Genomic DNA, 57,671 nt, shown 5'->3' with positions numbered 1-57,671 from the left:
GTCAGCAACTGTCAGGATGGGTATATTCCCGCAGTGCTTCATGGAACCGGCCTCTCCCATCTGATCCGCGACAGCCTCTGCTTTGGCGAAACCGGCACCTGTAAGGCGAAAACCATCCGCACCCTGATGCAGCGCCATCATTTGTCAGAGGCCTGGTATATCGGCGATACCCAGGGAGACCTGGACGCCGCCCATGGGGCTGGAATTCCGTTTGTGTACTGTGCTTATGGGTTTGGGGATGCGGAAGGGTATGAGAAGAAGATCGGGCGGTTTGAGGAACTGATGGAGTTATTTGGTTGACCAGTGAAAAAGGAGGTCCCTGCACGCGGATTATTTTCCTGCGTACAGGGACCTGCTTTTATTTATCGGATCTCCTCCCATTTCTTCATGGCTGATTCAATCACTTTATCCATATCATAATACTTATATTCTCCCAAACGGCCGCCGAATATGATGTTTGGATCTCCGGCCGCCTTCTCCGCATACTTCTGGTAAAGCGCCTGGTTTCTGGCGTCATTTACCGGATAATAAGGCTCCATGCCCTCTTCCCAGTCAGTAGAATATTCTCTGGAAATCACAGTCTTCGGCTGGGTTCCGAACTCGAAATGCTTATGCTCTATAATTCTGGTATAAGGCGTTTCTCTGTCCGTGTAGTTCACCACCGCAACGCCCTGGTAGTTGTCTGTATCCAGCACCTCTGTCTCAAAACGGACAGTGCGGTATTCCAGCTTGCCATAGCAGTATTCATAATATTCGTCAATCGGGCCGGTATATATGACCTTATCCCCCATTGCAGGCCATTTTTCCCTATCTTCCAGATAATCAACACCGGTACGGATCTCTATACCTTCAAACAAGCGGCCGATCAGCACATTATAGCCGCCAACGGGGATCCCTTGATACAGATCGTTAAAGTAGTTATTATCATAAGTATAGCGTACTGGAAGCCTTCTGATGATAAAGCTTGGAAGCTCCGTGCAGTCACGGCCCCACTGTTTTTCTGTATATCCCTTCACCAACTTCTCATACACATCGCGGCCCACCAGGCTGATCGCCTGCTCTTCCAGGTTCCGGGGCTCACCCTTTATTTCCTGGCGCTGCTTTGCGATGATCGCTTTTGCTTCCTCCGGCGTTCGAATCCCCCACATTTTACTGAAGGTGTTCATATTAAACGGCATGTTGTAAATCTCACCCTTGTAGTTGGCAATAGGGCTGTTGGTAAAGCGGTTGAATTCCGCCAGGGAATTTACAAAATCCCATACCCTGCGGTTGCTGGTGTGAAAAATATGGGCTCCATATTTGTGCACATGTATCCCTTCGATTTCTTCACAGTAAATGTTTCCTCCGATATGGTCCCTTTTTTCCAGAACCAGGCAGGTTTTACCTGCCTGGCGGGCCAGGTAGGCGATCACTGCGGAATAGAGGCCGGAGCCGGCCAGGATGTAGTTGTATTTCACTAAAGTTACCCTCCTAATAAAAAATTAATTGCGTAGTGATTCTTTGAACATTTTGCTTTTAATCTTACTCCCAAATTTAACCCCAACAAATCTGACTATTCTAGACAGCCCCCAACAGCAGAATATCATAAGAAGCGTACCTATTACATAATAAAACATATAATGGCGATAACTCCACTCTGCTTCCATATCAGTCGTAATATAGTTTAAATAGTATACCACAATACGATGGTTTAAATATAACAATAAGCTAAAACGTGAAAACATTTTAAATATTCCTGGTTTTTTTAATTTTTCCTTTATACCCGTCAATCCAGAAAATAAAATTACGGTAAAAATGAAAAACAGGAATAAGCTGACATAATCAAAATATCGGTTCAAGTTTAAATACTCAGTAAAATTCATAATACCAAACAAGCTTATAATTAAAACTATTTCCAGTACTAAAAAAATACTTTTCCCTAAAGCAGTAGTCCTCAATCCTTTTCTCTTAATTTGTTCACAGCATTCATTACAAAAAATTCCTAATGACACACCAGCAACAGCACGTATTACACCTAAATATATTATACCTTGCCACTCTTCAGCTACGTTTAATGAATTGCTATATTGACTTATTAATGCATATCCACATATGGAAATCAAAAGTGCGCCAATATTAAGAAAATATGTCTTCCATTTTTTCGCTAAGGGATATAAAACTGCCATTGCAATTAACATTGCTGAGATATACCAAGTAGGTCCATTATAATACCGTCCTGAAGTAATCCCACCCATCTTTAATAAAAATATTTCATTCCAACTTAGAAGAAAATTCTTGATTACAGTAATAACATCAGCTGATAATATCCATTGCCTTACTGTAAATGATATGATAAAAGCGCAAAAGTAATATAAATAAAATGCTTTTATCTTATGTAGTAAATAAACCCAACAAGAATTTTGAGCCGCGTCATCCTCTTTTTCCCGTATCGTCATCGCCAAAAAATAGCCAGACACAATAAAAAAGAATTCAACTGCCAAATATCCTCTATTAAACAGACTCCATCCTGAAGATGTGATAAATTTAGAACTATGGAATAAAAAAATAGCAACAGCAAATACAAGTTTCCAAAAATCAATTTCTGGATTATATTTTGATTTAGGCATCGCATAATTCTCCAACAAATCATTCATTCATTTCTACATAATGTCCAAGATCTATTTTCTTCCATACATGTCCAGAAGTTTGTTTATCTACTGCAGGTATTTCCATATAATTATTTCCGTAAAAATGAGAGAGATACTCTTGGGCTCCTATTGGAACTGAAATATTGCTATTTTCAAATTTTCCTATTTCTACCGTTTTCAGCCACTTTTCCGGAAAAGCCCCTTTTTCAACATTTTGCCCCGCACTATCAACCAAGTATATTCCCTGCTTCGTAGAAAATAGTTTCATAATTCTTTCAAAAAGTTTGTTAAAAAAATCAATCGAAAATAAACGTAAAGCCGGCAAAATAATCAAACTTAAATAATACATTTTTCCCCTTCTGGGATAATTAAACCATCTAACCCGCAGCAGATGTGCAAACCATGTCAGCATCTTTATGTGAATATGTTGGAGCGCTTTAGAATTCGAGGTTTTATCATACACTAAAATATCCAAAAAAATTCCGTTCTCCATCTTAAACTGAGAAGAGAACTTCGTTTCTAATCTTGTTCCTCTTAATCTAATTTTATCAAACTGGTAGTGGCTTCCGTCCTTCTTAGTCCAGGACTGATAAATAAATTCGTCGGAAAGCTCCTTCGGACATATTTTTCTGAATTTCTCAAAATCATCTCTCAGCATGCCTATATCAAGATCATCGTCCCATGGAATAAACCCCTGGTGCCGAACAGCACCAAGCAGCGACCCTCCTGCTAAAAAATAAGATATATTATATTTTTTGCATACCTCATCTACATACAGCAGTATTTTCTTTTCAAGTAATTGAATTTTTCTTATCTTATTATGAATGATTTTACCATTCATAATGTCTGCTTGGCGAACCAGCTCCTCTTTCTGTGACGCATAAAGTAGACTGGTCATGTCAAAAAAAGATTTTTCATTACTGCAGATACCCTTATGCGCCAAGGCATTATAATACCCATTCAGTCCTTTCTGTTTTAAAATAATTTGTAAAATATCCGATACGTCGTTTGTATCTGAAATCTTACATGACTTAGACCTTTCAGATTCCATTTCCCAGAAAAAGAGCCAGATAAATTTTTCTGCTAATAGGATTCGTTTTGTTTCTTCTAATTTCACGTACTGTCCTGCGCAAAAGCTGGTCCCTTTCTGCAGAAGAAACTTAATTTCATTTTCTGCATAAATCCAATTCTTCTGATTTAGTTCAGCACAATTTTCGCCCATTGTACAGCTGAAAATTATCTTCGAAATTATACCTTTCTTCTTTAACAATAGTATTTTTAAGATAAGATAATCCAGATTTTCCTGTTTTAATTCATATCTCAAGTCAGCATGTATAATCACGAAACATTCTGAAATGCTGCATAAATTTTCTTCTTTCGCAAGTAAAAATCCATTACATTCACTTGCAGCTATCCACATTCTTTCCTGTTCTATTTGATTAGAAAAGAGAAAAAGTCCTGTGCCCTGGCTATTGATCAAAATATCCGTTCCCAAATTTCACACCTCATACTGCCCCTTTATTAATCCAAAATTTAGGCATCTTTTTTGATTCTACCCAATTTACCAGTTCTGTCAGCATCATCTTTGGACTGTCCGCATAAGCGTTAACTGTATCACCTCCACGATGATTTGTTAGTGTTACATTATCCAGTCTTAAAAACGGATGGTTAACCCCAAGCGGCTCCACATCGAAAACATCTATAGCTGCTCCTTCTATCTGCTGTTCATTTAAAGCTTCATATAAAGCGGCATAATCAACCATATAAGACCGACTAGTATTGATAAAATACGCTGTCTCTTTCATCATTTCAAACTCCCGCTTTCCAAACAGGACTTTCTTACTTTTGCTTCTTGCATGTAACGAAATAATATCTGAGCTAGTAATTAAATCATCTAAGCTCACATAATGTACCCTGTCCCAATTAATCCGTGAATTCGTACGCTCCGGTTCAAAAAGATTGCTGATAAGAATCGAACAACCAAATCCACTCAGCTTTTCACAGACCAACTCTCCAACATTCCCAAACCCAACAATACCGACCGTCAAGTCTTTCAATTCAATAATCCGCATTGAATTAGGATACTTTTCTCTCCACTCTCCATTTTTCAATGCAAAATGGCTTCTGGAAATATTTCTAATTTCGCTAAAAATCAATCCTATTGTATATTCTGCCACAGCATTCGCATTATGAGCCGGATTAGTCAGCACTTTTATCTTCCGCTCTGTAGCAGATTCCACATCTACATTTTCTATTCCGCCACGATTGCAAAGAATGTATTTTAACTTTTTCGCTCTGCAAAGTATTGTTTCTGTAACTGGGCATAAGTGTACCATCAGCACGTCTGCGTCTTCAATGGCTTCCATAAGTCCCTGGGGGATTTCACATTGGTCTCTCCCCCCCATTTCAATAACCTTCACAGTATCTCGCATTTTCTTTCTGTTTTTCTCTCCAAAGAAAAAGAACTGACACTCATCAAATAATAAATTATACTTTTCAAGTGCATCCTTCATCATCTCCGGAGTAATAAAAATATCTCCCACAGCAACACACTTCATATAATTTCCTCCTGTTTTTCAATTATATTTTATTCTTCCTCAAAAAGCTCTCCCGCAATATTTACATTCCTGAATTCCTTATTGGGAACATCATCAAAAAGGTATCCTCCAAGATCAATCCTTGCGATCTGATGCCCAGAAGCGCGTTTACTGATGGGCAGAAGTTCCATGTAACGATCTCCATAAAAATGCCTTAAATATCCGTCATATCCAACAGGAATAGGAGCTTTCATATCAGCAAAATCAACATATTCCACCTTAGAAAGCCACTCCTTAGGAAATCTGCCTTTCCGTATATTCTGTCCTATCCCATCAATCAAATACTCTGCGTTTTTCTTTTTTTCATACCACCTTACCAATTTTTCAAAAATCGCATGATAAAATGAAAAAGGAATACACCTCATAATAGGCAAAAATATTTTTGAAGCACGATAATGCACATTTTTTCTGGGTTTATTATACCATTTTATATTTATTACACGAGTCCATATTGATATCAACTTGATTTGAAGTTTCGTCAACATGTTATTATTGGAGGTTTGATCGTATATAATAATATCCAAAAATATACCATCCTGTATTCTGAAATTATTCGAATAATTCGTGGAAAAATATGTGTTTTTAAGACGGATTTTATCAAATGTATAATGACTCCCCCGACCATCCTGAGGAGATTCATACGTAAATTTACTTGGTACAATACCTGGACATATTTTTCGGAATTTTTCAAAATCCTCACGGAGCATACCAATATCTAAATCATCATCCCAAGGGATAATATTCTGATGGCGCACCGCTCCTAACAGACTGCCTCCAGCCAAAAAATAATTTATTTTATTTTCTCTGCATACCTTATCAACAAACTTTAATGTACTTAGTTCAAGGTTCTTAATTTTCTCCAATCGTCCGCTATAAATAGGAATACATCTATTCATATCATAGGAAATGTTTTCAAAATAGGCGCCTGTTCTATATAGAGCTTCTTCGAATTTCATTTCCGGTTTCCAGGCCAATTTTATCATTTTAAGAGAATTTAAACAATGGAAGTCAGCTTTTTCCTCTTCTGTAATATCCATTTTTATTCCAAGCAAATTTTTAAAACTTTCTTGAAATGCAATTTTAATTTCTTTAATACAAACCTTATAATTTGATACATTATATATGTTCCCGCGCCTACCGGAAATTGATCCAACAAATACCCCTTTCACTGCATCTCTAATATAACTACATGATATATAAGTCTTTGCATCTGTTTGATTTATTTCAACCTTACCAGACTGAAAAGATTCTATTATAAATTTTCTGATAGAAAAGCCATCAATCATATCAACATCAGGTCCAAAGATATTATCATACCTTAAAATGACAACATTTCCGTTTTCATCCCTAACCGTTTTTCTGCAAAGCTTTTCTAATTCAAGATAAAAGTTTTCACTCTCATCTTTGGTTTTATTAAATAAATAATAATCATATTCACGTTCTGCAATTGATTGAATCGGTGATGGTAAAGCACATGGAGTTTTGATAATCGGGACAAAGACGAACCTGCATTTTTTATCATTCCTGGATATTGCAAGCCACTTTTCCAGCCTCTTTAATATCTTACCCTGTTCCTCTCTGTTTTTATATTTTCCTGCGCGACAATCAACAAAGAAATAAAATATAGAATTTACTAATATTGAGTTTTTTGTAAAATTATCTATACATACATTTTCCCGGCTGGAGTCCGCCTCTTTGTCAGTCACATAATGAAGTCTGGGATTATTAGGTTTCATTATTCGCAATACCGAAAAAAAGAATTCTCCAAAGTCATTCCCGTCAGTTATAAAATATATATTATGAGGTAAGATTTTTGAATTGGCCTTAACCTTTTTCCCCACAATAGCTGAACAGTCAATTTCATCTAAAATTATTTCATTCATTATAAATTTTCTCCTTGCTTAAGAATTAATTCCGCTAAACTCAAGTCAAATTTTGTTGTTATTTTAAAATTTTCTCTTTCTCCCTTCACGATGCCCACACGGTAACCTTTATCTAAATATAATCTACCCGCTTCCATATATTTTTCCTTTTCCTTTGGAGTGAGCATATCGACTATAGCTAAAAACTGATCGACTCTCAGCGTCTGCGGTCCCTGATCCAAAAAGACTGTACTTCTCTCAGGCACTTCCTTACTGCATATCCCATCTTCAGAAAGCAAGACTGTATCTATTGTCGGAACAGAAGTTGTTACCATATCATACCTTTGAATCATTTTCAAATTATCCTTAAGAATTCGTTCAGAAACAAAAGGCCTGGCACAGTCATGATTAATCAAAATTATATCATTCTCATCCTTTCCCAGCGTCTTGCATGCATCTGCCAGACACAAGAGTGAATCAAATCTAGTTTCACCTCCATATATAACATGGATATTTTGACTATAAATTTGATACTCTTTCAATAAATCTTCACAGTATTCTTTCCAGTCTTTATTAATCGCAATAATAATATGTTCTATTTCTGAAATCCTCATAAACTTCTTAATTGTCCTGATAATAACTGGCATATCTCCCAACATCAAAAATTGCTTAGGCAGGCCACCATCAGCCATCCTCGTTCCCAATCCTCCGGCTAAAATTCCTCCAACTATCATATGTCCCTCCTATATTAGTAAAATTTACTGCATATATTTTTCGTATAAATCCAATATAATCTCAGGCTGTCCAATCATTTTAATTTTCCCACCATCGACCCACATAATTTGATCACAAAGTTTTTTTAATGTACTTAAACTATGCGAAACCATCAGTACTGTTCTATCATCATTAGAAATCAAATTTTTCATTCTGGCTGAGCTTTTCTTTTTAAAATGCTCATCTCCGACACTCAATACTTCATCAATTAATATAATATCTGTTTCCAATGTTGCAGTAATAGAAAATGCCAATTTTGAATACATCCCACTGGAGTATGTCCGGACAGGCTTATCAATAAAATGCCCTAGCTCAGAAAAATCGATAATTTCCTGCATTTTTTCTTCAATATACTTTTGAGTAAAGCCTAAAAGCAGCCCTCCTAAAATAATATTTTCGCGTCCTGTTAAATTTTTTTGAAAACCCACGCCAATGGATAATAATGAGACACTGTTCCCATGCAAATCAATAGTACCGCTGTCAGGGGCGAAGATTCCGGCAATCGCATTTAACAATGTGGATTTACCGCTGCCATTTTTCCCTATTATTCCCCAGATTTCACCTTTTGAAATAGAAAATGAGACATCCTTTAAAGCATGAAAAGGTTCTGCTTTGGATTTACCATGACTAAAAAGCATCTTCTTAATCGAATAAGCCTTCAATTCTTTATAGCTGATATTGAGATTTTTTACTTCAATCGCAATTTCCATGATCATATCACCTTTACATAGCTGTTTTCATTCTTTTGAATCAATCTAATACCCACTGCCGATAAAATCATACCGATAATAAGCCACAAAGACACCCACAACAAATTCGGCATTTTACAATAAATTAAAGCATCTCTTGCTGCGTTGATCAAAAATGCCAACGGATTGTATTGGTTTAAATAAACCCCTATTTCTCCCGCTCGCTTTTCCAGGTTATAGAAAACACCAGTCAGATAAAACATTAGCCGCAGTACAATATTTAAAACATTTGCTAAGTCTTCAATATAAACCCCAAAATGAAGAACAATACTGCATATACCAAAAGTCACCAAAATCAGGCAAAGAAGAATTGGAATCAACCACAATATGTTCCATGAAACAGGCACTCTGTTAATTAACATTAAAAAGGCGGTAATCGCAAACCCAATAGACATCTTAAAACCATTTACCATCATTTTTTCTATGATTAAAATATATTTCGGAACATACACCTTCGAGACAATAGGTTTATTGCTTTTTACCAGTTTTACACTGCTCTTTACCATTTTATTGAAAAAGTCCCAGACAGTTATTCCAATAAAAATATATACTGTAAAATATGGTTCTGAAGCTTTAAAAAAATATCCAAAAATCAGGGTATAAACCCCCATAAAACATAACGGTTCCAAAACCCACCATACCCAATTCAAATATGAATTGGCCACTTCCGCCTTTAATTCGGATTTCGCTGAATATATTGTATAATTATGGTATTTCTTAATATCATGTATAAACTTATTCATTATATTTCTCCAAATCCAATTTTACAATACTATGCCGTTCACGTTCCTCTTCTTTGGGAACTTCCATATAATTGCCGTAAAGCTTTGTTAAATATTCATTGGGGTCTGACATTATATAAAATTTCTCCCCTTCAAATTCTGTTTCCTTTAACGGAAAAAACGATTTTCTTGTATACATTTCTCCAAAAAAATGTTTTCGGCCGCTGGGAATATTAACATATTTGGAATCTTCATTTTTACATTTTGATGCCCACCGGTCTACCAGCAGACACCATTTCGTTATGCTAAAAAAACTAAGCCTTTTTCCTAAAAAAGCCTTGAAGCAAATCAAATAAGCCATCCGATTTTTCCCTACATATTCTGTCAGACGGTCCAATTTTAAATATATTCTTACACAGGAAGCACAAAACAGCATCAATTCTACCCAAAAACCATGTATCCATCTCAGCGGCAAAAAATTATACACGTTTTCAATCGGATACACATCAATAAAAATCCCTGCAAACTCTTCTTCCTGTTCAAAAACCTCTACATATTTTGTTCCTTTTCGTCGAACCTTCATAAAATTCAAATCATATTTTAAGCTGCTCTGGATGCTCTGAATCCAGTACTTTTCCTCAAATTCCCTCAGCATCAGTCTCTCAAATCTGTCATAATCTGACCGGGGCATCCCAATATCCACATCTTCATCCCAGGGTATGTATCCCTGATGCCTTACAGCCCCTATGGCTGTCCCCCCGCATAAGAAATAACTAAGGTCGTACTTTTTACACACATAATCAAAATCCCGCAGCATATCCAGTAATATATCCTGTATTGTCCGTATCTCCTGTGAGCTCAGCTGCTGCAAATTCTGATTATCTTTTGCCAGCTCTTTAAATAGCTTATTAGTTTCTAGCACTTTTTTACCCCGGCTCCATCAGATTTTTTATTTTCAAAACTCATTACAACCATTATCATGCTGATCAATATTCCCAACCCCATTCCGGAAGCTGCCTGTTTCCACAAAGATACATGCCCTTCTTCAACCGGATCTGTGGCGTCTCCAAGAATTTTCAGGTTTGATATCCCAAGTTCTTTTTCAGCATACTCCGCGATACACTTTACCTCCCACTGGACTATTGTCTTCGGATCGTCTATATTTTCTGATGTACAGCGTATATGAAGCACAGTAGTTCCAGGGTCGTGCCAGGCTCGCACAGAAGCTTTTATTTCTTCATAGGGGATTTCTGTCATTTCCGCCACACGCTTCTGTATCAGAGCAGATTCAGCAATTTCAGCAAAATCGCTCATTACCTGCGCATTCAATTCCAATGTTTTTTGTGTTATTTTTGATTTTGAATTAACAGGCGGATAATATAATTCTGCTTCACTGACGTATACTATTTCCTGTCGAATATATCCAATCACGCATACCGCAAAAATACAGAACACTATGATGCATGTAATCCTCCGCCAAAGAAATTTGATGCCAGATATTATTGCAGGAATATTGATAACTAGTCTGTCCTCATGCATGGTTCCGCCTCCTTGGGTATCAGGGATGTAATCCCCTGGGCAATAAAAAGCAATGAAATGAGTTTCAATGAAATAATGCTTGCTGAGAACAATACAAGATATAAACCCCAGAAAAATAGTTCACTGTAATTTTTTTCTTTTATGTTCTTTCTGCATATTAAAATAAACGCCAGCAAATACGGGATAAAAAACAATATCCCCCCCTGGGTTAGGGGGTAAAAAAATCCATTGCTCCCTCCAGTGTCAAATTTTCTGACAGGATCCATATATTGATATACAATCTCATCGTATCTCTCATAGCCATATCCCAGAAAAAATTTATCTCGCATTGATTTTACAATAATTTCATAATCCTGAACTCGTATATTAAATGAAGATGTTGCACTCCCTCTGGTCATTTTATATCCAAAAGCAGCTCCAATAACTAATAAGCACACTCCTGTAAAAATACAAACACAAATCTTATTTATATGTTTTACCTGCAGCAATTTTATAATTACTGCAAGTGAGGAAACAATCACACCAGTTGCCGATACGGTCGTACAGATTGTAATAAATAAAATTAAAAGCTTAATTGGTTTGGTTTTCTTCTCCAAAAAAATTGTATTCAAAAATGCTACTGAAAGGACAAAAGCAAACATCGGTGCTTCTGTAAAAATACCTGTATTTCTGTAGAAAACGTGACCAAGCAAACTAATTTCCTGTGCAGAAAAGTGTAGGCCAAAAAAACTATCTACAGCCCTGGGACTCCCCCAAATATAATGAACAGTTCCCGTTGCCGGAATGATATGAAGGATCTGGCCCAGCAGCCAGAAAAGCAGGGACATTATGGCCAAACCAAGCACCAGCTTTGAAAATACGCACAAAATTTTGTAAAACGGTTTATCTCCCCAAACATCATCAGCCCACAGCAACGTCAATAGTCCCATTAAACAGAGTATAAATTTTATAATAAACCATTTATTAAAACCATCGCGCAAAATCATATGGGATACCTGATATACACCTAATCCCAGAATAATAAGCCATTTCTTTTTACTGTCCCGTTCAAATATCATTTTTCTATAAACACAGCAAAATAAACATATTACTACAAAAATTATAGCATAAACTATTTTTTCGCTAATCATTCCCGATAGCTCATACACACTATTACAGTTTAAAATCAAACAAGCAGCAATGATATATATAATAAATGAATTTATTTTCCTTAGCGGGACATACAGTACTTTATTCATAAATAATACGCAAACACCTTTCTACTGCTTCCAGTGTGTGGCCGCCATTCCGTATTTTTTCTGATAAACTGATTGCATTTTGCTTCATGATTTCATATTCGTCATTTGAAACACTGTTCACTGTCTCTTCCAATTCATTCAAGGAAGAAATCAAAAGGCCTACATTATTCTCCTTTACAAACTTTGCTAATGCAGCCTTCTCCCATATAATGACCGGAAGTCCACATGCCAGGTATAGGGAAATCTTATGCGGATTGTTATATCGCAGATATTCTCCAAAATTTCCTTCGCATGTGTTCACTGAGCTTCCGTCCCAGATCAATCCGAACTGGCCTTTTAAGTGCGCCGGAAGCTCATCCGCAGAAAACTCCCCCTGATACACAATTCTGCTGCATTTTTTTTCCGGTGTGTAATTCGGCCCATAGATATGATATTCCAACTCTCTGGATACACCTGGAATCTTATAAACATATCCTGCCTTTTTATAATGCATACTTCCTGCTACAACAATAACATTTTTTAACTGAGATTGCAAATTGGGAACATTATTTGGGGCTATGATATAATCAAATATCCCTAACTCAGTAATATAAGTATCAATATTATATGTTTTTAATATCTGGCTCATCGCCTGATTATGAGAAATCAACGCATCCGCATTTTTAAAAAAATCCCTTTCGATTTTCCTCATTAATCCTGCATACTCTTGAAATCGTATACTATCTAAATCGTGTATTAAATAAATAACTCTGACATTCTTAATTTTATTTAGATAACGTATAAACGGTAATGCAAGAATATTTACCTTATGATAAGTTGCCAAAGGATATTGAATCAACAAGCAAGAGCGGCCCTTCACTTTTCTCGCAACCCCGAACCAATCTGCCAATGTGACAAAGCACATCCTTATTTTGTCAAAAAGCCCTTTTTCTCTGCTCTGATGCACACAGACAGGCTGCCATCCCGCATCTTGCATAATTTTCCCAATATCAATTCTGGCTTTCGAGCCTGCATGATTCTCCTTGAAATTTTTCTCTATTATACAATATTTTTTCAACATATTCGTCCGCAGTATTGCTGCTTATCCTTTCCTAATATGAACATATCTCCTGATTTTGTGCAATATTGTAAGAACATTTTCTTCCTGAAATAAGATCAGCATCAGAAAGTAACTTCCGATTCCCAAAGGAACCTCTATCAATATCCCCCTGCTTCCTGGCATCACATAATGAACTGTAGCGATCAATATGAGCATTACTGTTCCTGAAACGAGATATCTCCATGACCTCTTTATCAATTCTGTTAATGAAAAAATTCTGCGAACATAAATAAGCTGTGTAATCAGAACCAATAGCTCAGCCAATACAGATGCGATTGCCGCCCCTATTGATGCCATAGCAGGAATCAATAACAGATTAAGAATTAAATTCACTGCTGCACCGATTGTCACAGAAATCGTATATTGCTTTCTTCTTTTCGTAGGCAGAAGAAACTGAAAACCAATTATATTGCTAAAACTGATAAATAAAATAATGAGAGATAATAGCTGCATCAGAGGAACTACTTTATCATAATTATCCCCAAAAAACCATGGCACAAATTGATCCGATATCACCACCACGCCTAATATCATAGGTATTGCAAGCATATATGCAAAATCGAAGGAACGGTTCATGTAATACCGGATATCCTTATATTCTTTTCTGGCAAAAGCATTAGAGATCCTTGGATTCAGCACAGTGCAAATTGAAGTAATTACTGTTAAAATCAGCTTAATCAGCCTTTGAGCCTGTCCATAATATCCTACCTCCGTATCAGAACTGGTCAGCAGCATAATCATTGTTTTATCTAATACCACATAAATCTGAGTAGCTATCTGCGGAAGGAATAATAACAAAGCCGGCCGCATATGCTTTTTTATGTTCAGACACCTGACGGAAATCCAGGAGATCTCTTTTTTAATATAATTCCATACAGAAAGATTTCCTAACAGCACTGGTATAGAATGCGCTAAAACATAATATGGAACATCCTGCGGTGTTTTAATAAATAGGAAAACCCCTGCTACTCCCATAATGCGGACTATTATATTCCTGACCACAATAGTTTTAAACTCTTCTATCCCGTAAAAAAACCAGGAGATGTCAAATAGTGCGCTTATTAAATCTACAATCTGGATTAAATATAAAAGTTTATGACCATTCGTAAAATTAATGAATATCAGGTAGGCAAGAAGGCTTATAGCCATTGTCAGACATTTTAAAAATAAAATTTCATAAAAAACTTTACTTCTTTTTTCTTTCTCTTGCTGAACGTATGCTACTTCTTGCTGTCCATACATATGCAGCCCAAGCGTACCAAACAAAATAAAATATTGTACCACTGCCTGAGTTGAATCATACTGTCCGATTCCTGAGGCTCCTAAAATTCTTGAAACATAAGGAGTCGTCAAAAGCGGCGTAACTATAATCAAAATCTGATATACGAGATTGTAGAGATAATTCTTTGTAATACTTTTTTTTATCATCATTTTTAATTTATTTTAAACTGCGTGTGGCGGACAGATGCTATGAGGTATACCACAGCAAACATATGCAACCGCAGAAAAAAAAGCGTCACCTTCCTGGACAGCGTAAAGTTCTTGTAAATAATATGCGATAAGCTTTCCTTTATCTCTCCCCGCTCCAATACTTTTTTCAGATCCTCTCTCTTACTACGATAATTCCCCGGATTCTCTGGATGAAACCAGTAGTTAACAATCCCCAGTAAAAGATGATACAAAACACAGTTATAATAATCCTCCCGGAGCCCTGCTATTTGTCTGTTCGAAAAAATAAAGTTTTTCATCTTTTCCAAAGATTCCATATACCGTTTCATATAATCTTTTTTAAATTTACGAACAGCAGAATTTTGATTATAGCAATAATAATAAAGCCCTTTAGCAATATACAGTATTTTATCTGCACAAAAAGCTGCTCTAAGCATAAACTCTGCATCTTCTGCAGCTTCCAGCTGTTCATCAAAAAAAATATTATTATTTATCAAAAAATCTTTTTCTATAAGCTTCCCCCAAACAAACCCTGCCCCTGTCTGAGGTTTCAGAATGTCTGCAAGAAATAAAAAATTATTTTTCACCTCAATTAATTCATCACTGTCTTTATAGTAATGACAAATTTCTTTTTTCTTTAAAGCTCTGATATAATCTGCCATTACAATTTCAGCCCGAGTCTGAAGCGCCCCTGCCACCAACTCAGATATTAACTCATTCTTAACCCAGTCATCTGCGTCTACGAACAACAGCCATTTTCCATTTGCTTTCAATATACCATGATTTCTCGCCGCAGAAACACCTTTATGTCTCTGCTCAACAGATATAATATCCATACCCTGGCTCTTGAATTTTTCTATCACTGGTAAATAGCCTTCACTCCCGCCATCAAAAACACAGATCACCTCAACCGGCAGATAGTTCTGTCTAAACAAGCTTTCAAGACACCGGGTCAAATCACCGGCTGCCACTGAATAAATAGGGATGATTACACTGACTTTAGGCTTGTCCAATTGATGCGCCTCAAAAACTTCTTTCATATTTCTCCTTCTGGTATTTGGCTTTTATCAATGCAATGGCCTTTTTTCTCCATTGTACTTTTTCCATATTTACTACAGGCAAAGTACTGTAAGCATACTTTTTTTTCCTTAACCATACATTGAATAACAACTCACTTATGCGTCCGAATAAGCGAGCCTGAAAACTGTTATAATTGCGATAATCAATCACTTCTTCCAGCTTTCTTAGAATGAAAAATAGCCACTGGCAATATTCATCCAGGAGTTCACGTTTCATAATCATCATATTAAACATATGTCCTCCCCTTTGTTTCATACAATGATCAAACTCATCCAGATAATCAGGATAATACTGCTGCAGAATCTCTCTGGCAGCATCCAGATGTTCGCCGTAGTGAGTATGGGCATAATGAGAATATAATGTTTCAATAAAATAGTATCTCTTTCGCGGAACAATAATATCTGTGTTTTTCAATATCTGCGCACACTCATCTCCGCTCAGAATTCTATTTCTGACGTCAATACCAGGCCTTCTTCTAAGGCCCGCAAAATATCTTCTGTAATGAACCAGGCCGATATAATCGTCCTCCATATTTTTCCAAGCCCAATATAAGCCTGTCAGTTCACAATAAAATGGGTTTTTATAGGATATATTTTCACCTTCGTCGTCCCGCTGATAATGAATATCATTCTTCCCGATAGCGCCAACAAAAAGCGGCAAATAGACAGAATCTAACGGCATCCAATATTCTTTGTGTACGGCGACAATAATTTTTATGTCCAATTTATCTGCTCCCAATTCTTCCAACCACAACAGGTATTGTTTTCAGCAATATTTTTAAATCCAAAGCTAAAGACCAATTATCAATATACTGCAGATCTAGCTTGACAACTTCCTCAAAATCTTTAATATCACTTCTTCCGCTTATCTGCCACATGCCTGTCAAACCCGGTTTCATGCTCAATCTTCTCTTATGATATGCAGCATATTGCTTAAATTCTTTTACTGTTGGCGGCCTGGTTCCTACTAAGCTCATATCACCCTTCAGCACATTCCAAAATTGAGGCAATTCATCAATGCTGGTAGAACGAATAAACTTACCAATTTTTGTGACTCTTGGATCATTTGCCAGTTTAAACATCGGTCCTTTCATTTCATTCTGCTTCATCAATTGCTTTTTCCGTTCCTCAGCGTCCTTATACATAGAGCGAAACTTGTAAATATAAAAGTATCTTCCATTCTTACCAACCCGCTTCTGTTTAAATATCAGAGGCCCCGGGGATTCAATCAGCAGCGGCGGCGCCAGCAGTATTCCGACAATGACCGTAATAGCCATCCCAACCAATCCGCCGGCAATATCGATCATCCGTTTGATGATCATCTTATTATAATCAAAAAACCTGGGGGCAAAGGATACCACAGGAGAATCCCCGATCATATTGATCTGGCGCTCAAACCCTTCTTCTCCTTCCAGGACATTGATATTAAGATGAACCGTAATGCCCATGGTTTCAAATTCCCGTACATATTTTCGCAGAGACTCTCCGGTCACATAAGAAATATTAATGTACACCTCATCCACCACTTCCCGGCGGGCAAATTCATACATATCTTCAAAGCTGGCCACTACAGGCATGCCCTGGATGGACTCTCCTGCCATGTCCTTATCGATCAGGGCAATACTGATAATATGACTTTCCCAATCATATTCCTGTCTCATCTTTTGCAGGATTTTCTCTACTCTGTCGCTGGTAGTAACCAGATAAAGATGATTTTTATGCCGTTTTTGCTCTACCTTTAATAAATAAAGTTTTGCCAGAACATGGCCTATATACATTAAAAGCACATTCAACGCAATGGTCAGTACCCAGACTCCCCTTGTCAGCAGAATCTGGTTCTTGCTCATAAATGAAATCGTGGTCAGCACAACTGCCAGAAAAATATTCACTTTAATGACATAGATCAGTTCTTCAAACCACCCTCGTTTGAGCAGATACTGATTCATATTAAAGAAAAAAAATACACAGAAATATGCCAGGAATATAGCCCATAAACTGCCATTCAGCCTGGTTATATTAAACTCATTTGTACTGTTCCACATCTTCAGTCTGAGGAATGCAGACAAATAATAGCTGCCGATCAGGCAGACTGCATCTATGATTAGTAAAAAAACATTCTGAAACTTCTGTCTCTGCTGATACACGTTTTTTCCCCATTCTTCGGCAAAAAGTGATTTATTTCTCTGAGCATTGTATCATAATTCCACTTATAATGCAATCCCAGTCTTCCCGCCCGGCATTAACTGAAGCTGCATAATAATGGATATTATATTCTTTCTCCCATTGCAGTAATTATCCCTATAAATAATACAATAAGTATTTTATTGTGTCTGAAATCCATTCCCAATCAGGCATTTCAGCAGAATTAGACGGTTTTATCCTGCCAGCAGTTCTTTCAACAATACTGCTCAGACTATTCTTCCTTCTCTTCAGGCCATGCCACCAGCGGCTTTCTACAATTTTTTTATTATCTGTAACAAAATGTTACTATACAGCTGCTTTCTTCTCCCATCCAGGGGCACAAAAAAACCAGCGTTTGCTGGTTTTTTTGTGAACTGTTAAATATTATCCTTCTATCCTTTTACTGCGCGTCAGTTTTATACCCCAAAACCACATCTATACTCTTCTCCACATACTGTCTGTCTTCCAGTCTCTGCACAGTCAGGGTAACCGTGCTGCCACCTTCCAGATAAGTCAGCTGTTTCTGCAGTTCTGTCATTGTTTTTACACTTTCGCCGTTAATGGCGGTAATAATATCCTTTGCTTTCAAATCAGATGAAGACGCCGGTCCGCCGGCCACTACTTCTGAAATCAGGATACCAGTGGGGATTCCATAATTTTCATTGAGGGCGCTGGTCACATTGCTACCGCGGATTCCCAGATAGCCCTGTTTGTCGGCCGGCAGGGATGTCTTTGTCTCCTGGTTCATCAGATTGGTAATAATCTCTTCTGCGCCTGTAATAGGAATCGCGTAACCCATGCCTTCTGCCTGGGTGCTGTTGTATTTTGCTTCATTAATGCCGATCAGCTGTCCCGCGGTATTAAACAGCCCGCCGCCGCTGTTTCCCGGATTGATGGCTGCATCCACCTGCAGCACCTGATGATCCACTCCGTTATAAGTGATAGTTCGGTCTTTTGCGCTTAAGTACCCCACTGTCAGGGACTGTCCGGTACCCATGGCGTTGCCGACCGCGATCACACCGTTTCCGATCTGCAGACTGTCCGAATCGCCTATTTCAGCAACTTTAATGGCATCTTTTGTTTCCTGGCTCAGGCTTTCCAGCGGAACCGCTATGACTGCCAGATCCATTTCCGGATCGTCTCCCTTCACGGAAGCGTCCACCTCTGTGCCATCCACAAACTGCACTTTCAGTTCAATAGAAGTGGCGGTATAACTGGTGCTTTCCTCCCCGGAAATCACATGGCTGTTGGTTACGATCAAAAGCTCAGTGTCATTCTGACCGATAATCACTCCGGAGCCTGCTCCGGATGCAGTTTGCTGCTGGGTTCCGAACACGCTCTGGGAGGTATAGAGCAGCGTATTTGTGATGGATACCACAGAAGGCATTATGCTGGCCGCCACATCCGATACATCCAGCAGGAGAACGGAACCTGTGTCAGACCCGGCAATTGTATTTCCTTTATTCAGCGCCGCCGGATTTCCGCCGCCGGAATTCTGAAGCCCTTCAGTATTCTGAGCCACCAGATTGGGAATCCAGGTTTCCGCCGCGTAGCGGATCCCCACATAGCTCCCGCCGATGACTGCCAGAATCACTGCGGCGATCAGAAGGCCCACTGCAACTCTTTTTCCTGTGCCTTTTTTCTCTTTTCTCTCTTTTTTCTTCTTCGGCTTTTTCTCAGAAGACGGCTGTGTGCTCTGCTGATATGCCGCCTGCTGGTTCTGGTAACTGCTCTGCTGCTGATAGCCGTTTCCGCCCGCCTGCTGCTGGGAATAGCTCCCCTGGTAAGGGTTCTGGCTGTATCCGCTCTGCTGGTTCTGGGTTCTCTGGTAAGTATACTGGCCATATCCAGCGTTCTGCCCCTGCCGGTTTTGATATCCTGCGCCTGTATTCATCTGCTGGCCCGCGCTGTAGCGATACTGGCCCTGATTATTCCACTGATATGCTCCTGAATTCTGCTGCGCGTTCTGTGCTCCTCCTGTTGTCTGCCCGCTTCCCGCCTGGGCGGCATAGGCCTGGGCGGTATTTGTCTGAGCCACATGCGGGACCGCTTCTGACTGCCCTGCATATGCCTGAGTATTATTTGTCTGAGCGCTTTCCGGAGCAGCTGAATCTGTATCCTGTGCTTCTCCTGACAGCCCGGACCCTCTGTCTGTCCTCATCACCGCCTCCACTGCGGCCTGAGCTGCCTGGGCATCGGCCTCCTGCGTCAGCCCCTCTGATGCGGTTTCCACTATGTCAGGCTGTTTGGGCGCCTGATTGCCCTGTTCGTTCTCATTCCAAAATTCTGCCATAAATGACACATCCTTTCTTTATCAGATCAATCCAGACAAATTGTCCTTTTCTTTGTTTCTGAATTTAGTCTATCGTTGAAATGTGATGGAATTGTGATAAATCATTTAAGAAAGTTTGAATTTAAAATTTTAAAAAAATAAGGAGGACATACAGCCGCCCGGAATCCACAGGCATGTAATTCATGCCTGAGCCCGGCGCCGCCTCATATGTCCGCCTTTTTCATTCATATGTTCTTCATTTTACTGGTTAAATCCAACATCTGCCTTGATCGCCTCAGACAGCCGCTGTACCGTGGGAGACGGCTGATAGTCTGTCTGGTTATATAAAAAACCATGCAGCGTCTTCACATCCCCCGCCAGATCCACAGGCATCAGGCAGTCTGTTCCCTGGCTGGGATAAGCCTTGTACTGGTCCGGAACCGTATACCCTTTGGCATTCATGGGAAATCCAACGGTCTCCCCGATATAAAGCTTTGAAATCAGTTTTGCCATATCCAGAACTTCATTCAGGGAGTAAGTGGTGGCCACCATAGGAAACACCTGATCCGCAATGCTGATCAGCTGGCCCAGAGAAAGGGTTTTGGCTTTTTCCAGCATCTTACCAATGATCATGCGCTGGTTGGCAGTACGCCCGGTATCATTCAGGCCCTGGTAACGGTAGCGGCACAGCGCCACGGCCTGCACGCCGTCCAGGTGCCTGGGGCTGCCGTCTCCCGGTTCAAGCTGTATGGAAGGAATCCCTGTTTCTTCCACTACGCTGGTAATATATCCTCTCAACCCTTCAATAATCTCTTCCGGAACAGTCACGTCCTCCAGCCCGCCCATCAGGTTGATGGCGGTGGCTACCGCTGCCCAGTTCACTGTCACATATTCATCTATGGTCAGATCCAGGTTCTCATTCAGCATATTGACAGAAGCCAGAGAAGTTCCCACCTGGCACATGGCGTCATTCGCCTTGCTGTAGTAGCCCAGGTCCGGCATATGCATCCAGGTGTCTCTGTAAACGCTGGCCAGCTTCACCTCGCCGGTGGCGTTGTTGATGGTACAGATGATGATCACATCATTGTTAACCCCTCTTTCCAGCTTTCCGCTTCTGGAATCAGTGCCCAGCAGCGCAATGGTGCGGTATCCCGTCTGCATCACCTCTACCTGGGAAGCATCCATGGAGGAATTCACCTTGATATCATCCTGGTCAATTTCATCATGCTGTATTTTATCCCATTTGCTGATAACATAACAGCAGCCCAGCACAATCACCAGCATCAGCACCTCTACCACGCAGATCACAATCCGGCGTATCCGGCGGTTCCGCCTGCGGCGGGCCCGCTCCTGCTCCCTGCGGCTGCCTTTGGGTTTTCTCTCCAGTTCCTGCATCCTTTTCTCCTTTTTCTAGTACGCGTTCTTGTTGATAAATCCTTTGAATACCGTAAGCACCAATATTTTAAAATCAAATCCAAGAGTCCAGTTTTCGATATAATACAAATCGCAGTCAATGCGCTTCCTGATGGAAGTATCTCCGCGGTAGCCGTTCACCTGGGCCCAGCCGGTGATTCCCGGACGGACCTGATGCTTGATCATATAGCGGGGAATTTCTTCTTTAAATTTCTCCACAAAAAACGGCCGTTCCGGTCTGGGCCCCACCAGGCTCATCTCTCCCTTCAGCACGTTGAAAAGCTGCGGGAGTTCATCTATGCTGGTTTTCCTGATAACTTTTCCCACTTTTGTCACCCTGGGATCACCGGGCGTGGTCCATTTGCTCTTTTCATCCTGGGGCTTCTGCACCTCCATAGAACGAAACTTGTACATCTTAAACGGACGGTTATGCAGCCCCACCCGTTCCTGGCAGTAGATCAGCGGGCCTTTTGAAGTGGCTTTGATCAGAACAGCCGTTACCAGCATCACCGGAGAAAATAAGATAATAGCCAGCAAAGACCCGACAATATCCATGGTCCTCTTCATCAGGCGGTTTCCCAGTCCGAGAAGGGGCACATGCCGGATATGGACCACCGGCATCCCCAGCAGGTCCTCTGTGTAGGGCTTGGTAGGAATAATGTTATTGTAATCCGGTACAAACTTCGTATGGACTCCTGATTTTTCACAGACCGTAACAATCCGCTCCAGCTTGCTGTATTCATTCAGGCTCAGCGTAATCACAATTTCATCCAGCTGATTTCCCGCCAGCAAAGGCTCCAGGTCGTTCAATGTGCCGATCACGGGAATCGTCTTATAGCAGGCGCCCTTTTCCAGCGTGTCGTCCAGAATTCCCTGAATTTTATACCCCCATTGCGGATTGGCCCACACCCTCGTGATAAACCCCTCCGCCGCCCGGCTGTAGCCCACCACCAGGATATGCTTCTGGTTAAATCCGCTTCTTCTGGCATATCGCAGCGCACAGCGCACCAGAATGCGTTCCAGCACCATTCCCGCAGTATTAATAATGGGGAACCAGGCAAACAAAATCTGGCGTGAAAAATGCTCATAGCGCAGGATATACAGAATCGCTACATGAAGCGCCAGACCCACCAGGTTTGCCTTCACAATATTGGCGATCTCCAGCCGCCGCCCCATCACCCGCTTGGGCTGATAGAGATGAAAAATTGCATACAAAGCCAGGTATACCGGAATAATATATGCCAGAAACTTAATGTAGTCCCACCAGGTCAGCGGAACGATGGGATTCGGCAGCACAACAAACTGGAATACACAGGCCAGCAAATATGCGATTGTCACTACAATTGCGTCGGCCGCCACATGAAGGCGGTTGAGCAATGTCTGCTTGTCCTTTATCACGATTTTACACCTGTATGATTGGATTTCTGTATGGTTTCCCTATTAGCATACCCTAAAACGTAAAAAAGAGCAATATGCCAATCTTAAAAAAACATTACAATTTCCTTTTCAAATATTGCCCCGTATAGGTGAACATATTTTTCACCAACTGCCATTCAATATAACAGTAATGCCCCAGATTCCCGGAGGCAAACGGCACTTTTCTGCAGTTTTTACGCGTTTTCCAGCCCTCTCTGAGGCCATTTTTGTAGTCCTCTGAAAAGCCGTTTTTCTTAAAGAACCGGCTTTTCAAAAAATATCCCAGCGCCAGAGGCAGGGCGTTCAGCACGAGCTGGCCCGCCGGCATATTTTTATAATTCAGATACACGCTGTTTCTGGCGGCCAGCCTGACTTTAAACGAATTGTATTTGGACCCGCTGGTTCCGCTGCCCACATGATACACTTTTGCGGTGGGGCAGTACCAGTTCTGGTAACCATAGATCTGCGCCCGGTAGCCAACGTCGATATCTTCCAGATAGGCAAAATGATTTTCGTCAAAATAGCCGATTTTCTCAAAAACCTCCCGCCGGTACAGAGCCGCGCCGGCGCAGGCGCTGAAAATCCTGGCAGGCTTTCCGTAGGCGCTCACCGGATGATCAATCCCCCGCTGAAATGCCCAGCCCAGAATATTGTAGGAATCGCCGGCATCGTCAATTCTGTCCCTGTGATGCAGCTGAATCATTTTGCTGCTGACTGAAAATACTTTTGGAAATCTGTCGGCAAATCTTATCAGCTCGCCCACATAATCAGGGAAAACCTCTGTATCATTGTTGAGCAGAATTACATAAGGCGTTTCGGAAGCCCTGATTCCGGCGTTCACCGCTCCTGAAAACCCGGTATTTGTCTCCATTTGTATGATCCCGGCCTCCGGGCAGTTTTTTTTCAGCCACTCCACGCTGCCGTCTTCTGACGCATTATCCACCACCAGAACGCTGAAATCCCTGCAGGTCTGGGCGGCCAGCGCCGCCATACAGGGTTCCAGAAATTTTATTCCGTTGTAATTTGGGATGATCACAGTCGCTTTTTTCATCTTTTCTCCGCCAGCCGCCTTTACCGCAATGAAAAGTCCGGCTTTTCCAGTGTAAAATTCATATTATAGTAAGGATCTCCGTTCTCCAGGATCTCATGCCAGCGCTCCCGGAACAGCCTGCTGTCCCGATGGAAAGGAGCTGTCCCGGCCTCTTCATGATACAGCTGGGCATAGGGGGTATACAGCACTCTGAGCCCCTCTTTTCCCAGCCGCAGGCAGAAATCCACATCCTGCAGCGCGGAAGGAAATTCACCGGAAAATCCCCCCATTTTTTCAAACACAGCCCGGCGCACCATCATGCAGGCGCCTGATACCGCGCTGTAATTCTGCACGGCGGCAGGGCGCATCATATACCCGGGCACATAATCCGGATAGCCATAAAATGCGTTGGCGGCAGTCCCTTCTTTTCCCAGTCCGACAATCATCCCGGCATGCTGGATGGTGTCGTCAGGAAACAGGAGCTTTCCTCCGGCGCAGCCGATATCCTCCCGCATACAAGGTCCCAGCAGTTCCGTCAGGCACTCGTCATTGCGCAGCCAGGTATCGCTGTGCAGAAACAGCAGGAAATCCCCTTTGGCTGATTCCGCCCCTGTGTTATAAGCCGCGCCGCAGCTGAAGGGCATATCTTTTTCCATGCTGACCACCCGTACCGCAGGGTACCGTTCCTGAATAAGTTCGTAGTACGCAAAGGTTTCGCTGTCCTTGCTGCCATTTTCCACCACGATAATTTCAAGGTTTTTATATTCTGAGGTTTTTAACAGCGAACGCATGCACCTGTTCAGCCGCTCCACATGATCCCGGTTGGGAATGATCGCAGAAATCAGCGGCTGGTCTTGATACATGTATTTCGTATGATACATTCCCCAGCCTTCCCCGAACTCTGCTTTTGCCGGAATCCCCAGGCGCCGGTAATGATCTGTGACCGCGCGGATTCCTGCTTCATAAGCATAGAGCTTGCTTTCCGGGTTCATTGCAGTGGAATTTTTATGACACCGCCAATGATACAGGATTTTCGGTATATGGCGAACTGTCCCTGCCAATTCTGTGCACCGGAAAATAAAGTCAAAGTCCTGGGCCCCGTCGTACTCGCTGCGGAACCCTCCAACCTTCTCCGCAATTTCTTTTTTTACCACAAAAAAATGGCAGATATAATTCTGCGTATGAAGCAGATCCTGATTGAAATCCGGCTTGAAATTCGGGTCGAAATGCTGCCTCCCCTTCATATCCACTTTATCTTCGTCTGTATAAAGCGCATCTGTATCCGGCTTCTCATTCAGCACCTTAACACACTCATAAAGTGTTTCCGGCACCAGCAGATCGTCATGATCCAGCAATCCCACATATTCCCCTTCAGCCATCTTAAAAGCCGCATTGGTATTGCCGGAGATCCCCAGGTTTTCTGCCAGCAGTTTATAGCGGATTCTCCCATCGCCTCTGGCATACTTTTTTACTGATTCCCGCAGGCTGAATTCTTCTCCGCCGCCGTCCGCCAGACAAAGCTCCCAGTTTCCATAGGTCTGATCCTGTACGGATCTGATCATCTCCCGCAGATATTTTTCCGGAGTCCGGTACAGCGGCACGATAATGCTTATTTTCGGCTGGTTCAGAAATTTCTGTTTTCTCTGCTGCTTCAATTCTTCCGGAGAAGCTTTGTGGGAGGAATACCATTTCTCATATGCCCTCCACCCTTTCTGCAGCCTGCGCTCTCTTGCCTGTTCTGCGGCAGCCCGGAACCCTTCCTTTCGGAAATCCGACCAGAACTCCGCCGCCGCGGAATACTTCCACATTTCTCTTCTGATTTTTTTCAAATCCAGGGGGATTTCCAGAGAATTCGCAGAATCCCTCAGGCGCAGAAGGCATTCCGGCTGTTTCCCAATTTCCACAGACAAGTTAAAGCCGCATTTCGCCACCTTCGCCTCACTCTGAAAAAATTCCAGCACATCCAGCCGATTGGCCCATTTTACCACAGGCTTCAGCTTCTTGTCACTCCCGTCCTCCAGTTCCAGACGGACGGGCTCATTTCGAAGGCTCAGCGCCCACCCCTGAATCACCAGCTTTTTATCCCGTACCAGCACCACATCCAGGCTGTAGCGCAGGTAGCCGCGGCTGAAGATTTCCTCCAGCTCTTCCCCTTCCCACTTGCGAATCAGGCGGCTGACTTCCCCGTCCGCCGCCCATAATTCCACGCTGGAAACCGGCTGCTCTGCTTTCACAGATGCCTGAAATCCTATGTCACCGGATTTACCTGCCGTTTTCCATCGGCTCAGCACATCCTCCCGCCGGTTTTGCTCTGTCTCACACTCCCTTTTCTCCCCGTTCACACGCATTTCCAGGCTGTACCCTCTTCCATCTTCGTAAAAAAGCCAGCCGGTCACGCAAAACAATTTTTTCATCGGGTCGTAGCGAACCGCATCGATGTTCTGCTGATATTTTAACAATTCTGTCTTCCTCTCTGTCAGTCTTGGTTATGCTCTCTCAGGGAATAATCCGCTGTCTCCAGCGAAAAATTCGGATTATAATTGGGATCTCCCTCCGCCAGGAAACGCGCCCAGCGCCTCTGAAAATACTCTGTCTCATCAGCAAAGCGCTCAATTTTTTCAGGGCTGTCGTCATCCCTGCCCCTGGACTTGGATTCATAATGGTACAGTTGGACATAAGGGTCATATACAATAAGATACCCCGCTTCACGGACCCTCAGACAGAAATCAATGTCATTAAAAGCCACTGCCAGCTCTTCCGTCAGCCCTCCCAGCTCCTCGTACAATGTTTTCCGCACCATCATGCAGGCGGCGGTCACAGCGCTCAGATCCTGCGTACAGGCAGGGCGGTTCATGTAGCCCGGCTCACCCTCCGGCAGCCCCTGGTGGATGTGATTTGCCACTCCCCCGATTCCTACCGCAACGCCGCCGTGCTGAAGGGTCCGGTCAGGATACCAGAGCCTGGCTCCCACAATACCCACCTCCGGGCGCTGGGCTATGCGCACCATCTCCCGCAGGCTCTCCGCGTCTATGAACTCCGTATCATTGTTCAGAAGCAGCAGGTACTCTCCTCTGGCCTCTGACGCGCCAAAATTATTCAGCGCGGAATAATTGAATTTCCCGTCCCCTTTCCAGGTGACGACTTTCAGGCCGGCATATTTCTTCTTTATTTTTTCATAGTAAGCAAAGGTTTCCGGTTCCACGCTGTTGTTTTCAATCACGATCACTTCCACGTTCTTGTAATCGCTTCTCTCCAGGATAGATCGCAGGCACTGGTCCAGATCCTCCCGGTTGTCCTTCGAAGGGATCAGAACAGACACCAGCGGCTCCTGCTCCAGCCCGTAAACCGTCCTGTAAATCCCCGGTGAAGCCCCATGGCTCACTTCCGCCGGAATGCCTTTTCTGGCATAATAGTCCTCCAGCACCCGGATTCCTGCGTCAAAGGCATACTGTTTGCTGTCCTGGTTCAAAGCCGTGGACGCGGGATGGGCCCGCCAATAATACAGGATTCTGGGCACATGAACGATTTTTTCGGACTGCTCCGTGCAGCGTATGATGAAATCGTAGTCCTGGGCTCCGTCATATGCGCTTTTGAAACCGCCGATCTTTTCCGCGATTTCCCGTTTGACTGTAAAGAAATGGCAGATGTAATTGTTGGACCGCAGCAGGTCCGGATTGAAATCCGGCTTGAAATGAGGGTCAAAATGATGTTTCCCCTCCATATCGATTTTATCTTCATCCGTGTAGACAATATCCGTTCCCGGATTGCTGTTGACCGCCTTCACACATTCATAGAGAGCGTCCGGCGCCAGCAGGTCGTCATGATCCAGAAGGGCCAGGAAATCTCCCCGGGCCATATCCAGGGCAGCGTTGGTATTCCCGGCAATCCCCAGGTTTTCTTCCAGCTGCACATACCGGATGCGGCTGTCCCTCTCTGAATATTCCCGCACCACAGCGCCCACACTGTTTTCTCTGCCTCCTCCGTCAGCCAGACAGAGCTCCCAGTTTCCATAGGTTTGGTCTGTCACGGACTGGATCATTTCCCGAAGATACTTCTCCGGCGTCCGGTACAGGGGCACGGCTATGCTGAATTTCGGTTCATATTCAAACTTTGCCTTTCTCTGCTCTTCCAGTTGGGATTTGGACGCCTTATGCAATGCAAACCATTTTTCATAAGTGATCGCTTCCTGGCCGGTCAGCTTCCGGTATGCCTTGTTCAGCGCCGCTTTCATCCCCCTGGCGCGGGCTTCCTTTATGAAGCGCGCCGGGTAGGAATTCAGGAGCTTCTGCTGCCTCTTGATTTTCTCTCTGTCCAGCAGAATTTTCAGCACGCTGCTGGAATCGCTAAGCACCAGGTAATAAAAAGGCTCCGCTTCTTCCGCCACTTCCAGGTTAAATCCGCACTTTAACGTGTCGATTTCCCCCTGGAACATTTCCAGCACATCCAGCCTGGAACGCCTCACCAGTTTGATGGGGACCTTTCTCCCGGTCTCGTCCTCCATCTGAATCTTCACATCCTCATTGTGGCAGCTGACTGTCCAGCCCTGCAGCAGCAGCTTTTTGCCCCGGATGCATTTAATATCCAGACAATAACGGATGCTGGGGGCATTGATCACCCTCAGCAGCTCCCGTCTTCCTTTTTTGGCAATCATCTGATGAATTCCCTCTGCCTTCACCCACAGTTCCAGGCTTTGGGCGTCTTCTCCCATATGTACAGCGAGCCTGTACCCTGACTGCCGGGGAGTTCCGTCCCCTTTCCAGAGCTTCAGCACATCCTTCCGCTCTCCCCACTGAACCTTGCAGGGAACCTTTTTGCCGTCCACCCGCGCCTCCAGCTCGTATTTTCTTCCGTCCTGAAACATCAGCCAGCCATTGACCTGCAGAATCTGCTTCAGATCGTCATAGCGCATTACATCTACATGCTGTTTATATCTCATTGCATTTTACCTCATCCGTCCGGGATCAAAGTTTATATTGATCGCAGACCTCTTCCGTCGCTCCCATCAGCTTCACTGTCCCGCCGTCCAGCCAGACCACTTTATTGCACATTTCCCGGATCTGTTCCAGGCTGTGAGAAACAAAAAGCACCGTGGTGCCCCCGCTCATCAGCTCCAGCATTCTGGCCCGGCTCTTCTTCTGGAAATTCTCATCTCCCACAGCCAGGATTTCGTCCACGATCAGGATCTCCGGTTCCACCACTGTAGCGATGGAAAAAGCCAGACGCATCAGCATGCCGGAGGAATAGTTGCGGATCGGCATCTCAATGAACTCTCCCAGCTCCGAAAACGCCAGAATTTCATCGTACCTGGCCTCCAGAAACTCTTTGGAATACCCCAGGATCGCTCCGTTCAGGAAAATATTTTCCCTTCCGCTCAGGTCGTAGTCAAAGCCTGAACCCAGCTCCAGCATGGGAACAATGTTCCCGCTGCGGACCACCCTGCCCTCAGTGGGCTTTAGGATTCCGGAGATGATTTTCAGGATCGTGCTCTTGCCCGCGCCGTTGCGGCCGATAATTCCAACCACGTCTCCCTTTTCCACCGTAAAATTCACATCCCGCAGAGCCCAGAATTCTTTGAATTTCAGCTTCCGCTTCAGCAGGGCAGTCATGAACTCTTTAATGCTGCTGATCCGGTCATTGGCCATTTTAAAACACATGGAAACATGTTCCACTCTTATCATATCCATAAAAAGGCTCCCTAAATATACAATACGAATTTATCCTGCGTTTTCCGGAATACCGCTATGCCCGCCAGGCACACCGCCACCGCTATGCCCAGACACACCGCGTAGGCTTTTGGTTCCGGGGACTGCATGTCGATTACCACTGTACGGAAGAAATTAATATAATGGTACAGCGGATTGAATATCATCAGCTTCTGCATGAAATCCGGCAGGATGGAAATAGGATAAATAATCGGGGTGGCATACATCCACGCCGTGGTCAGCACGCCCCACAGGAACTCGATATCCCGGAAAAACACCATCAGGCTGGATAAAATAAAGCCCATTCCGATAATAAACAGCATCATCGTCACCAGTCCGAAAGGCAGCATCAGCCATGCCGCGCTGGGCGCAAGCCCTGTACAGACAGAAACCAGCAAAAGAGGTATCATGGAAAGCAGGATATTGATACCCGCCGAAAGCACCTTTGTTACCGGGTATATATACTTTGGCACATAAACCTTTGTGATCAGCCCGGCATTTCCCACGATTGCCCGCATGGACTGGTTTGTGCAATCTGAAAAGCCATTGAAGAGAACAATACCGATCAGCAGATACGCGATATAATTTTCCACTGTAAAACGCATCAGTTTGGAAAACACCGCATACTGAACGATCATCATCAAAAGAGGATTCAGGAAACTCCAGAATACCCCCAGAACAGAGCGCTTATACTTTGTTTTAAAATCCCTGGAAACCAGCTGTTCGATCAGGAATTTATATCTGCACAGAGTCATCACAAAATAGGTTCCCAGACATTTCTTCCCCGACTCCAGGCACCGGACCATCCGGAACATGTACAAAACCATCAGCGCCAGCACCGCCGCCAGCACAGGGAGGTATACAAACCGCAAAGAGCTGTAGGACCTGTAACCAGTGTTGATCACATGATAAGCCTCTTCCTGTTCCACCCGTTCCGGTTCCACATGTACAAGATATTCACCGCCCTGCCCATCCAGGCGTTCGCGGATATGCAGCGTGTAAGTCTTCCCATCGTCCCCTTTATCCAGGGATTCCTTCTTTTCCAGCAGAACCCTGTTTTCCTGCAGGTCTGTTACTGTCACCCGCACGTCCTGCTCTTCCTGTTTCTGGCGCCCTGTCTTCACAAAAGTGAGCTGAATCTGGTCCAGATAATCGGCCCCCGCTGGGACAGAAAAAATCTGGTCCCCGGCGGTTCCCGCCCCCTGTACCTCTCCTTCGGCAAAAGTTTTCTGCGTCATGCCGCCAAAATCAATCTGATCCCGCGCGATCAGCAAAAACAGAACACAAAACAGCAGATATGCCCCAAGTACAGCCAGGCAGCCTTTCTGCAGTCCCTTTTTCGTCAGTTTCATAGTCTATTTTCCCCGATCATTCAAAGTGGAATGTTTCTGAAAGGCCCTTCCATTTCTGGTCTTTCTCGGAAATTATCAGATTCATCCCCTCTTCAACGGGCCACTTTACACCGATTTCAGGATCGCTCCACAGCAGCCCTCCCTCATCCCCGGGATGATAAAAATCAGTACATTTGTATGCGAACTCCGCCTCATCGCTGAGCACCAGAAATCCGTGAGCAAATCCCTCCGGAATATAAAACTGTTTCTTATTCTCCGCGGTGAGTTCTACCCCATACCACTGGCCATAGGTTTTTGAATGGGCCCGGAGATCCACCGCCACGTCAAATACAGCGCCGCGGATACAGCGCACCAGCTTTCCCTGGGGAAACTGCTTCTGAAAATGCAGGCCGCGCAGCACGCCCCTGGCGGACATGGACTGGTTGTCCTGCACAAATACCATGTCCAGTCCCTCGGCCTTAAAATCATTATAATTGTATGTCTCCACGAAATAGCCTCTTTCATCCCGGAACACTGTTGGTTCTATTACGCAGAGCCCCTCAATCGGACATCTTGTCACTGTAATCTTGCCCATTATCTGAATTCTCCTTCCATTTACCGCCGGAAAACGCCGGCAATATACTAAAGATACTATACCCGTTTCTGTCTTTTTCGTCAAGGGAAAAGACCTTTCATTTCCAGTAGCGGCTGTTCATGCTGCACCACAGCACTGCTTTTTTCGGAAGCTTTCTGTAACGTTTTCCCAGCAGGTACCCAAAATATTTCCACCCGCTGACCCAGATCAGCTGGGGCAGCAGCCAGGGTTTATGTCCCAGGAGCCAGCCTGCGGTTTTCTTCACCAGGCGCATCCCTTCTCCTTCACTTTTCAATCCGGCAAAAATTTCCGGATGATCTGCCTGGGAAACTGCCATATCAAAATTCCTGTGAAACTGCTGCAGCCCGGAGTAATTGTGGGAGTGCACCACCCTGGCGTCCGCGGCATAGACTACCGCCCTGCCGGACTGAATCACAGACGCTGCAAATATCATGTCTTCATTAAAGATCGTTTTTACCGGAAAACCGCCCAGTTCCTGATAGACCTCCCGACGGTACATGGCGCAGACATTAGAACAAAAATATGTTTTAATTCCCAGTTCTTCCAAATCTGCCTTTGTTTTTTTGCGGCTCTCCGGCGGATAATTAAACTGTCTGGTGTAACGTTCAATGGCTCCGCAGTCCGGCGCAGGCAGCTGTCTGGCATATGCAGCCCCCACCTGCGGGTCTGCAAAACAGCGGACCAGGTTCTCCACTAAATTCCTGTCCGCAGGAACAGCGTCCTGCGTCAGAAACAGCACCAGGTCGCTGCTCCCCATCCGGGCAGCCCGGTCCCTGGTCCCTCCATGGTCAAATTCCGCTGTAGTCAGATGCTTTACTGTTATATTCTCCGGCGCAGGGTACTCTGACGCCCTGTAATATGCTTCTCCTGTGTTCATCACATAGATATGTTCCACAGGATAAGTCTGTCCCGCCAGCCCTTTCAGCAGCCGGGCATATTTCTCATCCGGTTGATAGACCGGTATTACCACGTCAACTGTCTGTCTCATCTGACGCCCCCCTTTTTCTGGAAGTATGGCGGATCATCCCATAGAACACGATACACTGCAATGCCATCAAACCTGCATAGCTGGAAGCAGCCCCCCAAAATCCGGCTGTTTCTGTCAGCATTTTGGGAATGACAAGGGAGGGCAGGAATACAAACAGATATCCGAAGAAAATCAGGTACTGTCTTCTCATCACGGTCAGCACATAATACAGGATGACCGTCACCGCGGTAAACCCGCTCCCCAGCACCAGCACCAGCAGTACTCCGCGGTAGCCGCTCAGCGAATACGGAGTGAGCAGGCTCAAAACCGGAATACCCAACAGGAAAGCGCCTGCAAGAGCAGCTCCGGTAAGCAGGCTGATGCCCAGCAGCAATTTTCTGATCACGCCATAAAATTCCTTTATTCTGCCCTGGGCATATTTCAGCGCCAGAGACGTCAGCAGCGGTTTAAATATAATACCGCTCACCAGATTGATTGCCAGAGTGGGCATCATCAGCATATTATAGCTGATCGTCGCCACCTGGTTCCCTATCACCGCCTCAACAGCGTATTTGCTGCAGTTCCAGGTATAGGAACACATCAGGGAAGACAGGCAGAGCACCAGGCAGTCCTGCAGGATGGCCCGGACCTGGTCGGAAGAAAATTCCAGCTTGATCCCGGAAAAACGCTTCATCCACCGTATATCAAACAGGAAAAATCCCACGAACGCTGCCGCCGCCGTAACCGTCACCGCTGCCAGAATGTTTTTCGTCAGCGCGATTGTAATGCAGTAAGCAGCAATAACCAGCACCATCCGGTATGCCAGGGATTTTCCGGCGATATCCATTCTCTCACGCCGCTGGAACTCCCCTTCAAACACATCCCCCACACAGTCCGCAGATTTAAACAAAAACACCATCATCACAGCAATAAACATTCCCACGCCGTCAGCGGTGATAAAACCATAGACCATGCCTGCCATCAGAAACAGGGCGCAGGTGACCAGGCGGAATGAAAAATAATGGGCGAACTGATATTTAAATCGGACATCTGTTACCTGAAAAGGCCTCACTTCAAAAATTCCCAGAGGCTGCATCATCAGTGCAGTGGTGAAGGTCATCGCGAAAAATCCCGCGCTGGCCGAATCAGTCAGCCAGTTGGCAAGAGCCGTAAAAATAAACGTCACAGCCGCATAGAGGCCGCTGCCTATCATATTCCATAGAAAATCCTTTTTATTCATGTGCGTTCTCCCTGCGCCTTTCAAATCCCACCGCCCAGTACAAAATCACAGTGGACCCGATCCAGAACCATATGGTAGGATTGCTGAACCAGGTGGTAAAGAAGGACAACAGAAGATAGATCGCCACTTCCCCGTAAAGCAGAAATGCCACAGGGTTCTTTTTCAACCCGGCCAGCCAATTCAGCCAACAGGATAACACGCCCAGCAGCAGGCCGAACCCAGCAACCCCTGCCACACCGAAATCGTAATACGCGTCATAAATAACAGTGAGCGTGGTCAGGATATCTTTTGTCACATAAAGAGGAAACTGCGTATACTGCGGAATGACAAATTTCAGGCCTGTAAATGCCCATACCGGAAACAGCTGTTTTGCCCCGAAAGTAAAACCTGGCAGATGTTCCACCATATAATCAAAGTTTTCATAATTATTTGCGATATAAATATAAGGCTGGGTGACCAGCAGAGGCATGTTCTGATCCTTCATTTCCGCCATCTCATTCAGCATGGAAGCATCAAACCCGCGGAAATAGGTGAGCGCAAGATATCCGCACAAAAGCACAGCCAGCGCGCCCCCGCCCACAGCCGCCAGCTGCTTTCCCGGGATTCTTCCGTGAAATTTCAGAATCACAATGGCAGACACGCCGAAGGACATGATCAGCTGCTGCCTGGAAATGCAGAGCACCGGGATTGCCAGGGCCGCTAAATTGCAGATTGCCAGCAGCGCCGTCAGGCCTTTATCCTGCAGCGTTCTCCTGATCCCTTTCAGGCAGAGATACAGGGAAGTAAAGGGGAGCACCAGAGCGCAGCTCACTGTAAAATAATGGACTCCGGAAATATGGAACTCTGAATAGAGGTGGGGCTTGTCCATATTCACAAATACCGGAATATACCCCAGCACCGCCGCCTCCAGTAAAAAAGCCGCGGCAGATATCCCTGTTACCGCAATGATTCCTGCCAACAGCCGCCGGAGCTGCTTTTCCTGATCCCGCGCCGGACGGAGAAACTTAACTATCCGGCAAAGCCCGCCACCTGCCTTCCGGGTCCGTATTTTTCTGCCTTCCATCCAGGAGTAGCCGGCAAGGAAACAGACATGAAATAAAAAGAAACACAGCCAGGTGGTCCAGGACCAGTCTCTCTGAAGAGAGCTGAGCTTCAGGCTGGCAACCGCCTGACCGCCCACCCAGGACAGGGACAGCAGGCCGGGCATATTCACAACCTGGCCGGTCTTCAGAAAATAGTGCAGAAATAAGCCGACTGCCGCCATAAACAGCAAAAGACCGGAAGCTAAATGCTGTCCGGTTTTGCTGAAGATAATTGCGGCAAGATACAAAACGATGTAGAAAAGCAGCATTGCATTCTGTTTCAGTTTTATACCCATCCAGTCGCGCCCCCCTTATTCGCCCAGGCCATCTTCGATAATTTTAATAATCGCAGCCAGCGCTTCATTTTCATCGGGCCCGTCGCAGATAAATTCCACTTCGTCCCCGCTCTTTACACAGGCGCCTAACACACTCAGAACACTTTTCGCGTTGGCCGTCGTATTTCTGAAAGAAAACGTCACTGAAGACTGAAATTTCATCGCCTCCCTGCACAGTATCCCAGCCGGGCGCAAATGCAGCCCCGTAGGGTTCTTAACGATAATCCTCTGGCTTACCATATGATCTCCTCCATTCTGTCTGTCTTTTTCATTGGGTCTTTTTTGTTATCCGTCAGGCCGGATTGGTATGTACGGAACTGGATGTCTCTTCCGGTTCCGTTTCCGAAGCAGCGGGCGCTGTGGACGGTGTTTCAGACGAATTGCTTTCCGTTTCTGTTTCAGACGGCTCCGTGGGCTTCGTGGGATCCACCACCCGCAGCTTCAGCTTAGGCTCATTCTCCAGCTTCAGCCCTTCCGGAAGCTGTACAGAAACTGCCACATCATGCACTCCGTCTTCCAGATCGCCTATATCAGCTGTCAGAACCAGCTTGCCGGTATCAATCTGATCCAGATCAACCTGCAGGCCGGATACTTCCACTAATATCCGGCCGGATATCAGCTCATAGCGGAAATTCAGCCTGCCTCCATTCAGCCTCACCTGATCTGCGTCAATCTGCAGTGTCCTGCTCCTGACCGGTTCTATTTCAATATGGAACTTAACCATATTTTCCGATGGATCCACCAGTTCTGTTCCCACCGGCAGATAAGGCGTAATATCCACTTCGAAATCTTTGGACTCCCTGGCTCCTGTAATGTCCAGCACCTCGGGAGGGATTGTGATGGTGGAAAGCTTGGAAAGAACCGCCTGGCTGCCTTTCACCCGCAGGCTCTGAGGCGTGCTGATAATTTCGCTGCACCGATAGCCGTCCTCCGGCTCTGAAGATACCTTGTAATCCAGCGTCAGCTCTTTGATCTTCTGAACTGACATGGAGACGCCGGCCACAGTAGCCGAAATGCTGATCAGGTCTCCCTCTTCCAGGGAAATCCTGTTGTCTCCCGCATTATAGAAATAGATAGGCGCCTCCACCTGGGCATTATCAGTCAGATCCTCCACATCCAGTTCCACTCCCGCGCTGCTGATATTATCCAGCAGGCTGGCCCGGCCGCTGATCGTCACCTTTTCCGGAGTCACCAGCACCTCGTCCATGGAATACCCTTCCTGCAGGTCTCCCGCATTATAGCGCGGCAAAATTACGAACTCTTTGGATTTTATCTCTTCCAGCCTGATCTGCATGACCTCCGTACTGATCCGGCTCACCCGCACTCCGCCGGAAAAACTGGTGTTATAGCTGATCAGCACATTGCGCAGCGCTGTATCATCCAGAGAAGGATCTTTTGCCAGCTGTTTAAAGTCCACCACAGCGCTGCAGTCCTCCGACCTGATCTTGGATACTTCGCTTTTCGGCCCCTGCAGAATAAAATCCACTGTTTTCCCTTTTACAATATCATATGCCAGATTGCTGCCGGTTACCGCTTCTTCGTTGAGTATTTTCACCTTGACGTTCTTTACTGTTGTCTCTGTAACGGGATCGGATGCGTTGACCGCCAGCAGCCAGATCAGGATTGCGCCCAGTACCGAACAGATCTTCAATACCCAGTTATTGAGCAGCTTTTCTTTCATCTTTCTGCCTTCCTCTCCAAATTTTAAAACGTTTCACATCTATGGATTTCCGCTGGATAAACCGAAGTTTTGCCCGAAGAGAATCACTGTCCACATTTCTGAACAGCTCTCCGCCCACTGCCAGGGAAACATGGCCGGTCTCCTCAGATACGGCAATCGTAAGGCTGTCCGTTACCTCGCTGATGCCCAGGGCGGCTCTGTGCCGGGTCCCCAGTTCTTTGCTGATGTCCATATTATCCGACAACGGAAGGTAACAGGTAGCTGCTACAATCCGGTTCCCCCGTATAATGATCGCGCCGTCGTGAAGCGGCGTGTTATGTTCAAATATCTGTATCAGCAGCTGTACTGTTACCAGGGCGTCCAATGGGATCCCGGTATTTTCATACTCACCCAAAGGGGTTTCCTGCTCGATTACAATCAGAGCGCCGGTTTTCACGCGCCCCATCTCATAACAGGCCCGCACAATGGCTTCCACTGTCTGGTCGCTGAACCGCTCGTTCAGGTTTTTTCCGTCATCTGCTGTAAAGAATCCGCTGATCAGATTTTTTCTTCCCAGCTGTTCCAAAGCCCGGCGAATCTCCGGCTGAAACAGCACCACCAGCGTGATAATTCCAAGGTTCAGAATTTTAGAAAGCAGAAACTGGATGGTATCCAGATGGAAAATTGCCGCCAGAAAAAAGAACACCGCAAGCACCAGCACGCCCTTGAGAAGGACCCAGGCCTTTGTCTTTTGAATCCAGAGCAGAACATAGTAAACCGCAAACGCCAGAATCACGATCTCTATGACATCGGTGACGCTGATCCGCGGCCAAAACCATTTTGACTGGAAAAATCTGATAAAGTTCTGATAAAATTCCACGTTATCCTCCCTGCCTTTTATCCCCTACTTCTGCTCTGTCCGCTGCCTGTCCTGCTCCCTTCCTTCTCCGGACTGGGTGTGCACGATTTTACGGGCGTTAATCTTCTGTATCCGTACGTCCGGCACGCTCACAGAAAGCTTTGGCACTGCTTTCACATAATAGTAATAGTCATCGTCTTCAAACTGCACATACTCCGTCCCCTGATAATCCACAGTCAGCATCATAAAATGAGCCGCCGCCCCCAAAACCAGCGCTACCGCAGCGCTGATAAACACATCCTGGATGCGCACTGAAATATCGAAAACAAGATTCCCGGTCAGGGTCACCACCAGAAACGCCAATATCCCCAAAATGCAGGCAACCACCCAGGAATAGCTTACAGAAAGCCTCCTGATGATATAAACCACCAAAACCGTCAGCGCAATCGCAGCGGCAAACAGGATCAGATACTGGTTCTGAACTAGTCCGTTCAGCACCTGCGTCAGCTTCTGCATGGAGTTGGCGTCCGCGGCAACAGCGTTCAGCATGGAATAATTGCGCAGGACAGCCTCCCCCAACTGATGCAGCACCAGCCCAAAAACCATGGGAATGACCGCCAGCGGTGAAAAAGCCAGTCCGGCAACCAGAACCAAAGCGCCTGGCACATGAAGATAGCAGGCGATCAGCGTGAGCACCATCAGCCAGCCGTTCCCAGGCTTAAAGCTGAAGTACAGCAAAAACATCAGAACCAGAACCGCCCCTGCCACAAGCAGCACCTCTGTGGAAACTGCCGACAGATGAATCAGAATATAAATTCCCACAGCGGCAGCCGAAGCACCCGCAGGCAAAAACGCACACAGCAACGCAGCCGCAGCCGCAATAACAGGGTTTCGCAGCAGCGGCACATAGCCCAGATTCTGGTTGATCAGAAGCAGCGCTGTCAGCGTCACCGCAAATTTCAGCACTGCCAGAATATACAAATCATATTTACTATAAAAGGTTCTCAGGCGTTCCCTCAGAACCAGCAAACTCATCATCAGATTTTTTTCCTCCTGCCGGCTTTTTTGTCTTTTCCTCAGTCTCATACAGATGATACAGGCGCTTCAGCAACAGCCCGTAGCGTCTGTTTTTATCTCTGCTGCGGTCATATTTTCTGCTGTAAAAAAAGTATGCGGCCATTAGATAAGCCGCCACCAGCAGCAGCGCCAGCCCGCATACGGCCGCGAATACCAGCAGCAGCGTATGAAGCTTCATTTCATCCAAAAAGGATTCCGGCTGGTAAAAAAACCACAATGCCGCCAGAATCAGAGCAGCTACAGCCGACATAATGGCTGTCTTCAGCATTTGTAGGAATACATAATCCTTCTTTCTGTACTTGCCTACAGAAAGAGCATCTTTTTCTTCTTTCTTTTCGTAAACCGCAGCCTTGACCATCAGCTTGATTCTGTCTTCCCGGACCACAATATCCCCTTTCTTATTACCAGAAGATATTAGAAGTATACCATATTTTCAGGCAGGATAATAGGATAAATTTCATTTTTTCTTGTAAAAATAATGTTTATTCCGTTTTTTCCTCCTGAGGCTCTTCCGTTTTCTTCTGAATCATCACTTTGTACTGATCGCCCTTCCAGTAATCATCCAGCCGCAGCGGCATATTTTCCATCATTCTGTTCATCCGCATATAAATATTGTAAAGGCCCTGCTGCGCACTGTTGACTTCCTTCATATAGTGCTCTATTTTGTGCTTCGCAGCCATCAGCTGAATTCCTTTGGCTTCCAGCTCGGAATTCACTTTGGAAACGATTTCTTCCCGCTGCTTCTCAGCCTCAGCAACCGCTTCTTTCAGCATTGCTTCTCTTTCCTTTTCCCCATCTTCCCGGATCAGATCCGCATTCCTGTAGGCGTCCTCCAGTACTTTTGCAATGGTTTCCCTGTCCAGAATCTCCTGCTCTTTTTCCTCGCGCAGCTGTTCTGCCTCCGCCTCCAGCTTGAGCAAACGTTTCTCCGCCTCTTCCAGCTGTTTTTCCAGCCGGCGGTTTTCTGTTTCAAGCTCTGCCAGTTCCTGCTGCGCTCTCTCGTCGGCAGGATCTTCTCTTTGTTTTTTCAGTTCTTCCTCCAGAAGTGTATGTTCCTCGGCGCTCTTATCCAGCGCTCTTTGCAGCTGTGCCGCCTCTTCTTCCTTCCGTAAAACAGCAGAACGCAGGCTTTCAGCCTCTGATGCTTTTTTCTCCAGCTCCCCTTTTAAAGCCTCCAGCTCTTCACTCTCTGCTGCGGCAGTTTTTCCCTCTTCTATCTTTCGCAGCAGCTCATTCTTTTCCTTCTGATGGAGAACCTTTATTGCTTCTATTTCATTTTCCAGGGTTTTCATATATTCCTGGACATCTTCTTTGTTAAAACCTCCAAACAGCGCCACGCGGAACAAATCGTTTTTCGCCATTTCGCTCCCTCCTCATTCTCCTTCGTAAGTATAAATTATCTGGACACCGTCCAGCTCCTCACAGTCCATTGCCAATGCAATCTCCTGTTCCTGGTCCGGATCTGTAACCCTGATCCCAATCCTGTATCCCTGCCGGAAATCATCGCCAAAAGGAATATCCGCCTCAGAGACCAGTTCCTCTCCGGGAGCCAGGCGGGACAAATCTATTTCCATACTCTCCCAGTATTCCAATTCTCCTGCCTGATTATACACATACATTGTGACCGGCCAATCCCAGTACAGGGGAGCCTGGCCAGTATTCCTCCAGGTAAACTGCACATGGAGATTCCCGCTTCCAAATGAATATCTGGTATTCATCTCTGAAATATAAAATCTGTATCCCAGATTCTGGCGTATGTCACGGGCGCCTGCTGACTGCGCCATGTCGCCCTCCGGACACTTGGGGCCGATAAAGGTCATATGGGACCGTTTCACCAAATCCCGCGTCTCTTCCAGGCGGTCTCCCAGCAGCTCTTCCATGGAATAAGCGCTGGTGAATTCTCCTCCCACCGGGGCTGTATTCCAGAACTCCTCCAGCGGCCGGTATTCCAGGGGAAGGCCCGCTGTTTCAAAACTTCCTCCGTTTTTCATCCAGTCCAGCCATTCCTCCGTATCTTCTTTATGCCCTGTCATATCATTATATAACCCCAGGCCGCCCTCTGCAACCATAATATAATTCCTGCGCATCAGCAGCCTGGCGTTATGAAACTGGTCAGAATAATCCAGCACATACTGCCAGCAGATATCAGCTCCGGGCAAAGCAGGGACCCCTTCTGAGGTATTCGTGTGCCATTCTCCCCAATGCCCCAGGCTGCCCAGCTCCACATAGGCTGCAAAATCATCCTGATTACAGTATTCGGCCAGGGCTTCCATGGCCATTCTGTGGCGTTCCCGGAAAAAACTGTCTCCATAGTCAGGAGAATAGCCAGATCCATATGACGTATTGTAGAACTCTCCATCTTTTGTCTTTTGGTACAGCCACTCAGGGATATCCTTGTGGCCTTCTTCTCCCGGCACATCGCATAGGAAACGGATCACTGCATTTTTATTCTCTTCTTTCCACTTTCGGATATGATATTTTTCTTCCAGAGCCTCCACCGCATACTCATCCTGACGCGGTTCCCATTCCGCCCAAGTGATTCCGATGTATACCAGCTGCCGGTCAGCACATTCTTCTAATGATTCAGCCGGAGGCGCATACCCGGTCAGCGGGTTGAACAGTTCTTTCCCAGACTCCTTAAATTCTATTGTCTGATTCAGCTTATAACGAAACGGCAGTATATAAAACAGCAGGCACGCAATTGCTGTTCCAAGTACAGCGATCATCACATAAGGCACAATAGAACTCCTTTTTTTATCCATGATACTCTCCATTATATTGAATGAGGGTTACATCTTTTACCCCCTCCACCGCCTGGATATTTTCCATGAACAGCGTATTGCTGTTCCGGCAGAGCAGTTCCATGGTCAGCTCCGTCTGGTCCCCGCGGATGGTCTTAGATTTCAGCTGGTATTTCATCTTTCCAAGGGAACGCAGGATTTCATCCCCTGCCAGCCCGGATTCATAATGCACCACCATGATATAGATCACGCCCTTTTTTCTGCGGTTATAGAACAGATGCACTACAAACAACATGACCAGCATGGTCACTGCGGCCAGCACATAGATCCCCGCGCCCAGCGTAATCCCGATGGAAATAGACCAGAACAAGTACAGCAGATCCATGGGGTCTTTAATCGCTGTCCGGTACCGGACGATGGACAGAGCGCCCACCATACCAAGAGAGATTACAATATTGCTGCTGATGGCCAGAGTCAGCATACAGCTGAGGACTGTCATGCCCACCAGCGTGGTAGCAAAGGACCTGGAAAAAACCACGCCGCCAAAATAGTGCCCGTATATTTTATAAATCAAAATGCCCAGGATCACTGCCAGCGCCATGGCAACCACAGCTTTTACTACAAAATCTGCGGTCAGCCCCTGGCTGCTGGTAAAGGTCTCCCAAACCGATTTTTTAAAATAATCCTCAAAATTCATCGTGTTCCCCTCCTGTTTGTCTTAGATATGCCGGCCATCACATCTGTCAGGTGATGGGCGCGTTCATAGCAAAGTGTATATTTAGATATTGCTGAAAATTCCTGTCCGTCCACAGGCAGCAGCTCCTTAATGAGCTGCGGGATCATCTCCGTAAATTTCACTTCCAGTACCAGCGTTCCCGGCTCCAATGTGGCAAGCGTCGGGAGATCCGGATCAAAGATATCCCAACCGCAAACTGCGGCCCGCACGTCGCTGTCAAAAGTGATGCGCACATCCCCTTCCCTGCGGATCAGCGGCTCCCTCTCGTAATCCACAATTACCTTCGGCCGCTGCAGGTTCACCACACATTCATAGTAAAATTCCTGGCAGAGCGGGTTTTTATGGTGCAGCAAAAAACCGTAATCCCCCTCCAGAATGCGGTCAAATTCTTCTCTGGTCAGGGATGCTGAATCCTTATGGATATAGCTGGTCCACTTTTTCTTTCGTTCCAGCTTGATCCTGCTGTCACTGTAGTTATAGATTCTGATCCTCCATTTTTTCCGGTCCGCCACGCCCATCATTTTCTCTTCATAAGCCGAATTCCAGTAATCGTCAGAATAGAGGCTGCGGATCATATATTTTCCGTCCTGCGCAAAGGGGTCCCGCTCCATAAAAGGCAGAAGCCGCTGTTTCAGCAGCTCTGCTTCCCACAGAGAAATAAAATATTTCCATTCATTCCTGTACTGCGGGGTTTTCTGAAAAGCTCCCGGCATTTCAATCACCTTCTTCATATTCGGAAACCGCTATCGTTCCGTCTTCCAGCACATAGAAGCACAAGGTGCCGGAAACGATGCTCCCGGATTCCGCGATGTAATATTCATATGCATCCTGGAAAGCCCCCTGTGGGGTCCCGGAACGAACCCTCAGGAAATACTTTCCCGCAGGAAGCATATCCACTGTCAGTTCTTCCGCCCCCGTCACTGTCTCGTTCCTCAAATACTCCCGAAACATAAAATCGGACGACAGTTCCACGGAGTAGGAGACCTCCCCCTCCTGGAACATCCAGGACGGCTCCCAGCGCAGTCTCAATACCCCGTCCGATGTTTCAGGAGCAAGAATATGAAAAGGCCAGGGTTCTTCCATGCTGTCCAGAAAGCTCTGATAATTTTTTTCAATCTCACCGGAAATACCGCCCGCCAGAATCTCGTAATTTTCTCTTGTCAGCCTGGCATAAATTTTATCTGGCATCCCATAGACATATCCCGGTACTCATCTGCTTTTTCCTGTACCTTTTGAGCCGTCAGATAATTGTCTTTCAGGTCTTCCACTACCCCGCGGAATTCTTCCCGGCAGGCCGGGTCCTGAAAAATGCGGCTGTACAGTGAGGCGCTGATATAGGTAAAAATTCCGTGATTCCAGGAACTGTCATAGTTTTCATCCCGCAGTTTTCTATACGCTTCGTCAAAAGACGCTGAATTATTCCAGGAAATCAGATACCATTTGTCCACTGTCTGCGGACTGTACAGATAATAGTTCTCTGTTTCCACGTCTTTATTTCCCATCAGCATATGGAATCCCATCCAGTAGTAGAGATTCCCCCGGTCGAAATAAGTGTCCAGTACCTGGCCGATGGAAACGGACGGGTCGTTGACTGCCTGCAGCAGGCGCAGCAGCTTTGTATGGTCCTCATTTCCTTTTATCTCCAGATACTGCTCAAAATCCGCCTGGACAAAGGACGGGTCCGTGGCTGCTTTGATGCTGTCCTCATGAGGCCTCCAGTCAAAGTTCTCCGCCTGATACAGCTGGCCGTCATTATCAAAACCGTGATTTTTCAGGTACGTCTTATTGATCTGCTCCACCTGGGTGAACAGCCCGTAGTCCTGAAACAGGCCGTCCGCCCCTTCTGTCTTATCTTTTACATAGAGATGAACAAATCTGGTCCGGGCGCTGATCATGGCCGGGATTTCTTCCATCAGGGAATATGCCAGTTTATTGGTAAAGCGCAGCGGGTCCGTCAGATGCTTGTTCAGCACCACCGCTTTCTGGCTCTCCCACTTCCCCTTGCCCTCCAGAATATTAATCCGGTAGCTCTTCTGCTGCTGCCGGGAAGCTCCTGTCCCCCGCACCTGCACAGTAGCGTTTGCAGCCAGCTCTCCATACCCGAATTCGCCCGATATGGGGCCGTTTTCATCCCCCACCTGGAGCACGGCTTCACACTTATAGGGGGATAGTTGATTTTCATTAAAATATTCCAGAGAATAGCTGTTTATCTGGTCCCAGGTATAATTCGTCCCTTCTGACTCACTGCCTTTTCCCACGGTAAGGTACATGGTAATGACGCCGGTATCCTCCTCTTCATACAGAGAGTCCTTATCCCTGAGCTGATATGTACTGTCCAGCGCCGGTTCCTTTTCGTAGGTTTCGTCCGGGCTTACCAGATTTCCTGAGCCTGTTCCACCGGCGCTGCAGCCGGCCAGAACCGTGGCCGCCAGCCCTGCAATCAGGCATTTTGCCCACAAACTATCTTTCATTCGCATGATCTCTCCTCACTTTCAAACCCCGGCGCTACTCCGTTTCATTCCCTTCGGTATTTTCATGCTCCGTGATCGTCCCGTCCTCATTGACATAGAAGCATTTCGCTCCATACGCCTTTCCGCCCGAATCCATAGAATAGTAGTCATAGCAGTCCTGCTCATAGCCGGAAGCATTTTTCGCCCGCACGCGGATAAAGTACTGTCCCGGCGGCAGCAGGTCAAAGGTCATCTCAGGAAGGCGCAGGCCTTCTTCCTGCACCAGAATGTTTTGGAAGCTGTAATCTGTGGCCAGGGCAAAACTGTAAGTGATGCTCTCATTATCCATATCAAAAGAAGTATCCCACAGCACTTCCAGACGGCCGTCCTCCACATATGGCGTACCCACGAAAAACGGCCAGGGACGTTCCAGGCTTTCCAGAAAATATTGGTAGTTTGTTTCTGTCTCATCCGCCATCCCGTTTAAAAGCATATCGTAATTCTCCTGACTCACCAGAGAATATGTCAAATCGGGAAGACGGTAAACGTAGGGTTTCACCACCTCGCTGTATTCTGAAATTTTTTGAGACATAATCTCACGATTCAGATAGTTGGCTCTGAGGTCTTCCACAGCAGCGCTGAGCTGAGCCCGGTATCGGTCCACTTTAAACATTCTCTCAAATAAAGCTGAATGGAGGAATTGGGTCATACCCTGTTCCCAGGACTTGCCTTCCGAATAATCCTTCCATTCATGGTACGTCCTGGAAAATGCGGCATCATTGTCCCAGGATATAAAGTACCATTTTTCCGAATTCAGCGGACTGTAGATATAATAATTACGGGACCCAACGTCATAATTTCCGGTCAGGATGTGGAACGCCATCCAGTAGCAGATGTTCTGTGAGTCAAAGTTCTGTTCCACAATATCCTCGATTGGGATGGAATAATCGCTGATCTTATCCAGCAGATCCAGAAGTTTGGTATGGTCATCATTTCCTTTGATTTCAATATATTTCTCAAAAGCTGCCTCATCGTAATCCGGATCCGATTTCAGCTTCAGCGCATCATAACGATACCATTCAAAAAAATTTATTTTATACAGATGCCCTCTGTTGTCCAGACCGTGGTTTTTCAGATAAGTCTTGTTCATTTGTTCCACTTGGGTATACAGACCGTAATCTGTGAATACACCATTTCCGCCTTCTGTTTCATCTTTTACATACAGATGGACGAACTGAGTCCGGGCGCTGATCATCTCCGGCACGTTTTTCATCAGGTCATAAGCCAGCTTGTTCCGGAAGCGCACCGGATCTCCCACGTGCTTATTCAGCGCGATGGTCCGCTGCCCTCTCCAGCTCCCTTTTTCTTCTTTGATTCTGATTTTATAGTTTTTCTGTTCCCTCTTGGAAGAGGTCTGCCCTCTGATCTGAACGGCAGCGTTCGCTACAGTTTCCCCGTAGCCGAACTCCCCTTCCGCCGGGCCGTTCTCATCACCAATCTGCAGAAGCGCTTCACAATTATACCTGGGAATTTCATTATCATCGTAATAATATGCAGAATAGGTATTAATCTCAGTCCAGGTATGGTTGGTATTATCCCCTTCCGTCCCCTGGCGGACCGTCAGATACATAGTGACCACTGAATTCTCATCATCATCCGCATAAACAGCCATATTGTCCGACACTCTGTTCTCCTGAGGAGGTTCCTTTTCCACATAAGTTCCTGTCTGGGGCGCGGCTGTTGCCGGCTCTTCCCCGGAGCTGCCGCCGCAGCCGGCAAGCACGGCTGCCAGGATGATGACCGCCAGTTCACCTGCTGTTTTGATTCGTCTGCGACCCTTCCTCTGCATATTCTCTCTCCTCCTGTCCAGGCCCTTCCTTTTTCCGGTCTTCCTGCATCTGCCAGGACTTTTCCTGCTTTTCTTTTTTCCTGTCTGCGATTTCCTGCCAGCGGGCCTGTTCTTTCTCTCTCTGCTTTTGATCCCTTTCCTCCAGATAGTCGCAGAATCTGGCGAATACCCCCTTTTCGCGGTTGGCAATGATCGCCTGCCTGCAGAGCAGGAAGTAAGGCAGGCGCCTGGTATACCATTCCAGGCGGAGCCACACGATAAAATAAAATATGAGACCGCCCAGCAGAAAACCAAGGCCAAAATATTTTATGCTTCCAAACAAAATCTGCAGGACCGTGGCCGCAACACTGACAGCCGCAAAGGCCAGCGTTCCCAAAAGCGCGCCTGTGTAATCTTCAAAATACAGCAGAATCAGCATGATAGAATTGCTGATAGCGTACACGCCGTATCCGGCGCACAGAAATCTGTAAATCCCGATGGAAGTATCTGTAAAACCCATGGGCATCCACTCCAGCAGGAAACTTCCGAACACCACAAAAATAATGGTGGAGATCAGCTGTTTATGCCCCCCGAATGTAAGTTCCTGCTTCAGCAGGGAAAGCATCTCTGTCTCCGCCTGTTCAATATCCCTGATAGAACCGTTGTCATTAAACAGACTGTAATAGTTCCGGTATGCCGGATAAAATCGCACTTCCACAGAAGTCACAAAATTGACCGTTGTGATCAGGATAGAAAAAAAGGCGAACAGCGCCGGCACATCGTGCATCGGAGCTCCATAAAACAACCCCTGCACCTGTACCTGCAGCGGGCCGAAATACATAATTACCAGATGCGCGAACAGGCCGATATTCACAAAACCGCCGATCAGGGACAGAGACCGGTATCGGTCAAACCACCGCAGGAATGAAAATTTGCTGCCTTCACTTTTCGGGAAATAGTCCAGCAGCAGTTTATAATACCAGCACATCAGAATACCATAGGCCACAATCACGCAAAGCATCAGGCTCACAATGCTGACCCAGCCCAGAAGGACAAAAATCAAGGCCAGCAAAAAACCGATCATCAGAGAAACACAGAAGGCCAGTACAATGGATTTATAGTCTTTCAGGGCTGTCAGGTAAACCATTTCCGTCCAAACTACAATCAGGATCAGCGAAAACCACAGGCAGCATACCTGATAAATAAAAGGCACGCCGGAAAAATGCAGAAATACCCCATAGAAAATCCCTCCCGCTGCCAGCATGACAGCGCAGCTTCCATAAAAAGACGGCATAATTTTCCCGTTCTTCTCTTCATACAGCATATCCGACACAAATCTCGTAACAATCATATTCAGCCAGCTGGTCACTGTCAGAGAAACCAATAAGCTGTAAGTCAGCATGCAGTTCATCAGCTCCCTGTCATGCTGGTTCAGGCCGGCCAGCCGCGCCACCAGGGACATGCCGGTCAGCAGGATCACGCCCAGGATCATAGGGCCTGCGCAGATGATCCCCGCATAGCCGTAGGCCCTGCACAGAGAAAAAAATCCCCGTTTCTTAAAAAGCCGTTTTAAACTGAATCCGATTCCTGCCATTTTCTAAACACCTCGTCATAAGCCTGCAGATAGTTTCTGATCATATCCTCATGGCGGAAATAAAGCTCCACCCGTTTCTTTCCGGTCATCCCCATCCGGTAACGTTCTTCCGGACGGGTGCACAGCTGTTCCATGGCCGCGCAGATCGCTTCCCTGTGCATGGGCGGGACGCAGTATCCGGCGGGCCCCAGAGTATCTCCCTCCATACCGCCGATCAGCTGCTTGCAGCAGCCCACATCCGTGGTCACACAGGGCCTGCCTGCCGCAAAAGATTCCAGCACTGCCAGCGGCTGTCCCTCTGAAATACTGGTCAAAATCGTAAAATCAAACTGTTCCATATATTCCAGCACATTCACTGTGCCCAGAAAAAACACGTCCTGCAGCTGCAGTTTTTCTGCCAGATCGTAACATTCCTGAGCATATTCCTGATCGTCTTCCGGCCCCGCGATATGCAGCCTGGCATACGGCACCCTGGGTTTCAGCTCTGCAAAAGCGTAGAGCAGGGTTTTCACATCTTTAATGGGCGCGATCCGCAGCACGGCCCCGATATCCACATACCCGTTATCTTTCTTCAGCGGAATATTGCAGAATCGGTCATAATGAATTCCATTGGTGATATATCTGCATTTTTCCCGCCTGCATCCCATCTCGATCTGGATCTCCATGGCCCGGTCAAACAGGCTGGTGATCATGGAAGCGCCGGAATAGGCGCAGTCTGACAGCATGTAAAAAAAGCGCACCCAAAAACGTTTAAACGCCGGCACCACCCACTTGGCGCGGATAATTTCTTCTTCTCTTTCTCTGGTATAGATCCCGTGTTCCGTAATCATATAAGGCACATGATTCACATAACTCCCCAGCCTGGCCAGCACGCCGCTGTATCCTGTGGCAATCGCATGATAGAGATCCGCCTCCGGCACCTCTTCCTGGATGGTGTACAGGATGGGCAGCATCATGGAGCGGACTGTGTGAAACAAATCAGAAAAAGCAGTATACGGATATTCTTCATGGCAGATCTTCATAAGAATTTCCAAAAATTCTTCGCTCATCAGAAATGCAATGGGGGAAACCTTATTGTCATGGTACATTTGAAACAGCAAATCCCAATCTGGCTTCCGGCAGTTAATGAACTCCCGCAGGGCAGAGAATTCTGCTTCCGAAAACCGGTAATGCTGTTTCTCAAATCCCATTGTAAGCGCGTCATTCAGAAAAATTTCCCGGATCTCCGCCACATTTTCCGGAAGCTTATATTTGAATTTCCCTCTGTCCTCAGAAGACGCCCCCACTGCCCATATCACAAATTCGTGCTGGGGCATGGCCTGGATGTACTGATGAATCCATGTGGATACGCCTCCGGTCACATAAGGATAGCACCCCTCCAGAATCACACAAATTCTCATTGAACCGCCTTTCTCTGAACTGTCACATGCTGGTTTTCTGCTTTCAGAAGGTACAAGTCCCCCTGCAGCCGGGTCAGTTTTCCTCCGCTGGTCCCGCTTTCTTCCGGCTCCCAGGCGTTGAAGCGTATCAGGAACCAGGCTTCATCCTGGAAATTAGACAGCTCCAATTCCATCCCTGTTTCCGTGCTCTTTTTTTCGGCCTGCACATAATAAAATCTCTGTACTGCGGCCGCCGTTCCTGATCCGGTGAGACGGCGTATCTCCGGCGCTGCGCCGTAGAGCCAGTCCATATATTCTTCCAGCCTTCTGCAAAGCTCCGGCCAGCCCAGCTCAGCTCCCAGATCAGGATTCAGCACATCGCTGAGATACATGAAATGCGTATTCACATAGTGCATATTCAGTTCGGACAAAGCGCTGAGCTTCATATCGGAATTGATATAACACCCATAGGTGATCCTGGGCGTTTCAATGAGCCCGTCCCCTGACACTGCAAATTCCTGAGCTATGGAAAACTCCCCTCCCATATAGGAGCCTGCAACCGCCCTTATTTCAGGAATCGTATTCCGGAGAATTTGCCGCCCTTCTTCTGAAAGGATATTGGCCGGGGGAGTATAGACCTGTGGGTTCTGTTCGCTGAAAAGTTCTCCGAAAAAACGGGAAATTTCCTGAAGAGCCGCAGCCATATCGTTCTTCGTTTTCCAATACTTCAATTTCAGATCTTTCTGGTAATCCAGTTCAGGCCGCTGCTCAAGAGCGCTTTCAAAACCTTCTGTGCACAGCGGCAGGTGATTATAACCATATATGCCGATCTCACCGCCATTCTCCAGCAGCTGTGCCCCAAAATACTGGTATCTGTTCCTGGCGCCGGTCACCTCAAAAGGCGGCTCCACTCCGCCGGCGCTGCTTTCCACCAGAGACCCTGTGTAGCGGATATCATACTTTTGAGCCAATCTCAGGAGATCCGGCCACCATTCGTTAATATAAAAAGTATACAGGTCCATATCTCCATAAGTTTTCGTAATATATGCATTCTTTCCCTGGGGAAGAGGCGCGGGAAAACCGTCCAGATAAAACGCAGCCCCATTGATTACAGGATAAGCGCAAAAATCTCCCAGCAGGCTGTAGGCAGAAGCGTAAATTCCTCTGCAGGATTTTTCATATATTCCCAGATTTACCACTGCAACCTGCCCCTGCCCCAGGCTATATTCCCAGAGCAGCGGGATTTCCTTCTCATCGCTGGATACCATATGTACCTGGCAGCTTTCATCCAGCACAGCAATGATGGAAGATTCAAAGGGGTTTTCTATTTCATAGTCCTTCTGGCTCCCGGCCAGCAGAAAATCGTCTTTCAGGCGTCTTGTACCGGGTATTTCCCAGACCGACGATTCCCACCTGCTGGCTGACCCAGCGGAAAGTAGTATCTACTTCAGGAACCGCTGCGATCAGCAGGCCTCCTCCCTGAGCGGTCCATTCCATCACATCGGCAACACCATTCCTGTTCTTTTCATAATTTGAAAAACCCAGCACAACTTTTTCAAACCTGCTGCAGGGCGGAACTTCCTCCCTGCCAATATCCACAGCAGCATACCTGACGCCCATATCCTTCAGGATCTGTGACATCTGCCGACAGAGCAGGGAAGAATCTTCATCGCTGCTGTCCCAGAGATAAAGGCATTCCAGTGTTTCTCCTTCCGGCGGCACAGGAACCTCTGCCTTCTTTTTTTCCTGAAAAACCTTCTGATCCAGGATAGCAGTATCCGGTCTGGAAGAAAAAGATGCGATCCATCCGGTCTGGCCCAGCAGGGCCGCTGTCAGCGCCACAAAAATTCCAAGTATTATCACAACAGGGATATATCTGGCCTTTCTGGCGCGGCTCTTCTCTATCTTCATCTGACTTCCCACCTTTCAAATTCCCAGACGCGGCCGGTTACTCCAACTCAATTTTCACCTGGGAAGCATCTGCCCGCAGCAGGTACAATCCTTCAGACACCTGAGACATGCTTCCGCCCTCCACCTTTCCCGGCTTTCCTTCATTGACTCTCACAAACAGCCAGGCTTCATCTGCAAACCCGTCCAAGGTCAGCTTCAGGCTTCCCTCCTCCAGTTTTCTCCCCACTTTCAGCGCGTCATAGCGCTGCACCGCTCCCGCCAGTTCCGTTCCTGTCAGATTCCTGATCTCCGGCGCAGCACCATACAGCCATCCCATAAACTCCGAAATCCTTCTGTGCAGTTCCGGCCACCCAAGCGCAGCTCCCCGGTCCTCATCCAGAACATCATCGGGATGCTGAAAATGTGTGTTCACAAAATGAAAATTCAGCTCTGCCATGGACGCCAGCTGCATGTAATCATCCAAAAGATACCCGGAAATAATCCTGGGCGTTTCAATTATGCCGTCCTCCGATACCTCAAATTCCTGTTCATAGGCCAGCCCTCCGGGCAGATAAACACTGGCGATGGCCTTAATCTGGGGAAAATCTTCCGCCAGCAGGCGCCTCCCCTCCTCCGACAGAATGTTGGAAGGAGGCACGTAGACCTGGAACTGTTCTTTCGGAAACAGGCTGCTGCAGAACTCATTCAGCTCTCGAATAGACGCAGCCATATCCTCCCTGCTGTTCCAGTGCCTGTAAGAATCATACTGACCGCCGAAATTAAAATTGTTCAAGCAAAGCGGCATATGGTTATAACCGTGAAAACCAATCTCGCCTCCCTGGTCCAACAGCATATTGCCAAAATACTGGTAGCGCCGCTGATCATCATTTCTGTCAAATGGCCCCTGAACCTGATCAGAATACGCCTCAATGACCAGGCCCGTATAGCGGACTCCATATCGGTCCGCCAGGTTATACATGTCGTTCCACCATACCTGGGTATAAAAATCCTTGATATCCATTCCGTATTCCGCCTGGATATATTCACTGCTTCCTCCCGGAACCGGTGAAGGAAAATCATCAATATAAAATGTGGAGCCATTGATTACCGGCCAGGCGCATACTGGCTCCAGCAAAGAGAAAGAAGCACAGTATATCCCCCGATACGCCTTTTCCAGAAATCCCAGATTATTAAACACAACAGTGCCCTGCCCCAGACTTCTGCTCTACAGCACAGGAATCCCGCCTTCTTTTCCGGACCGGATATAGACCATGCAGTCAGAATTGAGGCTGACAGTCAGGGAAGATTCATATGGGTCCGTAATTTTATAATCTTTCCTCTCGGAACCGATCATGAAGGGAATGTTAAAATGAAGCCCTTCTACCACTGCCATAGTTCCTCCCACATCATAAATCCCCAGTTCATCCTGTACCAGAGTGAAACTCCCGTTTACTTCCGGAGGATACACAATCATCAGACTGCCCCCTGCCTTCACCCAGTCCAGTATATCCAGAATCCCCTCATCCAGCAGGTTATAATGCGTTATGGAAAGCAATACGGAAGAATAACCTTCCAGCATTTCTCCTGCGAACTCTTTCCCGCCGCAGAGTTCATAGGGAATCCGCATTTGCTGCAGAATATCTTCCATCAGGTCTCTGCCTTTCACGCCGTTGGCGTCCTCTTCCCATAAGATCAATACATCTGCATCCGTATCCACCTCTGCATGTCCAAATTCACTCTCTGAAAGGGGGAGAATCATTTTTTCCCGGGCGCTGTAGGAAACATTCCTCTGAACAAAATACAGAACCGCTATGAGCACCAAAAACATGGCGATCACAATCTGCAGCCTGCCAAACTGAATTTTCTGGTTCTTCTTTTTCATATTTCCCAATGCTCCACTTCTGCTACTTCTTCCAAAATTCCACTATACTCCTGCCTTCTCCGGTGAGATGGATCTCACGAAAGCGAAGCAATTCCAGAGTCCTGTCTATCCCCTTCCTGTCCTTTACCGCAGAATAATACTGGATCAGGAACAGATATCCTGTTTCTTCCTTCGGCCACAGTTCCAACACTCTGCTAATTTCCTGATATGCGGTATCATACTCTTTCAGCTGTATATCTGTTTCTATCTTTCTGCGGTAGAGAGAAAGCTCCTCTCCTTTTGTTTTCAGTTTCCGGTCCAGAAGGCTGCTGTAATTGCGCAGCTGAATACTTCTGCTGCTGCCTTCCAGCAGGCCGCTGCTCAGATACCGCTCCAAAAGCCCGAGATATGTGTCCAGCAGCGCTCCGTCGTCAGGAGTCTCCGCCAACTTCCTCTCCAACTCCTGAAACTCCAGATCATATTCCTTTTGAAGCTCTACCAGGGCCGTAACTGCATAATGAACCACCTCTGTATCGTCATTCATTCTGGCTTCCTGAAGCTGATCCACATAATTTCCGGGATCTGAATACATCACTTCCATCATCAGCTCCCGCCTTGTGGACGGCGCATTGATCAGCAGAGCTTCTTCCAATGGCACCACACGCCCTTCAATAGGATCTTCCTCCATCAAAATGCTGCGGTGGATTTCATCGTTGATTTTCAGCTTTTCCACTCCCACATCTTCTTTGACTTCCTGTTTCCCTCTGCTCCGAAACTCCTGTATCACAAGGCAGACCAGTCCCCAAACAGGAACAAACCACGCCAGCATCATTACCATCCTTCCGCATTCCAGGATCCCCAACCGGATCAACAGATACAGCAGGATGCAAATGATTATATGGAATACCAGAAAAATAATTATCAAATTCATCCCACCTTTTCTACCAGCTGATACTGCAGGCCCTTTCTGTCCAAACGCTCCCCCACAATCCCAAAGTTCCTTTTGTTCATCTGAACCAGCAAAAGATAAATATTGCCTGCCTCATCCATCCCCAGCGTGTCGCTGGCCCTGACCATCCCGGCCAGCAGCTCACTGACCTCTTTTTGATCATAGCCCGGGAAGCGGACCAGCACATAGTCGGCAACGCCCGCCTCCTGCATATCCTCCTGAACTCCCAGGATCTGCCGGAACCTCTCCGGCCTGGCCACATTAGTCTCCGGATAATAGAGACGCTCTTCCTGCAGGGATTCATATTCAACAGCGCGTAAAAATGAAGTCTGCACCAGGCCGCAGAGTATGCGGAAAATATTCATATAGTGCATGCCATACTGTTCAACGCTGGCCTCCCAAATGGCGACGAGCAGCACAATTCTATCTCCGTCAAAAACCCCGCAGGCATACATGGGCATGTCAGGAATCAGCTCAGTGTTTTTCCAGACATTCCCTCCCTTGACCTGGCGGTACATTTCTTCATATTCTTCCAAACGAATAGATTTCGTCAGCTTAGTCAACCTGCTGCTGGAGCAGACCACCAGCCTGCCAAAACGCTGGTAATCATCCAGAGAGTAAATGGCTATGGTATGGTTTTCCAGAATATCCTCCATCACCTGCAGCCCCTCAAGGAATATGCTCTCCGGCAATTCGTTATCCAGCCTCTGAACCGCATCAAAAATCTTTCCGAAACTGTCCTTGAAGCCCAGAATCTGCTTTTTATACTCTCCCTTATTCTCCACAGCCCCATGGTATACATCATTCAAAAAGATATATTTGTCACGAAGAAGGGCGTACTCTTGTTTAGAGAAGCTCAATTCATCTGTTTTTTTATTGCGGATATAGCCAGTGATAGATCCTGCCATGAGATATATGGCAAAGGGAATCCAATTTTCAATATTATAAAACAGAAGGGTCCCGCTCATACCGATCAGCGCATATTGCCTGACCAAAACCGCACTTTCCAGCAAAGCGGCAAAAATCCCCATGCGCATTCCGTAAATCGTCCCCATAATCACAATGTACAGCAGCCTTACATCCACAAACTTGAAATATACAGAGTCGGAAGTGTAATAAGCGATCAGCTCTGCTATCAGAAATACCAGAATTAGCTCTATATATTTAAATATCCCTTTTCCGGCTTCCGTGAATGCTCCCAGAATCCTGCTGCCCGCGCCCCGCCGTCCCCGGACCACTTCATTTATGAAAGTCCGGTAATAAGAACCAATGTTTTCCATCACATTTTCCATAGGCACAAAACCGTATTTACTGCGCAGTTCCATGGGATAATCCGGCCACTGGATCATATCCGGATAATTTTCATACATCACCTGCACATCCGGCGAAACCAAGCGGAGCATTTCCTCCAGATCGCTGTATTGATAGCGGTAGCCACTGGTAGCGTAATAACTGCCGCTGCTGTCTTCTGTCTCTTCGGTGATTTGTATCAAAAGTTCGGTCAGATCCTGCATTGCAAGAAAATCCACCCGATCTTCCCTGTGATAAGGAAAAATCACCTTATCCTTTTCATAAATATTCCGAAAAACCCCTCCCAGGAAATTTTTATCATTGACGCGGTCAGCCACATAAGGCAGCCAAAGCGTCACCACACACATCTCCGTTTTATCCTGGAAATATTGGCACAGTTCTTCCGTCTTCGCGGCGCTGAACGTCCCGCTGGATGGATATTCTCTCTTCAGCAGCTCCCCCATACGCCCATATGTATCCAGATAATTCTGGCTGTTCACTGTGGACAGGACAATCAGCTTACCCACCCTGGAACGCCGGCACTCCGCCAGGGTCTGTTCCAGCTGCTGCGCTTCGCCAAAAGATCCCTCTCCTCCATCTGCATATCCTGTCACATACCAGACAGCATCAAATGTAAACACTTCAAAAAGGTGTGCAAACTTCTCCTCCACAGGCAAAGTGCGGTAATAATGAATATTTTTATGTTTTCCGGAAAACTTTGCAGTTCCCGCCAGAATAATTTTGTTCTCTTCCGCCAGCGCCCTGCACGCTTCCTGGGTAAACAGCTCTGTATTCCCTGTTATCAGTATTGTCGCCATTTCACTGTCCCTGTCCATTTCCTTGGAGACCTGCCGTAATACAGGCCATTTTTGATTGGAAAAAAATAAACGAATATATATCTAATATGATACTCTTAACAGCATAAAATTGCAAGTATAATTATTGTACAAAAAGTAGGCAATTAAAATACTGCCGATGATATTTTAATCAGCATCTGTGGATAGTAACCTGAAATGATTAGGTTTAGCATGAATCAAATAGAAAACATTATACGGTATGAGATTTATAAAGGAATTTACTTTAGTTTTTCACTAACAAAGAGTCCGGCGGGCCGGACTCCCGCGCCGAAGCGCGGTCGCTTTAGCGGCCATATTTCCTTAGCGCGCAGTGCGCATCCCCCGGAGGGGTTTATCGCATAGGGAACTGCGTTCCCTATGCAATGAAAAAACTGCTGCAGAATACTCTGCAACAGTTCACTCTTCTCAACTGCCGGCGACCGGGATCGAACCGGTACGGGTATCGCTACCCACGGGATTTTAAGTCCCGGGCGTCTGCCAGTTCCGCCACGCCGGCATCTTACATGTTCCCATGTAAAATGGGGCCTATAGGGCTCGAACCTATGACCCTCTGCTTGTAAGGCAGATGCTCTCCCAGCTGAGCTAAGACCCCAAAAACGACCCAGAAGAGACTCGAACTCTCGACCTCCGCCGTGACAGGGCGGCGCTCTAACCAACTGAGCCACTGGGCCATTGCTATAATATTGCTTTCACTATTGCTCTTGCAGTTAGTGGACCTTCGGGGACTCGAACCCAGGACCGACCGGTTATGAGCCGGTTGCTCTAACCAACTGAGCTAAAGGTCCAAGCAATGAAGCCGATGATCGGACTCGAACCGATAACCTGCTGATTACAAATCAGCTGCTCTGCCAATTGAGCCACATCGGCATGTGTGTTTGAACTCAATCTTCATTGAGTAATGACTCCAAGGGGATTTGAACCCCTGTTACCGCCGTGAAAGGGCGGTGTCTTAACCGCTTGACCATGGAGCCGCAGAACAGGGAATTTCCACTGCTCCAAGCTCCCCGAGTAGGGCTCGAACCTACAACCCTTCGGTTAACAGCCGAATGCTCTACCATTGAGCTATCGAGGAATATAAAGAAGGTCTGTACCTTCAAAACCACACACAGAAACCATCCAGGCTCTCCTGAACCTCTTCAGGTCAAGCCCTCGACCGATTAGTAACAGTCAGCTACATACC

General features: G+C 45.9%; 47 protein-coding genes, 7 tRNA genes and 1 pseudogene (1 of these 55 running past the window's edge). 1 reads left to right on the top strand and 54 read right to left on the bottom strand.

What is annotated here, in order from left to right; translation table 11 throughout:
- Positions 1-300, top strand: the 3' portion of a protein-coding gene (locus EV209_RS14680; protein WP_243647608.1) for an HAD family hydrolase. The gene continues 318 nt to the left of window position 1, outside the view; 300 of the gene's 618 nt are visible here — the last part of the coding sequence; its start codon lies off the left edge, out of view; it ends in the stop codon at positions 298-300.
- A 62-nt stretch (positions 301-362) separates the two neighbouring features.
- Here EV209_RS14680 and glf read toward each other — a convergent pair whose 3' ends face one another.
- The 54 genes and pseudogenes from glf to EV209_RS14405 all read right to left on the bottom strand — a co-directional run bounded on the left by glf (position 363) and on the right by EV209_RS14405 (position 57,563).
- Positions 363-1,457: a UDP-galactopyranose mutase gene (gene glf, locus EV209_RS14675; RefSeq protein ID WP_243647607.1), complete on the bottom strand. Its 1,095-nt coding sequence runs from the start codon at positions 1,455-1,457 to the stop codon at positions 363-365.
- 24 nt (positions 1,458-1,481) lie between these two features.
- The gene (locus tag EV209_RS14670) at positions 1,482-2,633 is read right to left on the bottom strand and encodes an acyltransferase family protein (RefSeq protein ID WP_130436221.1); all 1,152 of its coding nucleotides are present in this window, start codon (positions 2,631-2,633) and stop codon (positions 1,482-1,484) included.
- Positions 2,626-4,122, bottom strand: a complete 1,497-nt coding sequence (locus EV209_RS14665) for a LicD family protein (RefSeq protein WP_130436220.1) — start codon at positions 4,120-4,122, stop codon at positions 2,626-2,628. The genes EV209_RS14670 and EV209_RS14665 overlap by 8 nt, the downstream gene beginning before the upstream one ends.
- Before the next feature lie 10 nt (positions 4,123-4,132).
- On the bottom strand, positions 4,133-5,185 hold the full coding sequence (locus EV209_RS14660; protein WP_130436219.1) for a 2-hydroxyacid dehydrogenase: 1,053 nt from the start codon (positions 5,183-5,185) through the stop codon (positions 4,133-4,135).
- A gap of 29 nt (positions 5,186-5,214) precedes the next feature.
- Positions 5,215-7,107, bottom strand: a complete 1,893-nt coding sequence (locus EV209_RS14655; RefSeq protein WP_130436218.1) for a LicD family protein — start codon at positions 7,105-7,107, stop codon at positions 5,215-5,217.
- The gene (locus EV209_RS14650) at positions 7,107-7,820 is read right to left on the bottom strand and encodes an IspD/TarI family cytidylyltransferase (protein WP_130436217.1); all 714 of its coding nucleotides are present in this window, start codon (positions 7,818-7,820) and stop codon (positions 7,107-7,109) included. The genes EV209_RS14655 and EV209_RS14650 overlap by 1 nt, the downstream gene beginning before the upstream one ends.
- A gap of 24 nt (positions 7,821-7,844) precedes the next feature.
- A complete protein-coding gene (locus EV209_RS14645; RefSeq protein WP_130436216.1) occupies positions 7,845-8,576 on the bottom strand; it encodes an ABC transporter ATP-binding protein in 732 nt (243 codons plus the stop codon).
- Positions 8,573-9,352 (bottom strand): ABC transporter permease, encoded by a 780-nt coding sequence (locus EV209_RS14640; protein WP_130436215.1) that lies wholly within the window; start codon positions 9,350-9,352, stop codon positions 8,573-8,575. The genes EV209_RS14645 and EV209_RS14640 overlap by 4 nt, the downstream gene beginning before the upstream one ends.
- On the bottom strand, positions 9,345-10,253 hold the full coding sequence (locus EV209_RS14635; RefSeq protein ID WP_130436214.1) for a LicD family protein: 909 nt from the start codon (positions 10,251-10,253) through the stop codon (positions 9,345-9,347). The genes EV209_RS14640 and EV209_RS14635 overlap by 8 nt, the downstream gene beginning before the upstream one ends.
- Positions 10,247-10,870: a hypothetical protein gene (locus EV209_RS14630; protein WP_130436213.1), complete on the bottom strand. Its 624-nt coding sequence runs from the start codon at positions 10,868-10,870 to the stop codon at positions 10,247-10,249. The genes EV209_RS14635 and EV209_RS14630 overlap by 7 nt, the downstream gene beginning before the upstream one ends.
- A complete protein-coding gene (locus EV209_RS14625) occupies positions 10,852-12,108 on the bottom strand; it encodes an O-antigen ligase family protein (RefSeq protein ID WP_130436212.1) in 1,257 nt (418 codons plus the stop codon). Before EV209_RS14625 ends, EV209_RS14630 begins: the two co-directional genes overlap by 19 nt.
- Entirely contained in the window at positions 12,101-13,168 is a 1,068-nt protein-coding gene (locus EV209_RS14620; protein ID WP_130436211.1) for a glycosyltransferase, read from the bottom strand. Before EV209_RS14620 ends, EV209_RS14625 begins: the two co-directional genes overlap by 8 nt.
- A 21-nt stretch (positions 13,169-13,189) precedes the next feature.
- The gene (locus tag EV209_RS14615) at positions 13,190-14,638 is read right to left on the bottom strand and encodes a flippase (RefSeq protein WP_130436210.1); all 1,449 of its coding nucleotides are present in this window, start codon (positions 14,636-14,638) and stop codon (positions 13,190-13,192) included.
- A 2-nt stretch (positions 14,639-14,640) separates the two neighbouring features.
- Positions 14,641-15,696 (bottom strand): glycosyltransferase family 2 protein, encoded by a 1,056-nt coding sequence (locus tag EV209_RS14610; RefSeq protein ID WP_130436209.1) that lies wholly within the window; start codon positions 15,694-15,696, stop codon positions 14,641-14,643.
- On the bottom strand, positions 15,680-16,483 hold the full coding sequence (locus EV209_RS14605) for a DUF4422 domain-containing protein (protein WP_243647606.1): 804 nt from the start codon (positions 16,481-16,483) through the stop codon (positions 15,680-15,682). Before EV209_RS14605 ends, EV209_RS14610 begins: the two co-directional genes overlap by 17 nt.
- Positions 16,461-17,879, bottom strand: coding sequence for a sugar transferase (locus EV209_RS14600; protein WP_130436208.1), 1,419 nt, complete (start codon positions 17,877-17,879; stop codon positions 16,461-16,463). The genes EV209_RS14605 and EV209_RS14600 overlap by 23 nt, the downstream gene beginning before the upstream one ends.
- 437 nt (positions 17,880-18,316) lie before the next feature.
- On the bottom strand, positions 18,317-20,209 hold the full coding sequence (locus EV209_RS14595; RefSeq protein ID WP_130436207.1) for a S1C family serine protease: 1,893 nt from the start codon (positions 20,207-20,209) through the stop codon (positions 18,317-18,319).
- Between the two features lie 240 nt (positions 20,210-20,449).
- Positions 20,450-21,583, bottom strand: coding sequence for an LCP family protein (locus tag EV209_RS14590; protein WP_130436206.1), 1,134 nt, complete (start codon positions 21,581-21,583; stop codon positions 20,450-20,452).
- Between the two features lie 15 nt (positions 21,584-21,598).
- The gene (locus EV209_RS14585) at positions 21,599-22,999 is read right to left on the bottom strand and encodes an undecaprenyl-phosphate glucose phosphotransferase (protein WP_130436205.1); all 1,401 of its coding nucleotides are present in this window, start codon (positions 22,997-22,999) and stop codon (positions 21,599-21,601) included.
- A 94-nt stretch (positions 23,000-23,093) separates the two neighbouring features.
- Positions 23,094-24,068: a glycosyltransferase family 2 protein gene (locus EV209_RS14580; RefSeq protein ID WP_130436204.1), complete on the bottom strand. Its 975-nt coding sequence runs from the start codon at positions 24,066-24,068 to the stop codon at positions 23,094-23,096.
- A gap of 20 nt (positions 24,069-24,088) precedes the next feature.
- Positions 24,089-26,506 carry a glycosyltransferase family 2 protein gene (locus EV209_RS14575; protein WP_130436203.1) on the bottom strand — a complete coding sequence of 806 codons (2,418 nt, stop codon included), beginning with the start codon at positions 26,504-26,506 and terminating at the stop codon, positions 24,089-24,091.
- A gap of 17 nt (positions 26,507-26,523) precedes the next feature.
- Entirely contained in the window at positions 26,524-28,983 is a 2,460-nt protein-coding gene (locus EV209_RS14570; protein ID WP_130436202.1) for a glycosyltransferase family 2 protein, read from the bottom strand.
- A gap of 25 nt (positions 28,984-29,008) precedes the next feature.
- Entirely contained in the window at positions 29,009-29,725 is a 717-nt protein-coding gene (locus EV209_RS14565; protein ID WP_130436270.1) for an ABC transporter ATP-binding protein, read from the bottom strand.
- 17 nt (positions 29,726-29,742) lie between these two features.
- Complete coding sequence (locus tag EV209_RS16510) at positions 29,743-31,101, bottom strand: ABC transporter permease (RefSeq protein WP_207220617.1); 1,359 nt, start codon at positions 31,099-31,101, stop codon at positions 29,743-29,745.
- Positions 31,102-31,117: 16 nt separating this feature from the next.
- Positions 31,118-31,675 (bottom strand): dTDP-4-dehydrorhamnose 3,5-epimerase, encoded by a 558-nt coding sequence (rfbC, locus tag EV209_RS14555; RefSeq protein ID WP_130436201.1) that lies wholly within the window; start codon positions 31,673-31,675, stop codon positions 31,118-31,120.
- 97 nt (positions 31,676-31,772) lie between these two features.
- Entirely contained in the window at positions 31,773-32,684 is a 912-nt protein-coding gene (locus EV209_RS14550; RefSeq protein WP_130436200.1) for a glycosyltransferase family 2 protein, read from the bottom strand.
- A complete protein-coding gene (locus tag EV209_RS14545) occupies positions 32,668-33,903 on the bottom strand; it encodes a lipopolysaccharide biosynthesis protein (RefSeq protein ID WP_130436199.1) in 1,236 nt (411 codons plus the stop codon). Before EV209_RS14545 ends, EV209_RS14550 begins: the two co-directional genes overlap by 17 nt.
- Positions 33,896-35,281 carry an O-antigen polymerase gene (locus EV209_RS14540; protein ID WP_130436198.1) on the bottom strand — a complete coding sequence of 462 codons (1,386 nt, stop codon included), beginning with the start codon at positions 35,279-35,281 and terminating at the stop codon, positions 33,896-33,898. Before EV209_RS14540 ends, EV209_RS14545 begins: the two co-directional genes overlap by 8 nt.
- Positions 35,282-35,296: 15 nt before the next feature.
- Positions 35,297-35,560, bottom strand: coding sequence for an HPr family phosphocarrier protein (locus tag EV209_RS14535; protein ID WP_130436197.1), 264 nt, complete (start codon positions 35,558-35,560; stop codon positions 35,297-35,299).
- A gap of 52 nt (positions 35,561-35,612) precedes the next feature.
- On the bottom strand, positions 35,613-37,001 hold the full coding sequence (locus EV209_RS14530; protein WP_130436196.1) for a CdaR family protein: 1,389 nt from the start codon (positions 36,999-37,001) through the stop codon (positions 35,613-35,615).
- Positions 36,979-37,860 (bottom strand): diadenylate cyclase CdaA, encoded by an 882-nt coding sequence (gene cdaA, locus EV209_RS14525; RefSeq protein ID WP_130436195.1) that lies wholly within the window; start codon positions 37,858-37,860, stop codon positions 36,979-36,981. The genes EV209_RS14530 and cdaA overlap by 23 nt, the downstream gene beginning before the upstream one ends.
- A gap of 24 nt (positions 37,861-37,884) precedes the next feature.
- Positions 37,885-38,877 carry an ABC transporter permease gene (locus EV209_RS14520; protein ID WP_130436194.1) on the bottom strand — a complete coding sequence of 331 codons (993 nt, stop codon included), beginning with the start codon at positions 38,875-38,877 and terminating at the stop codon, positions 37,885-37,887.
- Positions 38,831-39,301: a hypothetical protein gene (locus EV209_RS14515; RefSeq protein ID WP_130436193.1), complete on the bottom strand. Its 471-nt coding sequence runs from the start codon at positions 39,299-39,301 to the stop codon at positions 38,831-38,833. The genes EV209_RS14520 and EV209_RS14515 overlap by 47 nt, the downstream gene beginning before the upstream one ends.
- A gap of 97 nt (positions 39,302-39,398) precedes the next feature.
- On the bottom strand, positions 39,399-40,277 hold the full coding sequence (locus EV209_RS14510; protein WP_130436192.1) for a coiled-coil domain-containing protein: 879 nt from the start codon (positions 40,275-40,277) through the stop codon (positions 39,399-39,401).
- Between the two features lie 12 nt (positions 40,278-40,289).
- Positions 40,290-41,678 (bottom strand): DUF4832 domain-containing protein, encoded by a 1,389-nt coding sequence (locus EV209_RS14505; RefSeq protein WP_165388946.1) that lies wholly within the window; start codon positions 41,676-41,678, stop codon positions 40,290-40,292.
- Positions 41,671-42,354: a DUF4956 domain-containing protein gene (locus EV209_RS14500; RefSeq protein ID WP_130436190.1), complete on the bottom strand. Its 684-nt coding sequence runs from the start codon at positions 42,352-42,354 to the stop codon at positions 41,671-41,673. Before EV209_RS14500 ends, EV209_RS14505 begins: the two co-directional genes overlap by 8 nt.
- Positions 42,351-43,124, bottom strand: coding sequence for a polyphosphate polymerase domain-containing protein (locus tag EV209_RS14495; RefSeq protein ID WP_243647605.1), 774 nt, complete (start codon positions 43,122-43,124; stop codon positions 42,351-42,353). Before EV209_RS14495 ends, EV209_RS14500 begins: the two co-directional genes overlap by 4 nt.
- Entirely contained in the window at positions 43,108-43,581 is a 474-nt protein-coding gene (locus tag EV209_RS14490) for a hypothetical protein (protein WP_130436189.1), read from the bottom strand. The genes EV209_RS14495 and EV209_RS14490 overlap by 17 nt, the downstream gene beginning before the upstream one ends.
- Positions 43,554-44,864 carry a CotH kinase family protein gene (locus tag EV209_RS14485; RefSeq protein WP_165388945.1) on the bottom strand — a complete coding sequence of 437 codons (1,311 nt, stop codon included), beginning with the start codon at positions 44,862-44,864 and terminating at the stop codon, positions 43,554-43,556. Before EV209_RS14485 ends, EV209_RS14490 begins: the two co-directional genes overlap by 28 nt.
- A 34-nt stretch (positions 44,865-44,898) precedes the next feature.
- The gene (locus tag EV209_RS14480) at positions 44,899-46,692 is read right to left on the bottom strand and encodes a CotH kinase family protein (protein ID WP_130436187.1); all 1,794 of its coding nucleotides are present in this window, start codon (positions 46,690-46,692) and stop codon (positions 44,899-44,901) included.
- Entirely contained in the window at positions 46,652-48,265 is a 1,614-nt protein-coding gene (gene pelG / locus EV209_RS14475; RefSeq protein WP_130436186.1) for an exopolysaccharide Pel transporter PelG, read from the bottom strand. Before pelG ends, EV209_RS14480 begins: the two co-directional genes overlap by 41 nt.
- Complete coding sequence (gene pelF, locus EV209_RS14470) at positions 48,241-49,665, bottom strand: GT4 family glycosyltransferase PelF (protein WP_130436185.1); 1,425 nt, start codon at positions 49,663-49,665, stop codon at positions 48,241-48,243. Before pelF ends, pelG begins: the two co-directional genes overlap by 25 nt.
- Complete coding sequence (locus EV209_RS14465) at positions 49,662-50,939, bottom strand: DUF2194 domain-containing protein (protein ID WP_165388944.1); 1,278 nt, start codon at positions 50,937-50,939, stop codon at positions 49,662-49,664. The genes pelF and EV209_RS14465 overlap by 4 nt, the downstream gene beginning before the upstream one ends.
- Before the next feature lie 34 nt (positions 50,940-50,973).
- Positions 50,974-51,555, bottom strand: a complete 582-nt coding sequence (locus EV209_RS14460; protein ID WP_130436183.1) for a DUF2194 domain-containing protein — start codon at positions 51,553-51,555, stop codon at positions 50,974-50,976.
- Between the two features lie 37 nt (positions 51,556-51,592).
- Positions 51,593-53,362 (bottom strand): annotated as a pseudogene (locus EV209_RS14455) (DUF2194 domain-containing protein).
- Between the two features lie 76 nt (positions 53,363-53,438).
- Entirely contained in the window at positions 53,439-54,326 is an 888-nt protein-coding gene (locus EV209_RS14445) for a tetratricopeptide repeat protein (RefSeq protein ID WP_130436180.1), read from the bottom strand.
- A complete protein-coding gene (locus tag EV209_RS14440) occupies positions 54,323-56,470 on the bottom strand; it encodes an NAD-dependent epimerase/dehydratase family protein (protein ID WP_130436179.1) in 2,148 nt (715 codons plus the stop codon). Before EV209_RS14440 ends, EV209_RS14445 begins: the two co-directional genes overlap by 4 nt.
- A 431-nt stretch (positions 56,471-56,901) precedes the next feature.
- Positions 56,902-56,987: transfer RNA gene (locus EV209_RS14435), tRNA-Leu, on the bottom strand.
- Positions 56,988-57,010: 23 nt separating this feature from the next.
- Positions 57,011-57,083: transfer RNA gene (locus tag EV209_RS14430), tRNA-Val, on the bottom strand.
- 5 nt (positions 57,084-57,088) lie between these two features.
- A tRNA-Asp gene (locus EV209_RS14425) sits at positions 57,089-57,162 on the bottom strand.
- A 40-nt stretch (positions 57,163-57,202) separates the two neighbouring features.
- Positions 57,203-57,276, bottom strand: a tRNA-Ile gene (locus EV209_RS14420).
- Positions 57,277-57,285: 9 nt separating this feature from the next.
- Positions 57,286-57,358, bottom strand: a tRNA-Thr gene (locus tag EV209_RS14415).
- A gap of 32 nt (positions 57,359-57,390) precedes the next feature.
- Positions 57,391-57,462: transfer RNA gene (locus EV209_RS14410), tRNA-Glu, on the bottom strand.
- A gap of 29 nt (positions 57,463-57,491) precedes the next feature.
- Positions 57,492-57,563, bottom strand: a tRNA-Asn gene (locus tag EV209_RS14405).
- Positions 57,564-57,671: the final 108 nt, after the last annotated feature.

The sequence above is a fragment of the Cuneatibacter caecimuris genome, assembly GCF_004216775.1.
Taxonomy (GTDB): Bacteria; Bacillota; Clostridia; order Lachnospirales; family Lachnospiraceae; genus Cuneatibacter; species Cuneatibacter caecimuris.
The sequence above is the reverse complement of the archived record's forward strand: the minus strand, read 5'-3'. Positions and strand labels throughout refer to the sequence as shown.

Coding starts and splice junctions, on each gene's coding strand:
- EV209_RS14670 (WP_130436221.1), bottom strand. CDS start 2,633: ATGAATGATTTGTTGGAGAATTATGCGATGCCTAAATCAAAATATAAT.
- EV209_RS14660 (WP_130436219.1), bottom strand. CDS start 5,185: ATGAAGTGTGTTGCTGTGGGAGATATTTTTATTACTCCGGAGATGATG.
- EV209_RS14655 (WP_130436218.1), bottom strand. CDS start 7,107: ATGAATGAAATAATTTTAGATGAAATTGACTGTTCAGCTATTGTGGGG.
- EV209_RS14650 (WP_130436217.1), bottom strand. CDS start 7,820: ATGATAGTTGGAGGAATTTTAGCCGGAGGATTGGGAACGAGGATGGCT.
- EV209_RS14645 (WP_130436216.1), bottom strand. CDS start 8,576: ATGATCATGGAAATTGCGATTGAAGTAAAAAATCTCAATATCAGCTAT.
- EV209_RS14640 (WP_130436215.1), bottom strand. CDS start 9,352: ATGAATAAGTTTATACATGATATTAAGAAATACCATAATTATACAATA.
- EV209_RS14630 (WP_130436213.1), bottom strand. CDS start 10,870: ATGCATGAGGACAGACTAGTTATCAATATTCCTGCAATAATATCTGGC.
- EV209_RS14625 (WP_130436212.1), bottom strand. CDS start 12,108: ATGAATAAAGTACTGTATGTCCCGCTAAGGAAAATAAATTCATTTATT.
- EV209_RS14620 (WP_130436211.1), bottom strand. CDS start 13,168: ATGTTGAAAAAATATTGTATAATAGAGAAAAATTTCAAGGAGAATCAT.
- EV209_RS14615 (WP_130436210.1), bottom strand. CDS start 14,638: ATGATGATAAAAAAAAGTATTACAAAGAATTATCTCTACAATCTCGTA.
- EV209_RS14610 (WP_130436209.1), bottom strand. CDS start 15,696: ATGAAAGAAGTTTTTGAGGCGCATCAATTGGACAAGCCTAAAGTCAGT.
- EV209_RS14595 (WP_130436207.1), bottom strand. CDS start 20,209: ATGGCAGAATTTTGGAATGAGAACGAACAGGGCAATCAGGCGCCCAAA.
- EV209_RS14590 (WP_130436206.1), bottom strand. CDS start 21,583: ATGCAGGAACTGGAGAGAAAACCCAAAGGCAGCCGCAGGGAGCAGGAG.
- EV209_RS14580 (WP_130436204.1), bottom strand. CDS start 24,068: ATGAAAAAAGCGACTGTGATCATCCCAAATTACAACGGAATAAAATTT.
- EV209_RS14570 (WP_130436202.1), bottom strand. CDS start 28,983: ATGAGATATAAACAGCATGTAGATGTAATGCGCTATGACGATCTGAAG.
- EV209_RS14565 (WP_130436270.1), bottom strand. CDS start 29,725: ATGATAAGAGTGGAACATGTTTCCATGTGTTTTAAAATGGCCAATGAC.
- EV209_RS16510 (WP_207220617.1), bottom strand. CDS start 31,101: ATGAAACTGACGAAAAAGGGACTGCAGAAAGGCTGCCTGGCTGTACTT.
- rfbC (WP_130436201.1), bottom strand. CDS start 31,675: ATGGGCAAGATTACAGTGACAAGATGTCCGATTGAGGGGCTCTGCGTA.
- EV209_RS14550 (WP_130436200.1), bottom strand. CDS start 32,684: ATGAGACAGACAGTTGACGTGGTAATACCGGTCTATCAACCGGATGAG.
- EV209_RS14545 (WP_130436199.1), bottom strand. CDS start 33,903: ATGAATAAAAAGGATTTTCTATGGAATATGATAGGCAGCGGCCTCTAT.
- EV209_RS14540 (WP_130436198.1), bottom strand. CDS start 35,281: ATGGGTATAAAACTGAAACAGAATGCAATGCTGCTTTTCTACATCGTT.
- EV209_RS14535 (WP_130436197.1), bottom strand. CDS start 35,560: ATGGTAAGCCAGAGGATTATCGTTAAGAACCCTACGGGGCTGCATTTG.
- EV209_RS14530 (WP_130436196.1), bottom strand. CDS start 37,001: ATGAAAGAAAAGCTGCTCAATAACTGGGTATTGAAGATCTGTTCGGTA.
- EV209_RS14520 (WP_130436194.1), bottom strand. CDS start 38,877: ATGATGAGTTTGCTGGTTCTGAGGGAACGCCTGAGAACCTTTTATAGT.
- EV209_RS14510 (WP_130436192.1), bottom strand. CDS start 40,277: ATGGCGAAAAACGATTTGTTCCGCGTGGCGCTGTTTGGAGGTTTTAAC.
- EV209_RS14505 (WP_165388946.1), bottom strand. CDS start 41,678: ATGGATAAAAAAAGGAGTTCTATTGTGCCTTATGTGATGATCGCTGTA.
- EV209_RS14500 (WP_130436190.1), bottom strand. CDS start 42,354: ATGAATTTTGAGGATTATTTTAAAAAATCGGTTTGGGAGACCTTTACC.
- EV209_RS14495 (WP_243647605.1), bottom strand. CDS start 43,124: ATGAAGAAGGTGATTGAAATGCCGGGAGCTTTTCAGAAAACCCCGCAG.
- EV209_RS14490 (WP_130436189.1), bottom strand. CDS start 43,581: ATGCCAGATAAAATTTATGCCAGGCTGACAAGAGAAAATTACGAGATT.
- EV209_RS14485 (WP_165388945.1), bottom strand. CDS start 44,864: ATGAAAGATAGTTTGTGGGCAAAATGCCTGATTGCAGGGCTGGCGGCC.
- EV209_RS14480 (WP_130436187.1), bottom strand. CDS start 46,692: ATGCAGAGGAAGGGTCGCAGACGAATCAAAACAGCAGGTGAACTGGCG.
- pelG (WP_130436186.1), bottom strand. CDS start 48,265: ATGGCAGGAATCGGATTCAGTTTAAAACGGCTTTTTAAGAAACGGGGA.
- pelF (WP_130436185.1), bottom strand. CDS start 49,665: ATGAGAATTTGTGTGATTCTGGAGGGGTGCTATCCTTATGTGACCGGA.
- EV209_RS14460 (WP_130436183.1), bottom strand. CDS start 51,555: ATGAAGATAGAGAAGAGCCGCGCCAGAAAGGCCAGATATATCCCTGTT.
- EV209_RS14445 (WP_130436180.1), bottom strand. CDS start 54,326: ATGAATTTGATAATTATTTTTCTGGTATTCCATATAATCATTTGCATC.
- EV209_RS14440 (WP_130436179.1), bottom strand. CDS start 56,470: ATGGACAGGGACAGTGAAATGGCGACAATACTGATAACAGGGAATACA.